Origin of the sequence: Variovorax sp. UMC13, assembly GCF_014170375.1 — a bacterium.
GTDB lineage: Bacteria > Pseudomonadota > Gammaproteobacteria > Burkholderiales > Burkholderiaceae_C > Variovorax.
The window spans coordinates 168,311-223,420 of the sequence record NZ_LZZW01000003.1 but is presented as its reverse complement, the minus strand read 5'-3'; the positions used below and the strand labels follow the sequence as shown (position 1 = coordinate 223,420).

Genomic DNA, 55,110 nt, shown 5'->3' with positions numbered 1-55,110 from the left:
TGAGCAGCTTGAGCCCGCCGGTGGGGCTGAAGGGCGCCGACACCGGCCGCGCCACCGCCTCGTTCTTCGACGGGGCGGCCGCGTGCCAGTGCAGCACGCCTTCGGCCGAGAGCTCGCCCGCCATGCGCGGGATGTTGGCGAATTCGGCGATGCCGCCCGCGCGCACGGTCAGCACGTCGGCATGCATCAGGCCCGCGCCGACGAGCTCGCCGATCACGTAGCCCGGGCCGCCCGCTTCCTGGAAGGCGTTGACGTCGGCGCTGCCGTTGGGATAGACCCGGGTGAGCAGCGGCACCACGTCGGAGAGTTCGGAGAAATCGTTCCAGTCGATCACGATGCCGGCCGCGCGCGCCACCGCCACCCAGTGGATTAGGTGGTTGGTCGAGCCGCCGGTGGCCAGCAGCGCCGCCATCGCGTTGACGATGGCGCGCTCGTCGACCAGCCGGCCGATCGGCGGGCAGGCGAAGGCGTTGGTCGACGCCTTGCCCAGCACCGTGCGCACCGCCTCGCGCGTGAGCGCCTCGCGCATCGCGTCGCCGGGCTGGATGAAGGCCGTGCCGGGCACGTGCAGGCCCATGGCCTCGAGCAGCATCTGGTTGCTGTTGGCGGTGCCGTAGAAGGTGCAGGTGCCGGGCGCGTGGTAGGCCGCCATCTCGGCGTCCATCAGGCCCTGGCGGCCGACCAGGCCCTGGGCCGCCTTCTCGCGCACCTTGGCCTTGTCGTTGTTCGACAGGCCCGAGGGCATCGGGCCGGCCGGCACGAACACCGTGGGCAGGTGGCCGAAGTGCAGCGCGCCGATCAGCAGGCCGGGCACGATCTTGTCGCACACGCCGAGCATCAGCGCGGCGTCGAACATGTCGTGCGTGAGCGCGACCGCGGTGCCCATCGCGATCACGTCGCGGCTGAACAGGCTCAGCTCCATGCCGGGCGTGCCCTGGGTCACGCCGTCGCACATGGCCGGCACGCCGCCCGCGACCTGCGCGGTGGCGCCGAGGCGGCGGGCCTCGTGCTTGATGATGTCGGGGTAGCCCTGGAACGGCGCGTGGGCCGAGAGCATGTCGTTGTAGGCGGTGACGATGCCGATGTTGGGCCGGCGCTCGGCCACGATGCGCAGCTTGTCGTTGGCCGGCATGCCGGCCACCGCATGGGCCACGTTGGCGCAACCCATGCGGTCGGAGCCGCGGTCGCGCTCGCCGTAGGCTTCGATCTGTTCGAGGTAGGCGGCGCGGGTGGGCGCGCTGCGTTCGCGGATGCGTCGGGTGACGGCTTGGACGGTGTCGTGGAGTGGCATGCTGGGGCTGTGGATGCGCCGGCTGGCTGGGGCCTCATGGTAAACCCCGCAGGTGGCGCGATGCAGGCGAAGGGGGTGCGAGACCTCCTTCGCCCAAGGGGATGGCGCTTACTTGCCGCGCACCTGCGCGACGGCCGCGTTGACCGCGTCCCAGGTCTCCTGGCCCACCGACTTGGCGATGCCGCCGTTCACGCTGACGAGCTTCTCGCGCATGCGGTTGGCCTCGGCGGCGGGCAGTTCGTTGACCTGCATGCCCTTGGACTTGAGCTCGGCCAGCGCCTGGGTGGCCTCCTCGCGGGTGTCCTTGCGCTCGAAGTCGCGGCTCTTCAGCGCGGCGTCCTGCAGCACCTTCTTCTCGGCCGGGCTCAGCGTATCCCACCACTTCTTGCTGACCGTGACGATCCAGGGGCTGTAGACGTGGTTGGTGACGGTCAGGTACTTCTGCACTTCGTAGAACTTGCTCGACACCACGGTGTTGAACGGGTTCTCCTGGCCGTCGACCGCGCGCGTCTCGAGGGCCGTGAAGAGCTCCGAGAAGGGCAGCGGCACGGCGTTGGCACCCAGCGCCTTGAAGCTGTCGAGGAACACGTTGTTCTGCATCACGCGCAGCTTGATGTCACCCATGTCTTCCAGCTTCTGGACCGGGCGCTTGCTGTTGGTCAGGTTGCGGAAGCCGTTCTCCCAATAGACCAGGCCGACCATGCCCTTGGGCTCGAGCTTGGCCTTGACCTTCTCGCCCACCGGGCCGTCGAGCACGGCGTCGGCTTCCTTCACGTTGCCGAACAGGAAGGGCGTGTCCCAGACGGCCATCTCGGGCACGATGCCCACGAGCGTGGCGGTCGAGCCGACCATCATCTCCTGCGCGCCACCGATCAGCGCCTGCTGCATCTGGGTGTCGGAGCCCAGCGAGGCGTTGCCGATGCCGCGCACCTTCATCTTGCCGCCGGTGGCCTTCTCGACCTCCTGGGCGAACAGGCGCACCGCGCGGCCCTGGTTGGAGTTGTCCACCAGGCCGTAGCCGAAGCGCACGATGCGCGGCTTGAAGTCCTGGGCCTGGACCGCGCCGGCGGCGGCGAGTGCGGCCACGAGGCCTACGAGAGCGAAACGGATGCGCATTGGGAAGTCTCCTGAGTATCGAAAGGGAAAAGGAAAAGGAATGGCGCGCGGGCCGCCGTCAGTGCATCCAGGCCAGCGGCGCGGTGATGAGCGAGGGGAACAGCACGAAGAGCACGGCCAGCAGCACGTACATCAGCAGGAAGGGCGTGGTGCCCTTGATCACGGTTTCCATGCGCAGCCGGCCGACGCCGGCCACCACGTTCTGCACCGTGCCCACGGGCGGCGTGATCAGGCCGATGCAGCCCACGTAGATGAACATGAAGCCGAAGTACACCGGGTCGATGCCGGCCTTCACGGCCAGCGGCGCGCACACCGGGCCGAAGATCAGGATGGTGGGCGTCAGGTCCATCGCGGTGCCGACCACCAGCAGGAACAGCATCATCAGCGCCATGAACACGACGGGGTTGCCCATCACGCCCGAGAAGCTGTCGGCCAGCATGTTGGGCAGGTCGGCCAGCGTGATCATGTAGGCGGTCACGGTCGCGGCGCCGCACAGGAACATCACCACCGAGGTGGTCTTGCCGGCGTTGAGGAAGACTTGGTAGAGGTCGGCCCAGCTCAGCTCGCGGTAGACGAACATCGAGACGATCAGCGCATAGACCGCCGCCACCACCGCGGCCTCGGTGGGCGTGAAGATGCCGCCCTTGAGGCCGCCCAGGATGATGACCGGCATCATCATGGCCCAGAAGCTGTGCAGCAGCGCCTTCATGCGCGCGCCCCAGGCCACGCGCGTCATCGCCGGCAGCTTGTGCTTGCGCGCGATCCACCACCAGGCGGCGATCAGGAACAGGCCCATCATCAGGCCCGGGAACACGCCGGCCAGGAACAGCTTGCTGATCGAGGTGTTGGTGGTCACGCCGTAGATCACGAAGGGCATCGACGGCGGGATGATCGGCGCGATGATGCCGCCCGAGGCCAGCAGGCCCGCGCTGTAGCTGGCCGGGTACTTCTGCTCGCGCATCATCGGCAGCAGGATGGTCGCGAGCGCGGCAGTGTCGGCGATGGCCGAGCCGCTCATCGAGGCCAGCAGCACCGCGGCGCCGATGGCGACGAAGCCCAGGCCGCCGGGGATGTGGCCGACGAAGGCGCGCGCCAGGTCGATGATGCGGCGCGACAGGCCGCCCGCGTTCATCAGTTCGCCAGCCAGGATGAAGAAGGGCACGGCCAGCAACGGGAAGTTGTCGAAGCCGGCCTGCAGGTTCTGCGCGAGCAGCTGCGCATCGAAGAAGTCCAGGTGCCACATGAGGGCGACACCGGTCAGCACCAGCGAGTGGGCGATCGGCATGCCGATCACCATGCCGCCGATGAGCACGAACAGGAAGATAGCGGTGACGATCATCGGGCCGTCCTCACTCGATCTCGCCCGCGGCGCCCGACGGCGCCGGCGGCTCGCCGCGCACCAGGTCGAACACCAGCGCCACCAGCAGGCCGGCCGCCAGCACCAGCGTGGCCGCGGCACCGAGTGCCAGCGGATAGCCCAGCACGGTGCTGTAGCTCTCCATGCCGGCGATCACCTGCGTCCACGCGCCCTTGAGCAGCAGCACCATGCAGGCGGCCACCAGCAGCTGGCTCAGCCAGAACAGCGCCTTGCGCGAGCCGCCCTTGAGGCGCGAGGTCACCATGTCGAAGCCCAGGTGCTTGCCCTCGAAGGCCGCCACGATGGTGCCGACCGCCACCAGCCAGACGAACAGCAGGCGCGAGATTTCCTCGTACGACACGATGCTGGTGGCGAACACGTAGCGCAGCATGACGTTCACGAAGACCGCGACGACCATGCCGGCCAGCGCCACGACCATGAAGAGTTCGGCCAGGCGCTGGAGCACCGGCTTGGGACGCGCGGGCGGCGCGGAGGGGGAATGGCTCATGCGATGTCTCCGGGCGCGCTGTCGGGCCCTGGGGTTGAAGAAGAAGAAGAAGAAGAAGAAGGGGCGGCCCAGGCCACGACGGCCGCGACCAGTTCGGGCACGGGTCGGGTGGCGTCCAGCACCAGCACCCCGGGCTCGCCTTCGGGCGACTCGAGCGTGGCGAACTGGTTCGAGACCAGCGCCGGCGAGAAGAAATGGCCGGCGCGCGTCTGCACGCGCGCCAGGGCCGCGTCGTAGTCCAGCGCGAGAAACACGAAGCCCAGGCGGGGCGCGGCCTGGCGCAGCCGGTCGCGGTAGCGGCGGCGCAGCGCCGAACAGGTCAGCACCCGGCCCGCGCCCTCGGGCGGCGAGGCCAGCAGCCCGGCCAGGCGCTCGAGCCAGCCCGCGCGGTCGGCGTCGGTCAGCGGCGTGCCGGCGCGCATCTTGGCCACGCTCTCGGGCGCGTGGTACGCGTCGCCCTCGTGCAGCGTCCAGCCCAGCGCCTGCGCGCAGGCCTCGCCGACGCTCGACTTGCCGCAGCCGGACACGCCCATGACCACGATGGCCTGTGGTTGAAATTGTGAGATAGCGCTATCCATGGAAATCAAAAAAAGGCCCGGACAGCGGTCCAGGCCATGGCAATCCTTGCCTTCTTCAAGCTCAGCTTCAGAGGAAAAAAGTCCATGCGCAGCTTTTCGACAGGTGCGACTACTTGTTAACCCTCTGAAGGATAGCGCTATCCTATAGAACAATGGGCGCCACTTTTCTCCGGATTAACCCTTGACCGACGCGACCCGCCGCCCTCGCCGCTCCAGTGGCCGCATCACCCTCGACGATGTGGCACGCGCCGCGGCCGTCAGCCCGATCACCGTCTCGCGCGCGCTGCGCGGCGAGCGCAGCGTCGACCCGGCGCTGGCCCTGCGCGTGCGCGAGGCGGCCGAGCGCCTGGGCTACGTGCCCGACCCCGCCGCCCGCGCGCTGGCCTCGCAGCGCAGCAGCCAGGTGCTGGTGCTGGTACCAATGCTGTCGAACACGCTGTTCGTGGACCTGCTGGAAGCCGTGCACCGCACGCTCTTTCCCGCGGGCTACCAGCCGCTGATCGGCGTCACCCACTACGACAGCGCCGAGGAAGAACTGCTGCTGCGCACCTACCTGCCCCATCGCCCCGCGGGCCTGCTGGTGACCGGCTTCGACCGCAGCGAGACGGCGCGCCAGCTGATCGCCCACAGCGGCGTGCCCTGCGTGCACCTGATGGAAACCAGCAGCGCGCCCGGCGTGGCCTGCGTGGGCTTCTCGCAGGTGGACGCGGGCGCGGCCGTCACGCGCCACCTGCTGGAGCGCGGGCACCGGCGCATCGCCTTCTGCGGCGCCCAGCTCGATCCGCGCGTGATGCAGCGTGCCGAGGGCTACCGCCGCTGCCTGCGCGACGCCGGCCTCTACGACGCGCGGCTCGAGATGCTGAGCCCGGAGCGCTCGTCGATCGCGCTGGGCGCGCGCCTGTTCGAGGAGATGCTGCAGCGCATGCCCGACATCGATGCCATCTTCTTCTGCAACGACGACATCGCGCAGGGCGGGCTGCTGGCCGCCAACCGCCTGCAGGTGCCGGTGCCCGGGCGCATCGCCATCGCCGGCTTCAACGACCTGGCGGGCAGCGACCAGATGGTGCCGCCGCTGACCACCATGCGCACGCCGCGCAGCGAGGTCGGCCGGGCCGGCGCCGAGATGCTGCTGGGCCTGATGCGCGGCACGCTGCCGCAGCCCGGCTGCGTCGAACTGGCTTATGAACTCGTGGTGCGCGGCAGCACCTGAACCTGGGGACGAGCGCCCATGAAAAAAGCCCGGTCGTGCCGGGCTTCTTCAGGGAGGCGGCGGGGGATCAGTCCAGCAGCTTGACCTCGACGCGGCGCGCCTCGGCGTTGTTGCCCGAGCCGGTGCCGACCACGGGTTTCTGCAGGTCGACCTTGTCGGCGGGGACGCCCAGGCCCACCAGCACGTCGCGCACGGTCTGGGCGCGTAGCTTGGCCAGCTCTTCGTTGATCTTCGCGTCGCCGGTGGTGTCGTGGAAGCCCGAGATCACCGCCTTGCGGCCGCCCTCGACGCCCTTGATCACCACGGCCAGCGCTTCGGCCGCGCCCGGGGCCAGGTCGGCGCTGCCGGTGGCGAAGTAGAAGTTCACCACGCCGCCGACCACCTGGATGCTCGCGCCTTCGGGGATGACGACGGTCACGGTCTCGGTGGTCACGGTGCTGCCCGGGGCCGGCACCGGGGCCGGGGCCTCGGCCGGCTCGACCTGGGTCACGGGCAGGCCGCTGTCCTGCGCCGTCGGCGGCGTCGCGCCGCCCATGCCGTAGTTGAAGACCGACACCCCCACGACGGTGAAGACCACCAGCGCAATCAAGGCAAAAAGGAAACCGAGGGCGAAGCGCTGCTGGCTGTCGTCGTCGCTGCTGGATGACATGCGATGTTCTCCGAAGGAAAGAGGCCGGTAAATAATGGGTTCGTGATCCATGACCCTGAAATTGTAGGTGCCCCGCCGCCACCGCCCCCGCCCGCCGGCGACACCGGCCTGCCGGGCCTCGACCCGGCGCTGAAACCGGTGCGCGATCCGCGGCCGATGCTCGAGCGCACCATCGCCGAATGGGGCGGCCAGCAGGACCTCTGGCTGTTCGGCTACGGCTCGCTGATCTGGCGCCCCGACTTCGACTTCAGCGAACGCCGGCCGGCGCGGGTGCACGGCTGGCACCGGACGCTCAAGATGTGGAGCCGGGTCAACCGCGGCTCGCTGCAGAACCCGGGCCTGGTGTTCGGGCTGCTGTCGGGCGGCAGCTGCCGCGGCATGGTGTTCCGGGTGCCGGCCGCGGTCGGGCTCGAGACGCTGGGCCAACTCTGGCTGCGCGAGATGCCCACCGGCGTCTACGACCCGCGCTGGCTCGACTGCATCACGCCCGGCGGACCGGTGCGCGCGCTGGCCTTCACGCTGTCGCGCCGCAGCCCCAACTTCACCGGCGAACTCAGCGAGGAACGCTACCGTCAGATCTTCCGCAGCGCCACGGGGCGCTACGGCACCTCGCTCGACTACGCGCGCCAGACGCTGCAGGAATTGCAACGACACGCCATCCATGACCGGGCGCTGGCCCGCTTGTTGCGACTGGCCGAGGCCGAACTGTCGGCACGGGCCGATGGTCAGGATGGCCCGAGTCCGCTATACACCATGACATCCGCGCCCGATGGCGCCCCAGACACTTCCCAGGAGAAACCATGAGCTTCCGTCTTCCTTCCGCGGCCCTCGCCGCCCTGGCCCTCGCCGCACTGGCCGGCTGCGCCAGCATGGGCAGCCCCGGCGCCGTCGCCGAGCTCGCGCCCACCGCGGCGATTTCGCCCAACCCGACCATCGGCAAGGTGACCTTCACCCCGCTCGACCACGGCGTGCGCGTGGCCGGCGAAGTGCGCGGCCTGGCGCCGAACAGCGAGCATGGCTTCCACATCCATGAAAAGGGCGACTGCGGCGACAACGGCAACGCCTCCGGCGGGCACTTCAACCCGGCCGGCGGCATCCATGGCAAGTTCGCCGCCCCCGGCAGCCATGCGGGCGAGCTGCCCAGCCTGATGGCCGACGCCAGCGGCGTGGCGCGCTTCCGTGTCGACGACCATTCGATCTCGCTGACCGACGGCGCCGCCAACAACGTGCTGGGCCGCGCGCTGGTGGTGCACCGCGACCGCGACGACTACACGACCCAGCCGGCCGGCAACTCCGGCCCGCGCATCGCCTGCGCGGTCATCTCGAAGGGCTGAGCTCCCGCCAGAGCGCCTCGGCCGCCGCCAGGTCGGCCAGGGTGTCGATATCGGTCACGATGCCGATGTCGTCGAGCGCCAGTTCGCGCACCTCGCCGCGCGCACGCAGCGCCTGGAGCACGGGCGCTGCGCCCATTTCGCCCGTGCGTTGCAGCAGCGCCTCGCGCGCGCCGGTGCCGAAGGCCACGGGGTGGCCGCGCCGGCCCGCATGGCTGGGCTGCACCGCCGCCGCGCCCTGCACCAGCGCCTCGGCCACGCGCCGCAGCGTGTCGGGCCGCACCAGCGGCAGGTCGGCCGGCAGGATCAGCCAGCCGCTGGCATCGGCCGTCGCGCGCACCGCCGCGGCGATCGAATCGCCCATGCCCGGATGGCCGGCGTCTTCCAGATGCCAGGGCAGCCCGCTCGCGCGCACCGCGGCCAGGCTGTGCTCCAGCAGCGGCCGTCCGCCGAGCAGCGCCGCCAGCTTGTGCACCGTGCCGCCCGAGGCACGGAAGCGGTCGCCGCGGCCGGAGGCCAGCACGATCACGGTGGGCAAGGCGATGGGGTTCATGCGCGAAGTATCCCGCGCGTCGACAATCGCGTCATGACCTCTCCCAACGATTCCCTCGCCGCGCTGCGCAAGAGCTACGAGCGCGCCGAACTCGACGAAGTCCGCAGCGCGGCCGACCCGCTGCAGCAATTCGAACGCTGGCTCGGCGAAGCCATCGAGGCCCAGGTGCCCGAGCCCAACGCCATGACACTGGCCACGGTCGGCAGCGACCTGCGGCCCTCCACGCGCATCGTGCTGATCAAGGGCTACGACGCGCGCGGCATCGTCTGGTTCACCAACTACCAGAGCCGCAAGGGCCAGGAGCTGGGCGGCAACCCCTATGCCGCGCTGCAGTTCCACTGGGTCGAGCTCGAGCGCGTGGTGCGCATCGAGGGCCGGGTGGAAAAGGTCGACGACGCCGAGAGCGACGCCTATTTCGCCAGCCGCCCGCTCGATTCGCGCCTGGGCGCCTGGGCCAGCCCGCAGAGCGAGGTCATCAGCGGCCGCGACGTGCTGGTGAAGAACGCGGCCCTGGCCGCCGCCCGCCACCTGCTGTCGCCGCCGCGCCCGCCGCACTGGGGCGGCTACCGGCTGGTGCCCGAGCGCTGGGAGTTCTGGCAGGGCCGCAAGAGCCGGCTGCACGACCGGCTGCGCTACCGCGCCGACGAGGCCGGCGGCGGCTGGCTGCGCGAACGGCTCGCGCCCTGAGAACGACCGGTCGCCACACCAGCCCCGGGCAATCGATAGGCGCGCCGGGCCGCAAGCTTCCTAGAATGCCCGGTCCTGCCGCTTCCGCTTCTGCCCACCCCACGTGTCCGATCGCCTCTCCGTCCTCCCCCAATACGTCCTGCCCAAGCAGGCCCTGACTTCCTTCGCCGGCTGGGTCGCCGGCAAGGAGCGCGGCGCCGTCACCACCTGGATCATCCGGCGCTTCGTGGCGAAGTACGACGTGAACATGGCGGAGGCGCTCGACAGCGACATCGCGAGCTACGCGAGCTTCAACGACTTCTTCACGCGCGCGCTCAAGCCGGGCGCGCGGCCGATCGCGCAGGCCGACCTGGTGTCGCCGGTGGACGGCGCGATCAGCCAGTTCGGCCCGGTCGCCGACGGCCAGCTGTTCCAGGCCAAGGGCCACCACTGCACCGCCACCGCACTCGTCGGCGGCGACGCGGCGCTGGCCGCGCAGTTCGCGCACGGCAGCTTCGCCACGCTCTACCTGAGCCCGCGCGACTACCACCGCATCCACATGCCCTGCGACGGCCGGCTGCGCCGCATGATCTACGTGCCGGGCGACCTCTTCTCGGTCAACCCGACCACCGCGCGCGGCGTGCCGGGGCTGTTCGCCCGCAACGAACGCACGGTGTGCGTGTTCGACGGCCCGCACGGCCCCTTCGTGCTGGTGCTGGTGGGCGCGACCATCGTCGGCAGCATGGCGACCGTCTGGCATGGCGTGATCAACCCGCCGCGCGGCGGCGAGGTGCGCGAATGGCGTTACGACGACCAGCCGCAGATCGTGCTGCGCCAGGGCGAGGAAATGGGCCGTTTCCTGCTCGGTTCGACAGTGGTGATGCTGTTCCCCTCGCGCGACCTGGCCTTCAACCCGGCCTGGGCGCCGGGCGGCCCGGTGCGCCTGGGCGAAGTCATGGCGCAGCAGCCCCGGCCATGAGCCGACCCCTTGCGAACCCGCACGGCGCGGTGCGATTCAGCTACGAAAGCAGTAGCAGAACCGCTTCTGCGCTATAGTCGCCGGCCCCTCCGCGCCTTGCCGCCCCTCCCGCCACGACACCGATGAGTTCCAAGGAAAACGCAGCCGTCAACCAGTTGCTCGCGCTGCTGGAAGCCCGCTATGCCTTGCGCGTGCTCTGGGCGCTGCGGGACGGCCACGCGCAGACCTTCAGGCTGCTGCAGGACAGCGTGGGCGGCATCACGCCCAACACGCTCAACACCCGCATCAAGGAACTGCGCGAGGCCGGCCTCGTGATCCACGGCGGCGACGGCTACAGCCTGACGCTCAGCGGCCAGGACCTGCTGCGGCGGCTGTCGGACCTGCAGGCCTTCGCGGGCAAGTGGCAGGCCGGGCAGGCGAAGAAGGCCGCGGCAGTGTCGCCGGCACCGACGCCGCCCGGGCCCCCCTTTCCTTCTGTTTGAGCGTGGTCGCGCCGCGACGGCATCACGTCCTGCGGGCAGGGACACGCCCGGTCGTTAAACTCCCCGCCATTCTTCCAACCCGTTTTCATCCTCGATAAGGAACGCCCATGCCCACCACTCCCTCCGGCCTGCAATACGAAGACACCGTCGTCGGCGACGGCAGCGAAGCCAAGGCCGGCCAGCACGTGCATGTGCACTACACCGGCTGGCTCTACAACGACGGCGTGCAGGGCGCCAAGTTCGACTCCAGCCGCGACCGTGGCGATCCGTTCGCCTTCTCGCTGGGCGCCGGCCAGGTCATCAAGGGCTGGGACGAAGGCGTGGCCGGCATGAAGATCGGCGGCCAGCGCACGCTGATCATTCCCGCAGCCCTGGGCTACGGTGCCCGTGGCGCCGGCGGCGTGATCCCGCCGAACGCGACGCTGAAGTTCGACGTCGAGCTGCTCGACGCGCACTGATGGCTCCCCCCCGAGGGGCTTTGCGCACTTCGTGTCGCTTCGCCCTTCCCCCCTCCGGGGGCACTACCGGCGGCCCGGCGAAGCCGGTTCCGCGGTAGTCCTGGGGTTCTGCGGGCTCGCGCACTGCGTGCGCCTCGCCCGGGCGGAACCGTACGGACTGGGGTGGTCAGGGGAATTCAGTGTTTCCTGCCAGCGGCTTGATGAAGCCGCATTTTTTTGTCTTGAAAAACCCTTCCGGCGGCCCCAATTGGCCCGGAATCGTTTCTTTCACGGCCGTTTCAACGGTTTTTGAGCATGTCGAATCCACAAAACTCCGAAATGAACCCGCAGACGCTGCAAGGCGAACCCAGCCCCGAAGAACTCGAAGCGGCGCAATTCGCCAACGAGGCCGATGCGCAGGACGCGCTGGTCGCGGCCCAGGCCGAGCTGGCGACCTTGCAGGCGAAGAATGCGGAGCTGGCCGACCAGTACCTGCGCGCGCAGGCCGACGTGCAGAACGCACGCCGCCGCGCCGACGAGGAGATCACCAAGGCCCGCAAGTTCGCGGTCGAGGCCTTCGCCGAGAGCCTGCTGCCGGTCACCGACAGCCTCGAGGCCGGCCTGGCGATCCAGGACGTGACGCCCGAGCAGATCCGCGAAGGCGCCGAAGCCACGCTGCGCCAGCTCAAGAGCGCGCTCGAGCGCCACAAGGTGATCGAGATCGCGCCCGCCGCAGGCAGCAAGTTCGATCCGCACCAGCACCAGGCCATCTCGGTCGTGCCGACGCCCGGCCAGGAACCCAACACCATCGTGGGCGTGCTGCAGAAGGGCTACACCATCGCCGAGCGCGTGCTGCGCCCCGCGCTGGTCACGGTCAGCGCCGCGGGCTGACCGCCCCCAGGAAACCCACAGGAAATCCCCGCGTCATCCCTTGAATAGCGCCGGGTTATCCACACGTTCACAACAACTCAATTCCAGCATTCAGGAGCATTCACATCATGGGCAGAATCATCGGTATCGACCTTGGCACCACCAACTCGTGCGTCTCGATCATGGAGGGCAACACGACCCGCGTGATCGAGAACTCGGAAGGTGCACGCACCACGCCATCGATCGTCGCCTACCAGGAAGACGGTGAAGTCCTGGTCGGCGCCGCGGCCAAGCGCCAGGCGGTGACGAACCCGCGCAACACGATCTACGCCGTCAAGCGCCTGATCGGCCGCAAGTTCGAAGAAAAAGAAGTGCAGAAGGACATCGACCTGATGCCCTACACCATCTCCAAGGCCGACAACGGCGACGCCTGGGTCGAGGTGCGCGGCAAGAAGCTCGCGCCCCAGCAGGTCAGCGCCGAGATCCTGCGCAAGATGAAGAAGACCGCCGAGGACTACCTGGGCGAGCCGGTGACCGAGGCCGTGATCACGGTGCCCGCGTACTTCAACGACAGCCAGCGCCAGGCCACCAAGGACGCCGGCCGCATCGCGGGCCTGGACGTCAAGCGCATCATCAACGAACCCACCGCCGCGGCCCTGGCCTTCGGCCTGGACAAGCAGGACAAGGCCGATCGCAAGATCGCCGTGTACGACCTGGGCGGCGGCACCTTCGACGTGTCGATCATCGAGATCGCGGACGTCGACGGCGAGAAGCAGTTCGAAGTGCTGTCGACCAACGGCGACACCTTCCTGGGCGGCGAAGACTTCGACCAGCGCATCATCGACTACATCATTTCCGAGTTCAAGAAGGAACAGGGTGTCGACCTGGGCAAGGACGTGCTGGCCCTGCAGCGCCTCAAGGAAGCCGCCGAGAAGGCCAAGATCGAGCTGTCGAACGGCGCCGCCACCGACATCAACCTGCCCTACGTGACGGCCGACGCCTCGGGCCCGAAGCACCTGAACATCAAGCTCAGCCGCGCCAAGCTGGAAAGCCTGGTCGAAGAGCTGGTCGAGCGCACCATCGCGCCCTGCCGCACCGCCATCAAGGATGCCGGCGTGAGCGTGTCGGACATCAACGACGTGATCCTGGTCGGCGGCATGACCCGCATGCCCAAGGTGCAGGAGAAGGTCAAGGAGTTCTTCGGCAAGGAACCGCGCAAGGACGTGAACCCCGACGAGGCCGTGGCCGTCGGCGCCGCCATCCAGGGCCAGGTGCTCTCGGGCGACCGCAAGGACGTGCTGCTGCTCGACGTGACCCCCCTGTCGCTGGGCATCGAGACCATGGGCGGCGTGATGACCAAGATGATCGTGAAGAACACGACCATCCCGACCAAGTTCGCGCAGACCTTCTCGACCGCCGAGGACAACCAGCCGGCCGTGACCATCAAGGTGTTCCAGGGCGAACGCGAGATCGCCTCGGGCAACAAGGCGCTGGGCGAGTTCAACCTCGAAGGCATCCCGCCGGCCGCGCGCGGCACGCCGCAGATCGAGGTGAGCTTCGACATCGACGCCAACGGCATCCTGCACGTGGGCGCCAAGGACAAGGGCACCGGCAAGGAAAACAAGATCACCATCAAGGCGAACTCGGGCCTGTCGGAAGACGAGATCCAGAAGATGGTCAAGGACGCCGAACTGAACGCGGCCGACGACAAGAAGAAGGTCGAACTGGCGCAGGCCCGCAACCAGGGCGAAGCCATGGTGCACAGCGTGAAGAAGTCGCTGGGCGAGCACGGCGAGACCCTGGACGCCGGCGAGAAGGAAAAGATCGAGGCCGCCATCAAGGACGTCGAGGAAGCCCTGAAGACCGACGACAAGGCGGCCATCGAGGACAAGACCAACACGCTGATGAGCGCCAGCCAGAAGCTGGGCGAGAAGATGTACGCCGACGCGCAGGCCGCCGCCGGTGCGGCTGGTGGCGCGGCCGGCGGCCCTGAAGCGGCAGCCAGCGCCCCGGCGGACGACAACGTGGTCGACGCCGAGGTCAAGGAAGTCAAGAAGGGCTGATCCCGCAGCGCTTCCCGAGGCTGGATCACCCCCCGACGGGTGATCCAGCCTTTTCCGTTTCCAGCTACCGCCCCCGACGACCCGCACGACCCGCACCATGGCCACCAAACGCGACTACTACGAAACCCTCGGCGTTCCCAAGAACGCGAGCGAGGATGAAATCAAGAAGGCTTATCGCAAGCAGGCGATGAAGCACCATCCCGACCGCAACCAGGGCGATGCGTCCAAGGATGCGGAAGCCAAGTTCAAGGACGCCAAGGAAGCGTACGAGATGCTGTCGGACCCGCAGAAGCGGGCCGCCTACGACCAGTACGGCCATGCGGGCGTCGACCCGAACATGCGCGGCGGCCCGGGCGCGGAAGGCTTCGGCGGCTTTGCGGAGGCCTTCGGCGACATCTTCGGCGACGTGTTCGGCGGTGCGCGCGGCGGCCGCCAGGGCAGCGGCCGGCAGGTCTTCCGCGGCGGCGACCTGAGCTACGCGATGGAGATCACGCTGGAAGAAGCGGCCGACGGCAAGGACGCGCAGATCCGCATCCCCAGCTGGGACGATTGCGGCACCTGCAGCGGCACGGGCGCCAAGCCCGGCACCAAGCCCATCACCTGCACCACCTGCCACGGCGCGGGCGCGGTGCAGATGCGTCAAGGCTTCTTCAGCGTACAACAGACCTGCCCGCAGTGCCACGGCACGGGCAAGATCATCCCCGAGCCGTGCGCCACCTGCCACGGCCAGGGCAAGATCAAGAACAACAAGACGCTGGAAGTGAAGATCCCGGCCGGCATCGACGACGGCATGCGCATCCGCAGCACCGGCAACGGCGAACCCGGCACCAACGGCGGCCCGCCGGGCGACCTCTACATCGAGATCCGGCTCAAGAAGCACGACCTGTTCGAGCGCGACGGCGACGACCTGCACTGCGTGGTGCCGGTGGCCATGACGACCGCGGCGCTGGGCGGCGAGATCAACGTGCCGACGCTCAAGGGCGCGGCCGCGATCGACATCCCCGAAGGCACACAGAGCGGCAAGCAGTTCCGGCTGCGCGGCAAGGGCATCAAGGGCGTGCGCGGCAGCTACCCGGGCGACCTGTACTGCCACGTGCGCGTCGAGACGCCGGTCAAGCTCAGCGAGCACCAGCGCAAGCTGGTCAAGGAGCTCGACGAGTCGCTCAAGAAAGGCGGCAACAAGCACAGCCCGACCGACAAGGGCTGGTTCGACAAGGCCAAGGAATTCTTCAGCTGATCGCGATCGGCGGATCGCCTACAAAAGAGCGGCCTGCGGGCCGCTTTTTTTTGCGACGGAATCGACAGATCCAAAACAAAACTGGCCGCGTATGTGCACGCATGAGGCTGTTGAATCGTTCATGCATCACTAGGAACTTTAAACAGACGCTGTTGTTCTGAACGAATAAGCACTCGCAGAAGCGTTCTTTGCTTTATGCTGAATCTACAGTTGGAATAGGGAGTTTTTTGCAGGGCTGCAGCCCGGCGCCAAGCACCTGAAGCGAGTGTTGCGATGCGTGGGCTGCTGCAGGTCCGGGGCTTCGGCCTCATTGACTCGATGGAGGTGTGTCCATGGATGTGATCAGCAACTTTGCCGCCCGCTACGACCGCACGCGAGAAGAGGTCCTCTCGCTGCAGGAGTACCTTGACCTCTGCAAGCGCGAGCCGGTGGCCTATGCCACCGCCGCCGAGCGCATGCTCCAAGCCATCGGCGCGCCCGAGCTTGTCGACACCCGCAACGATCCGCGGCTCTCGCGCATCTTCGCCAACAAGGTGATCAAGCTCTACCCGGCGTTCAAGGAGTTCTACGGCATGGAGGACGCCATCGAGCAGGTGGTGTCCTATTTCCGCCACGCCGCGCAAGGCCTGGAAGAGAAGAAGCAGATCCTCTACCTGCTGGGCCCGGTCGGCGGCGGCAAGAGCTCCATCGCGGAGCGGCTCAAGCAATTGATGGAGCAGGTGCCCTTCTATGCGATCAAGGGATCGCCGGTGAACGAATCACCGCTGGGCCTGTTCGATCCGGCCGAGGACGGAGAAATCCTCGAAAAGGAATTCGGCATTCCGCGCCGCTACCTGCAGCGCATCCTCTCGCCCTGGGCCGTCAAGCGGCTCGAGGAATACGGCGGCGACATCCGCAAGTTCCAGGTGGTCAAGCGCTACCCGTCGGTGCTGCGCCAGATCGCCGTGGCCAAGACCGAGCCCGGCGACGAGAACAACCAGGACATCTCCTCGCTGGTCGGCAAGATCGACATCCGCAAGCTCGAGACCTATGCGCAGGACGACCCCGACGCCTATTCCTACTCGGGCGGCCTGTGCCTCGCGAACCAGGGCCTGCTCGAGTTCGTGGAGATGTTCAAGGCGCCGATCAAGGTGCTGCACCCGCTGCTGACCGCCACCCAGGAAAGCAACTTCAAGGGCACCGAGGGTTTCGGCGCCATCCCCTTCGACGGCATCGTGCTGGCCCACAGCAACGAGAGCGAATGGAAGGCCTTCCGCAACAACAAGAACAACGAAGCCTTCCTCGACCGGATCTACATCGTCAAGGTGCCCTACTGCCTGCGCGTGTCCGAAGAGATCAAGATCTACGAGAAGCTGGTGCGCACCTCCTCGCTGGCCGAAGCACCGTGCGCACCCGGCACCTTGCGCATGATGGCGCAGTTCTCGGTGCTCACGCGGCTCAAGGAGCCGGAGAACTCGAGCATCTTCAGCAAGTCGCTGGTCTACGACGGCGACAGCCTCAAGGACACCGACCCCAAGGCCAAGTCGCTGCAGGAGTACCGCGACTACGCGGGTGTCGACGAGGGCATGAGCGGCGTCTCGACGCGCTTCGCCTTCAAGATCATCTCCAAGGTCTTCAACTTCGACAGCAGCGAGGTGGCTGCCAACCCGGTGCACCTGATGTACGTGCTCGAGCAGCAGATCGAGCGCGAGCAGTTCCCGCCGGAGACCGAGCAGAAGTACCTGGCCTACATCAAGGAGCACCTGGCCGCGCGCTACGCGGAGTTCATCGGCAAGGAGATCCAGACCGCCTACCTCGAGAGCTACAGCGAGTACGGCCAGAACATCTTCGACCGCTACGTGACCTACGCCGACTACTGGATCCAGGACCAGGAGTACCGCGACGTCGACACCGGCGAGGTGTTCGACCGGGTCTCGCTCAACGGCGAGCTGGAGAAGATCGAGAAGCCCGCGGGCATCTCGAACCCCAAGGACTTCCGCAACGAGATCGTCAACTTCGTGCTGCGCGCGCGGGCCGGCAACGCGGGCCGCAATCCGGCCTGGACCAGCTACGAGAAGCTGCGCACGGTGATCGAGAAGAAGATGTTCTCCAACACCGAGGAGCTGCTGCCCGTGATCAGCTTCAACGCCAAGAGCAGCGCCGACGAACAGAAGAAGCACCAGGACTTCGTCGCGCGCATGGTGGAGAAAGGCTACACGTCCAAGCAGGTGCGCCTGCTGTGCGAGTGGTACCTGCGGGTTCGCAAGAGTTCCTGAGTTTCAGAGTTCCATAACGCGCTCCGGCGCGGAGGTTTGACACCTTGGCCATGCTGCAACAGATCATCGATCGACGCTTGTCCGGCAAGAACAAGTCGATCGGCAATCGCGAGCGCTTTCTCCGGCGCTACCGGGGCCAGATCCGCGACGCGGTGCGGCGCGCGATCAGTGGCCGCAACATCCGCGACCTCGAGCGCGGCGAGGACATCACGCTGCCCAAGCGCGACGTGTCCGAGCCGGTGTTCGGGCACGGGGCCGGCGGCAACCGCGAGCACGTGCACCCGGGCAACCAGGAATACCTCAAGGGCGACCGCATCGCGCGGCCGCCGGGCGGGAGCGGCGGGGGCACGGGCCAGGGCGAAGCCGGCGACGGCGGCGAAGGCGAGGACGATTTCGTCTTCAGCCTGACGCGCGAGGAGTTCATGCAGGTCTTCTTCGAGGACCTCGCCCTGCCCCACCTGGTGCGCACACAACTCACCGAGGTGCCCGAGTGGAAGAGCCACCGCGCCGGCTTCAAGAGCGATGGCAACCCGAGCAGCCTGCACGTGGTGCGCTCGATGCGCGGCGCGCTGGCCCGGCGCATCGCGCTGGGCGGCGAGAGCCGCATCGAGCTGCACCGCATGGAGGCCGAGCTGCTGCGGCTCAAGCTCGAGCCGGGCTCGGAGCTGCCCTCGGCGCTCGAACGCATCCGTGCGCTCGAGGAGGCGATCGCCGAGCTGCGCCGCACCGCCAAGCACGTGCCCTACATCGACCCCATCGACCTGCGCTACCGCAACCGGGTGCGCGTGCCGGTGCCCAGCGCCAAGGCCGTGATGTTCTGCCTGATGGACGTCTCGGGCTCGATGGACGAGGCGCGCAAGGACATGTCCAAGCGCTTCTTCATGCTGCTCTACCTGTTCCTCACGCGCCACTACGAGAAGATCGACCTGGTCTTCCTGCGCCACCACACGCAGGCGCAGGAAGTCAGCGAGGAAGAGTTCTTCCACGCCACCGAGACCGGCGGCACCGTGGTGTCGAGCGTGCTGGTGCTGATGGACGAGATCATCAAGTCGCGCTATTCCAGCGCCGAGTGGAACATCTACGGCGCCCAGGCCAGCGACGGCGACAACTGGCACCAGGACAGCGGGCGCTGCCGCCAGCTGCTGGACGAATCGATCCTGCCGATGTCGCGCTACTACGCCTACGTGCAGGTGGCCGATGCCGAGCAGAACCTCTGGCAGGAGTATTCGCAGCTGGTGGGCATCCGCCCCAACTTCGCGATGCGCAAGGTGGCGAGCGCGCAGGACATCTATCCGGTGTTCCGCGACCTGTTCAGGAAGGAAGGAGTGCCCGCATGACCGAGCTGCTGCACCCGGCGGGCGCCAAGGCCGTGCTGCCGAGCCCGTCGGACTGGACCTTCGAGCTGATCGAGACCTACCACCAGGAGATCCGGCGCACCGCCGAGTCCTTCAAGCTCGACACCTACCCGATCCAGCTGGAGATCATCACGGCCGAGCAGATGATGGATGCCTACGCCAGCGTCGGCATGCCGGTGATCTACCGCCACTGGTCCTACGGCAAGCAGTTCATCGCGACCGAGAAGAACTACCGCCGCGGCCACATGGGGCTGGCCTACGAGATCGTGATCAACTCCGACCCCTGCATCGCCTACCTCATGGAAGAGAACACCATGGCGATGCAGGCGCTGGTGATCGCCCATGCGGCCTACGGCCACAACAGCTTCTTCAAGGGCAACTACCTGTTCCGGATGTGGACCGACGCGTCCTCGATCATCGATTACCTGGTCTACGCGCGGAACTACATCAGCGAGTGCGAGGAACGCCACGGCATCGATGCGGTGGAGGAACTGCTCGATTCCTGCCATGCGCTGATGAACTACGGCGTCGACCGCTACCGCCGGCCGCAGAAGCGCTCGCTGGCGCAGGAGATCAGCCAGCGCGCCGAGCGCGAGCACCACCTGCAGCAGCAGGTCAACGACCTCTGGCGCACGCTGCCGCGCCGCATCGAGACCGCGACCGACGTCGACGCCGCGCGCCGCTTCCCGGCCGAGCCGCAGGAAAACCTGCTGTACTTCATCGAGAAGAACGCGGCCCTGCTCGAACCCTGGCAGCGCGAGGTGGTGCGCATCGTGCGCAAGGTCGCGCAGTACTTCTATCCGCAGCGCCAGACGCAGGTGATGAACGAGGGCTGGGCCACCTTCTGGCACTACACGCTGCTCAACACCATGTACGACAAGGGCCAGCTCGCCGACGGCTTCATGATCGAGTGGCTGCGCTCCCACACCAGCGTGGTCTACCAGCCGCCCGTGGGCCACCGCGCCTACAGTGGCATCAACCCCTATGCGCTGGGCTTCGCGATGTTCACCGAGCTGCGCCGCATCTGCGAGAAGCCGACCGAGGAGGACCGGCGCTGGTTCCCCGACTACGCCGGCACCGACTGGGTCACGACGCTCGACCATGCGATGCGCAACTACAAGGACGAGAGCTTCGTCGGCCAGTTCCTGAGCCCCAAGACCATGCGCGACTTCCGGCTGTTCGCGGTGCGCGACCATGCGGCCGAGCCCGAGCTCGAGATCTCGGCGATCCACGACGACAGCGGCTACCAGGCGCTGCGTGAATCGCTCTCGCGCCAGTACGACATCGGCAGCCGCGAACCCGACATCCAGGTCTGGAACGTCGACCTGCGCGGCGACCGCTCGCTCACGCTGCGCCATGTGCAGCGCAACGGCCTGCCGCTGCACGAGGGCACGCCCGAGGTGCTCAAGCACGTGGCGCGGCTCTGGGGCTTCGACGTACGGCTGGAAAGCGTGGACGCGCAGGGGCGCGTCACGCTACGCGAGACGGCGGCGGCGACGCGCAGCCGCTAGGTCGGCCCGACACGGCTTGCCGCGGCATGCGGGCATGCCGCGTGCACCGAATGGTTCCTGTAAAATTCAGCGAACTATTCATGGGCTATTCATCCCGACCATGGCCGCCGGCACCGGTACACCAGACAAGGCGCAGCGCCATCAAGCGCTGGAACGCCTTCTGCGCCACGAAGCCCGCTCCGCCCAGTCGCTCACTGCGGCCCTCGGCATCAGCCAGCCGACGCTGTCTCGAACTATTCAGGCCCATCCGGACACGCTGAGCGCCTTCCGGATCACGGGCGACCGCACACCCCGCTACGCCCTGCTGCGCCAGCTGCCGGGCGGCCTGGGTGCACGGCAGAACATCTACCGGATCTCGGACCAGGGGACGATGGCGCCTTTCGCGACGGTCGAATTCCTCGGCGGCGGCGCCACGCTGGAGCGTCGCCCGACCCGAACCACCTTGTATGGCGGACTTCCGCCGTACATGGCTTTCGCGTCGCCTTCCGGCTTCCTGGGTCGCCAGGTGGCGCGCGCCGCGGCCTCGGACATGCAGTTCCCCGACAACCTGAAGGACTGGAACGACGACCACCGCGTGGCCTACCTCTTCACACGTGGACTGAACCTGCCCGGCAACCTGGTCTACGGCGACGCCGGCCTGCAACGAGAGATGGACTTTCGCCAGTTGGTGCCCACGCGATCGGCGGACAAGCCGGCGCACTTCGTCGCGATGGCGAACCAGCTCAAGGATGCGGCCTACGGATCGAGCGCCGGAGGAGAACAGCCGAAGTTCCTCGGCCTTGTTCAAGACCTGGGCCATGTGATCGTGAAGTTCGCCCGACAGGGCAGTCGGATGGCCGCCCTGCTGCCGCTCGAGGACCTGGCGCTGCGCTCGCTCGCGGCCGTCGGCGTGCCGGCGGCGCGAAGTCGTTTGTCGATGGCAGGCGACTACGTGTTCCTGGAAGTCCAGCGTTTCGACCGCCAGGAGCGCCATGGCCGCATCGGCATGCTGTCGTGCGGCGCGATCGACGACGAGTTCTTCGGCGCGCGCGACACCTGGTCGGAGTTCGCGGCGCGATGCGTGCAGGCCCGCTACCTGCCGGCCAGCGGCGCGCGACACATCGACGTCATGGCGGCATTCAGCGAACTCATCGGCAATGGCGACCGCCATTTCGACAACATCTCCTTCCTGCTGCGCGAGGAAGGCGGCTACGCGGGCGTGGCGCCGGCCTACGACATCCTGCCGATGCGCTATGCGCCCATCGGTGGCGGCGTGGATCCTGACCTGCTTCCGATCACGCCCCGGCTCGGCACCATCGGCGCCAAGCCCGAAGTGTGGTCCTCCGCGCTCGATGCGGCCCGGCGGTTCTGGACGGCGGTGCACCAAGGCCGGGTGGAGGCGCCCGTTTCCAGACCCTTCCGTGCCTTGGCTGCCAGGAACCTCGCCGCGGCCGAGGCCTTCGTCCTGCCCCTGCTGCCGAGCTCGGCGACCCACCGACGCGATTAGGGTCGCTTGAGTTCGCGCCGCGCCTGCAGCGCCTGCTCCCGCGCGCCGCAGCCTTCGATGTGGTCGTTGACCAGGCCCATGGCCTGCATGAAGGCGTAGACGGTGGTGGGGCCGACGAAGCTCCAGCCGCGCTTCTTCAGGTCCTTCGACATCGCGATCGATTCGGCCGAGGTGGTGAAGGTGCGCAATGCCGCCAAGGTCATCTTCTTCGGCCGCGTCGACGGCTCCGGCTCGTAGCCCCAGGCATAGGCGGCCAGCGAACCGAATTCCTCGCGCAGCTCGAGCACGCGGCGCGCATTGTTCAGCGTCGACTCGATCTTGCCGCGGTGCCGCACGATGCCCGCGTCGGCCAGCAGGCGCGCCACGTCGGCCTCGCCGAAGCGCACCAGCGCTTCGGCCTGGAAGTTGGCGAAGGCCTGGCGGAAGTTCTCGCGCTTGTTGAGGATCGTGAGCCAGCTCAGGCCGGCCTGGAAGCCCTCGAGACACAGCTTCTCGAACAGCCGCCGGTCGTCGGTGACCGGGAAGCCCCATTCATGGTCGTGGTAGTGCCGGTAGGCGGGCGTGGCCTCGCACCAGCGGCAGCGCGGCGCGCCCTCGTCGTCGGCGAACAGCCCTTCGGCCAGGCTCATAGCTGGGTCAGGGCCTCGATCGCCAGCGCATAGCCCTTGACGCCCAGCCCGACGATGATGCCGCGCGCCGCCGGCGAGATGAACGAATGGTGGCGGAAGGCCTCGCGCGCATGCACGTTGGAGATGTGCAGCTCGATCACCGGCACGCTGGCGCCCTTGATGGCATCGTGCAGCGCCACCGAGGTGTGGGTGTAGGCACCGGCGTTGAGCACCACGCCGAGCATGCGCCCCGCCGCGACTTCGCGGCCGGCTTCGTGCAGCCAGTCGACCAGCGTGCCCTCGTGGTTGGTCTGGCGACATTCGATGGCCACGCCGAGTTTCGTGCCGGCCTCGGCGCACAGGCGCTCGACGTCGGGCAGGGTGTCGTGGCCATACTGCGCGGGCTCGCGGGTGCCGAGCAGGTTGAGGTTGGGGCCGTTGAGAACGAGGATGGTCTTCATCTGGAAGGTCTGGCTGCTGGGGCCTGGCATCTTAGGCCAGGCGCGATGCGAATCCTCACGAACCATACTCCCGGGGGGTATACACTCGCAGCATGCCCCATTCACCCGACGAGAAGAAAAAGGCCGTGCTGCGCGTGCGTCGCATCCGCGGCCAGGCCGACGCGCTCGAACGGGCGCTGGAAGCCGGCGCCGAATGCGGCAGCGTGCTGCAGCAGCTCGCGGCGATCCGCGGCGCCGTCAACGGGCTGATGTCCGAGGTGCTCGAGTCGCACATCCGCGAGGAGTTCGGCCCGTCGGCAGACGGCGACGCCGACCCGCGCCACGCGCAGCGGGTGCAGGACATGACCACGCTGGTGCGCACCTACCTCCGGTGAATGCCCCCCAACCCACCAACCCTTCTTCAGGAGTCCTTGCCCATGAAATCTCGTGCCGCCGTCGCCTTCGCTGCCGGACAGCCCCTCCAGATCGTCGAGATCGACGTCGCTCCGCCGCAGAAGGGCGAGGTGCTGGTCAAGATCACGCACACCGGCATCTGCCACACCGACGCCTTCACGCTCAGCGGCGACGACCCCGAAGGCCTGTTCCCGGCGGTGCTGGGCCATGAAGGCGCGGGCATCGTGGTGGAGGTCGGCGAAGGCGTGACCAGCGTCAAGCCCGGCGACCACGTGATCCCGCTCTACACCGCCGAATGCGGCGAGTGCCTGTTCTGCAAGAGCGGCAAGACCAACCTCTGCGTGTCGGTGCGCGCCACGCAGGGCAAGGGCGTGATGCCCGACGGCACCACCCGCTTCAGCTACAACGGCCAGCCGATCTACCACTACATGGGCTGCTCCACCTTCAGCGAATACACGGTGGTGGCCGAGGTCTCGCTGGCCAAGATCCATCCCGACGCCAACCCCGAGCAGGTCTGCCTGCTGGGCTGCGGCGTGACCACCGGCCTGGGCGCGGTGAAGAACACTGCCAAGGTGCAGGAAGGCGACTCGGTCGCGGTGTTCGGCCTGGGCGGCATCGGCCTGGCGGTGATCCAGGGCGCCAAGCTGGCCAAGGCCGGGCGCATCATCGCCATCGACACCAACCCCTCGAAGTTCGAGCTGGCGCGCACCTTCGGCGCCACCGACTGCGTGAACCCCAAGGACCACGACAAGCCGATCCAGCAGGTGATCGTCGACATGACGACCTGGGGCGTCGACCATTCCTTCGAGTGCATCGGCAACGTGAACGTGATGCGCGCCGCGCTCGAGTGCGCGCACCGCGGCTGGGGCCAGTCGGTGGTCATCGGCGTGGCCGGCGCGGGCCAGGAGATCTCCACCCGCCCGTTCCAGCTGGTGACCGGCCGGCGCTGGCTGGGCACGGCCTTCGGCGGCGTCAAGGGCCGCTCGCAGCTGCCGGGCATGGTCGAGGACGCGATGAAGGGCGACATCCAGCTCGCGCCCTTCGTCACCCACACCATGCCGCTGTCGGGCATCAACGAGGCCTTCGACCTGATGCACGAAGGCAAGTCGATCCGCTCGGTGGTCCACTACTGATCGGCGCGCGATGAGCGACACCTTGAAGACCCTGTCCGAGCACGCCTGCTTCGGCGGCACGCAGCGCTTCCACGAACATGCCTCGCGCGAGATCGGCCTGCCGATGCGCTTCTCGGTCTTCCTGCCGCCGCAGGCCGCCGACGGCCCGGTGCCGGCGCTGGTCTACCTCGCGGGCCTGACCTGCAACGAGGAGACCTTCATGGTCAAGGCCGGCGCGCAGCGGCTCGCGGCCGAACTGGGCCTGGCCCTGGTCGCGCCCGACACCAGCCCGCGCGGCGCCAACGCGCCCGGCGAGGCCGAGGCCTGGGACTTCGGTGTCGGCGCCGGCTTCTACCTCGACGCCACGCAGGCCCCCTGGGCCACGCATTGGCGCATGGAGAGCTACCTGATCGGCGAACTGCTGCCCCTGCTGGGCGCGCAGTGCGGCATCGACCTGCAGCGCGTCGGCCTGTCCGGCCACTCGATGGGCGGCCATGGCGCGCTCACGCTGGCGCTGCGCCACCCGGGGCTGTTCAAGTCGCTCTCGGCCTTTGCGCCGATCTGCGCGCCCACGCGCTGCCCCTGGGGCGAGAAGGCCTTCACCGGCTACCTCGGCGCCGACCGTTCGGCCTGGCTCGAACACGATGCCACGGTGCTGATGGACAACCAGCCGGTCGCGCCCTATCCCGCGGGCATCCTGATCGACCAGGGCCTGGCCGACAAATTCCTGGCCGAGCAGCTGCACCCGCAGCTGTTCGAGGCCGCCTGCGAACACATCGGCCAGCCGCTCACGCTGCGCCGCCACGCGGGCTACGACCACGGCTACTACTTCATCCAGAGCTTCATGGCCGACCACCTGCGGCACCACGCCGCGCAGCTCGCGCGCTGAGCGGCGATGGCCTCCGCCGCCTTCGTCGACAGCCTGCACGAGGTGTTCCAGGGCCTGGGGCGCATCCAGGCGCGCCGCATGTTCGGCGGCCACGGCGTGTTCCACGACGGGCGGATGATCGCGCTGGTGCTGGGCGACGTGCTCTACCTCAAGGCCGACGACCAGAGCGCCCCGCATTTCGATGCGCTGCAGCTGCCACACTTCAGCTACATGCGGCAGGGCAAGCCGGCCCGGCTGTCGTACCGCGAGGCCCCGGCCGACCTGTTCGACGACGCCGAACTCGCCACCCTGTGGGGCCGTCGGGCCTGGGAGGCGGCGCTGCGCGCCGGCGCGCCCAAACCCGCCAAACCCCGCAAGGCCCCTGCGAAGAAGACAAAGAAAGCACCATGAACAACGCCCCGCCGCCCCTGCCCACACGCGACGAGATCGCCTTGCTCGAACCCTTCGCCGGCCTCGAGATGCGCGACATCGACGTGGTCGCGACCGCGCTGCAGGCCGAGCAGGCGCTGGCCGCGCTGGGCGCGCTGCGGGTGGTGGGATTCGATACCGAATCCAAGCCGACCTTTCTCAAGAACGAGGTCTCGACCGGCCCGCACACGGTGCAGTTCGCCTCGCTCGACCGGGCCTGGGTGTTCCAGCTGCACGACCCGGTCTGCCGCGCCGCCGCGGCCAGCCTGCTGGCCTCGAGCGCGCTGACCAAGGTCGGCTTCGGCCTGGCCGGCGACCGCACCCAGATCCGCCACACGCTGGGCATCGACCCGCAGGCCGTGGTCGACCTCGACACGGTGTTCAAGCGCCGCGGCTACCGCAACTCGGTGGGCGTGAAGACCGCGGTGGCGCTGGTGTTCGGCCAGCGCTTCCTCAAGTCGCGCAAGCAGACCACATCCAACTGGGCGGCCCGCCAGCTGAGCGAAGGCCAGGTTTGCTACGCCGCCAACGACGCCTATGCCGCGATGCGGGTGATGGACGCGCTGGGCCTCGAAGCCAGCCGGCTCACGCCGATGCCGCTGTCGAGCTGAAGACCCGGCACGGGCGATGGGCGCGGCGGCCCTCTCTACAATGCCGGCCCTTCTGCTCATTTCCCGGATCCCGTGCCCATGGACATCGTCGTCAACGAAGAACTCAAAGCCTACATCGACCCGCTGACGCCGGAGGAATACGAAGCGCTCGAACGCAGCATGCTGGCCGAGGGCTGCCGCGACGCGCTGGTGCTGTGGGGCAACGTGCTGGTCGACGGCCACAACCGCTACGGCATCTGCCAGAAGCACGACCTGCCCTTCCAGACGGTGCAGAACCCGCGCTTCCGCACCATCGAGGACGTGCACCTCTGGATGATCGACCAGCACCTGGGCCGCCGCAGCGTCTCGGACTTCCAGCGCGGCGTGCTGGCGCTGCGCAAGCGCGAAATCGTGGCCGAGCGCCGCGCCCGCGCGGCCGCCCCGTCCCCGCCGGCCGGGAACGAGGCCGACGAAGGCCCGCCCTTCGACGTCGACGACGCGCCGCCGCCCGCGCCGCTGGACAGCCGCGAGGCCATCGCCAAGGCCGCGCGCCTGAGCAGCAGCCAGGTGGTGATGATCGAGAAGATCCAGAAGCAGGCCACGCCCGAGGTGGTGGCCGCGCTCAAGTCCGGCACCATCACGCTCAATGCCGCGGCCGCCGTGTCCAGCCTGCCGGCCGAGGAGCAGACCGCCGCCGCCATCGGCGGCAAGGACGAGCTCAAGCAGGCCGCCAAGCGCGTGCGCGAAGCCAACAAGCGCAAGCCGCGCGAGGACGCGGCCGCGGCGGACGCCGGTGAAGCGTCGGCCGAGAGCCACGCCGATGCCGGCGACGAGCTGACGACGCTGCGCGCGCGCGTGGCCGAGCTCACGCGCGAGAACGAGGCCCTGCGCCGCGAGATCGCGCTGCTGCAGTCGAACTGAGCTTGGTCTAACGCGGGCCGAGCACGGCCATCACGATCTGCGAGGTGCAGACGAGCTCGCCCTCGTCGTCCTTGATCTCGATGGTCCAGGCCTGGGCGCCGTCCTCGTTCTGCAGCGGGCGGGTCACGCCGGTAATCCAGCCTGTCGACGGGCGCTTGAAGTGGTGGGCGCTGATGCTCAGGCCCACGGCGCGCCGGTCGTCCGGTGTCGCGTAGTGCGCACCGCAGGAACCCAGCGTCTCGGCCAGCACCACGGCCACGCCGGAATCCAGCGTGCCCGCCTGGGACATCGTGCGCGCGTCCACGGGCGCACGCGCGCGGATGAAATCGTCGCCCACTTCCAAGAACTCGATGCCCAGCCGCTCGACCGCGGTGTGGTCATGGCTGCCGTTGAGCAGCGCCAGCGTCACGTCCTTCTGCCAAATTCGCATGGCCTGTCTCCGTTATGGGTGTATCGCCATCTTTCAGGTCGTGGCCGAAGGACCATAGCACGCACCGGCGCTCAGCGTGCCTCGCGCAGCTGGAACAGGCTGGTCGCCTGCAGGTCGAGCACGCAGAGTTGGCGCTGGTTGAACAGCTGCCACTGCCAGTCGAGGATGCCCAGCGTCGGGCGCCGTTCCGACACGCGCACGCTGATCACTTCGGCCCGCAGGCGCAGCACGTCGCCGGCGCGCACCGGCTGCGGCCACTTCACGTACTGCAGGCCGGGCGAGGCGAAGGATTCGGAACCGGCCAGCGCGGCCTCGACGACCAGCCGCATGGCGATGGCACAGGTGTGCCAGCCGCTGGCGATCAGCCCGCCGAAGGGCCCGTCGCCTGCGGCCGTTGCATCGGTGTGGAACCACTGCGGGTCGTAGGCGCGCGCGAACTGCAGCAGTTCGGCTTCGCTCAATACACAGGGGCCGGCCTCGATGACCTGCCCCACATGGAACTCGGCGAACTTCACGGCGCGCTGCCGAAGCGCGGCGCGCGCCGCTCGTTCAGTGCAGCCAGGCCCTCGCGCGCATCGCTGCCGGCGAAGCCGATCATCTCCAGCGCCAGCGAATGCTCGAAGGCCGGCCAGGCCGCGCGCAGCCAGTGGTTGAGCGAGCGCTTGGTGAAGGCCAGCGCCGAAGGGCTGCCGGCCGCCAGCTCCAGCGCGATCTGGCGCGCCCGCGCCTGCAGTTCGTCGTCGGGCACCGAGAGGCTGACCAGCCCGATGCGCTCGGCCTCCTCGCCGCTCAGGGGCGCGCAGGTCAGCAGGTGGTACTTGGCCTTGGCCATGCCGCACAGCAGCGGCCAGACGATGGCCGCGTGGTCGCCGGCCGCGACGCCGATCTTGGTGTGGCCGTCGATGATCTTGGCGCTGCGCGCCGCCACCGAGACATCGGCCAGCAGCGCCAGCGCGGCGCCCGCGCCCACGGCCGCGCCGTGGATGGCCGAGACGATGGGCAGGTCGCAGTCGACCATGCCCTGCACGAGCTGCCGCGCCTCGCGCATCACGCGCATGCGTTCGGCCTCGCTGCCCAGCATCTGCGCCACCAGCTCGACATGGCCGCCCGCGCAGAAGCCCTTGCCCTCGCTGCGCACCAGCACGCTGCGCACGCCGGGCTCGACCGCCAGGCGCGGCCAGAGCGTGCCCAGCGCCGCGTGGCCGCGCACCCCGGTGGTTGGCATCGTGCCCGGCGTGCCGAGCACGATCTCGGCCACGCCGTCGTCGCCCAGCGCGACGCGGAAGTCCTCGGTGTCCACCTGCATCGTTCGAATGTTCGTCACGGGGCCATCCTTTCTTTGTTCTTCATCGCGCTCAGTAGGTCTCGAGGTGCAGCCGCCCCTCTTTCTTGAGCGTCGCGGCCAGCGGCTCCCAGGGCAGGCCGGCCTCCTCGGCCACGTCGCGCAGCGCCAGCACCACGCCCTCCTCCATGCTCTTGAGGCCGCAGACGTAGATGTGGGTGAGCCCGTCGCGCAGCAGCGGCACCAGGTCGGCGGCGCGCTGGCGCAGCAGGTCCTGCACATAGCAGCGCGGCTGGTCGGGCAGGCGCGAGAAGGCCAGGTTGATGTCGATGAAGTCCTTGGGCAGGCTCTGCAGCGGCCCGAAGTAAGGCAGTTCCTGCTGGGTGCGCGCGCCGAAGAACAGCATCAGCCTGCCGCCCTCGAACTTGCCGCTCTTGCGCAGCCGGCGGCGCCACTCGGTCATGGCGCGCATGGGCGCGCTGCCGGTGCCGGTGCAGATCATCACGATGTGCGACTTCGGATGGTTGGGCATCAGGAAGGTGGAACCGAAAGGCCCGACCACCGTCACCGTGTCGCCCACCTGCAGGTCGCACATGTAGTTGGAGGCGATGCCGCGCACCGCGTTGCCCTGGTGGTCCTCGACCACGCGCTTGACCGTCAGCGAGAGGTTGTTGTAGCCGGGCCGCTCGCCGTTGCGCGCGCTGGCGACCGAGTACTGGCGCGGATGATGCGCCTTGCCCAGCGCGTCGGTGCCCGGCGGCACGATGCCGATTGACTGGCCTTCGAGCACCGGGAAGGGCAGCGCGCCGAAGTCGAGCACGATGTGGTGCGTTTCGCTCTCGAAGCCGGCCTCGGTGCAGTTGAAGTTGCCGGTCACCGTCGCCGTCACCGGCTTCTTGGGCGCATAGAGGTTGGTGTAGGCATGCGCGGCCGACCAGGGCGGCGTGGTGGCGCCGTAGCTCGCGGAGTTGAACACCGCCTCGCCGACCGATGCGGCAGGCGCCTCGGCCGCTGCCGGCTCGGCCACCGCATCGCCCGCCTCCACACCCGCGGCCGCGAGTTCGTCGGCGCTCAGTTCGGGCGGCAGTTCCTCCCAGCCGAACTGCTCCTCGATCGAATAGGCGCGCACCACCGGCATGGTGCGCCAGTTGTCGATCGAGCCCGTGGGGCACGGCGAGATGCAGGCCATGCAGCCATTGCAGACATCGGCGCGCACGACGTAGTTGTTGTCGTCGTGCGTGATCGCGTTCACCGGGCAGGTGGCTTCGCAGGTATTGCAGCGGATGCAGATCTCGGGGTCGATCAGGTGCTGCCTGATGACGCCCGCTTCAACGGCCATGTCCATGTTGTTTCTCCTAGAGCCCTCCCCTTCGGGGGGAGGGTCGGGTGGGGACCGCGGCGCTTGTCGTGGTCGCGCCGTCGGGCCCCCATCCCAACCTTCCCCCAGCGGGGGAAGGAGCAATGCCGATCAACCGAAACGCACGTACTCGAAATCCACCGGCTGGCGGTTGATGCCCATCACCGGCGGCGCGATCCAGCCGGCGAACTTGCCGGGTTCGGTCACGCGGCCCATGAGCGAGGCGACGAAGGCGAAGTCCTCGGGCGTGGGCAGCCATTCGCTCTTGCGCGCGGCCCATTCCACCTCGCCCACCACCCGGCCGTCGGGCGACATCTTGATGCCGGCCAATGCGCCGATCTGGCGATTGAAGGCCTTGTGCGGCACGGTCAGGCGGGTCGGGATGCCGGCCTTCTCGAGCACCTTGTTCCAGCGGCTCACGCCGGCCACCGAGTCCTTGATGAAGTCGTCGCGCAGCACCTCGTTGAGCGCGTTGAGCATCGGCACGTCCTTCTCGACCAGCTGGCCGTCCTTGACCTCCAGCACCTTGTAGGTCTGGCCCTTGAGCACATGGTCGTCGGTCCGCTTGCCTTCCTCGTAGCGGCCCTTGAGGCCCGAGCTGTAGAAGATCGCGGCGTTGCTCGACTGGTCGGCGCCGAACAGGTCGATGGTCACGCTGTAGTGGAAGTTCAGGTAGCGCTGGATCGTGCCCAGGTCGATGCAGCCCGCGGCGCGCACCTTCTGCGGATCGTCGGTCTTGAGCTCGTTCATCACGGCCGCGGTGCGCGACAGCACGCGCGACACGCCGCTCTCGCCCACGAACATGTGGTGCGCTTCCTCGGTCAGCATGAACTTGGTGGTGCGGGCCAGCGGGTCGAAGGCGCTCTCGGCCAGCGCCGACAGCTGGAACTTGCCGTCGCGGTCGGTGAAGTAGGTGAACATGAAGAAGGCCAGCCAGTCCGGCGTCTTCTCGTTGAAGGCACCCAGGATGCGCGGGTTGTCCACGTCGCCCGAGGTGCGCTGCAGCAGCGCCTCGGCTTCCTCGCGGCCGTCGCGGCCGAAGTGCTTGTGCAGCAGGTAGACCATGGCCCAGAGGTGGCGGCCCTCTTCCACGTTGATCTGGTAGAGGTTGCGCAGGTCGTACATGCTGGGCGCGGTCAGGCCCAGGTGGCGCTGCTGCTCCACCGAGGCGGGCTCGGTGTCGCCCTGCGTCACGATGATGCGGCGCAGGTTGGCGCGGTGCTCGCCGGGCACGTCCTGCCAGGCCTTCTCGCCCTTGTGGTCGCCGAAGTGGATCTCGCGGTTGGCATCGCCCGGGTTCAGGAAGATGCCCCAGCGGTAGTCGCGCATCTTCACGTGGCCGAACTGGGCCCAGCCTTGCGGATCGACGCTGACGGCGGTGCGCAGGTAGACGTCGTAGCCGGTCGAGCCGTCGGGGCCGACGTCGTCCCACCAGTTGACGAAGTTGGGCTGCCAGCCTTCGAGCGCGCGCTGCAGCGTGCGGTCTTCGCTGAGGTTGACGTTGTTCGGGATCTTGTCGCTGTAGTTGACGGTGCTCATGAGGATTTCCTGGTGAGTTCTGGACGAAGGGTCAGACGCGGGTCAAGTCGAAGCCGGCTTTTTCTCCGGTGCCGTAGACCTTCAGCGCCCCCTTGGCGCCGACCGCGTTGGGCCGGTTGAAGATCCAGTTCTGCCAGGCGGTGAGCCGGCCGAAGATGCGGGTGTTCATGTTTTCCTTGCTGGCGAAGCGCAGGTTGGCTTCCAGGCCGGTCAGCGCATCGGGCGACATCGCGGCGCGTTCCTCGATCGCCATGCGCAGCTCGTCTTCCCAGTCGATGTCGTCGGGCGCGGCCGTGACCAGGCCCAGCTTCAGCGCCTCGTCGGCGTCGAGCGCACGGCCCACCGCGCCACGCGCGGCCTCGAGCGGCGCGCTCTCTTCATAAAAGCGGCGCTGCAGCCGGCTCTGGTCGTTGACCATCGGGAAGAAGCCGAAGTTGAACTCACCGAGCGTGAGCCGGGGCGCGCGCTCGGCATCGTCGGGCAGCGCCAGCATGTAGGTGCGGTCGGCGGCGAAGGCGATCTCGGCCAGCGTGCCGGCGAAGCAGGAGCCGGGCTCGACCAGCGCGAACAGCGTGCGCGAGGACACGTCCAGCCGCGCCAGCGTGCGGCGCAGCGCGCCGAGGGTCTCGCGCACCAGCCAGTGGTCCTGGTGGGCCAGCAGGGTCGCATCGCTGGCCAGCACGGCCTGCGCGTCGCCTTCGGTCTTGAGCAGCCAGGTGCCGATGTCGAGCTCGTTGGTGCGCAGGTGCAGGATCGCGTCGTCGAGCTGGCGGCCCATGGCCAGCGGCCACCAGCCGGCGCCCGCGGCCTCGATGGCGGCGACGTCGCCGGGCTGCGGACCCACAGGCGCCTTGACCGTCAACGTGGCGGTGCGGCGGGCACGGTCGATGTCGACGCTCACGTGCGCATAGCGCAGGCTGTCGGGCGTCTCTTCGCGCTCGATGCGCGTCAGCTTCACGCCCTGCGCGCCCTTGTCCGCGCGGCGACCACCCTCGCCCAGCTTGGCGGCGCGCTCCTGCACCATGGCGCCGAACTGCGCGGGCTTGGCGATCGCGTCGACCAGGCGCCAGTCCACCGCGCGCTGGCCGCGCACGCCTTCGACGCTGGTGCAGAAGATGTCGGCCAGGTCGTGGCGCACATGGCGCTTGTCGGTCACGCGGGTCAGGCCGCCGGTGCCGGGCAGCACGCCCAGCAGCGGCACTTCGGGCAGCGAAACGGCCGAGGAGCGGTCGTCGACCAGCACGATCTCGTCGCAGGCCAGGGCCAGCTCGTAGCCGCCGCCCGCGCAGGCGCCGTTGACGGCGGCCAGGAACTTCAGGCCCGAGTGCTTCGACGAGTCCTCGATGCCGTTGCGGGTCTCGTTGGTGAACTTGCAGAAGTTCACCTTCCAGGCGTGGCTCGAGACGCCCAGCATGAAGATGTTGGCGCCCGAACAGAAGATCCGGTCCTTGCCGCTGGTCACGATCACCGAGCGCACCTGCGGGTGCTCGAAGCGCACGCGGTTGAGCGCGTCGTTGAGCTCGATGTCCACCCCCAGGTCGTAGCTGTTGAGCTTGAGCTTGTAGCCCGGGCGGATGCCGCCGTCCTCGGCGATGTCCAGCGTGAGTTGCGCGACCTCGTCCTGCACCGAGAGCTTCCAGTGCCGGTACTGGGCGGGTTCGGTGCGGTAGTCGACGCGGGGGGCTGTGTCAGGGGTGGGGGTCATGCGGGTCTCCGTGAAAGGAAAGAACAAGAAACATAGTGCATTTCTCGATCGCCTGACATGCATCATCGTGCATGCAAACATGCAAGTCAATGCCTGTTGCGTTTTTCTTCAATTTCACGGGGGCGCCGCCGGCGCCGGGTTCAGGAGGCGGCGGCGATGGCGGCGCGCACGCTGCCGCGCAGGGCCTTGAAGCTCTGCTCCAGCGTCTGGCCGCTGGTGTCGATCTGCAGGTCGGCCTTCGAATAGAAGGCGGCGCGGCCGTCGAGGATGCGGTGCAGGTCGTCCATCGCCTCCTTGCTGGCGGCGATCGGGCGGGTGTCGCCCTGCGCCACCACGCGGCCCATGTGCTCCTCGGGCGCGGCGCGCAGCCACACCGTGGTGCAGTGCGACAGCAGCTCGTTGAAGGTGGCCGGGTCCGACACGATGCCGCCCGGCGTGGCGATCACCACCTCGCTGTGGATCTGCACCACTTCCTCGAGCGCGCGCCGCTCGTAGCGCCGGTAGGCGCTGGTGCCGTAGAGGTCGTGGATCTCGCGCACACTGCAGCCGGCCAGCGTCTCGATCTCGCGGCTCAGCTCGATGAAGGGCACGTCGAGGTCCTGCGCCAGCAGCGGCCCGAGCGTGGACTTGCCCGCGCCGCGCAGCCCGATCAGCGCGATGCGCCGGTGCCGCGCCGCATCGCCGCGGCCGCTGCCCAGCAGCTCGCCCAGCGCCAAGCGAGCGCGCCGCAGGTCGGCCTCGCTGCGGTGCTCGAGCAGCTCACGGATCAAGAGCCACTCGGGCGAGCTGGTGGTGACGTCGCCGACCAGCTCGGCCAGCGAGCAGTGCAGCGCCGTCGCCACCTGCTGCAGCACCAGGATCGATGCGTTGCCGGTGCCGTATTCCAGGTTGGCCAGGTGCCGCTCCGACACCTCGGCCGACAGCGCCACCGCCTTGCGCGTGAGCCCGCGCTGCGCGCGCAGGTTGCGCACCCGGTCGCCCAGCGCGGCCAGCAAGGGATTGCGCGCCGCCTCCGCACCCGTCGGCTCGGCGGACTCCCCCGCCATTCCCCCCGCCTGCACTTCCTCAGTCATGGAACTCCTCAATTCAGTCACGTGATTTTGCGCGCTCAGGGTAAACGCCATACATGCACTATGTTGCTTGACAACATGCATCATGGTGCCTATCGTTCAATGACACGCAAGATACTGCACGCAGCCCAAAGCCGCAACCGCACTTCACCTGCAAGAACGTTCGCCCCACGACGAAGACCATGTCCAAAGAAAACTTCCACCAGCTGGTGGCCGACCTGACGGCGCAGATCGCGGGCCGCCCGCTCGACAACGCGCTCGACCAGTGGCTCAACGCCACGCACGGCGCCGGCAGCCCCACTTTCGCGGCGCTGCAAAACGCGTGCCTCGAAGGCGTGGCCGAGGGCTGGCTGTGCGAGCGCGAGGGCGGCGGCATCCGCTACGGCCGGCCCTTCAAGCCCGAGGACGCGCTGCATCGCTTCTCGGTCGACGTGGTCGACATGCGCGACCTCGCGGGCCCACACCACACCCATCCCAACGGCGAGATCGACCTGATCATGCCGCTGGAAGGCGACGCTACCTTCGACGGCCGCCCGGCCGGCTGGTGCGTATACCCGCCGGGCAGCGCCCACCACCCAACCGTCGCCCAGGGCCGCGCCATGGTGCTCTACCTCCTGCCCGAAGGCCAGATCCAATTCACGCGCCACTGAGGCCACGCTCCCATGACCGAACTTCTCGCCAACCACGTCGCCGGCCGCTGGCAACACGGCAGCGGCAGCGGCACGCCGCTCTTCGACCCGGTGCTGGGCACCGAACTGGCCCGCGTCGACGCGACCGGGCTGGACCTGCCCGAGGCCTTCCGCTTCGCCCGCGACACCGGCGGTTCCGGCCTGCGTGCACTGACTTACCGGCAGCGCGCGGCCTTGCTCGGCGCGGTGGTCAAGGTACTGCAGACGCACCGCGACGCTTACTACGAGATCGCCACCGCCAACTCGGGCACGGTGAAGAGCGACTCCGCGGTCGACATCGACGGCGCGATCTTCACGCTCGGCCAGTACGCCAAGTGGGGCGACGCGCTGGGCGACGTGCAGGTGCTGCGCGACGGCGACGCGCTCAAGCTCGGCAAGGAGCCGGTCTTCCTGTCGCAGCACCTGCAGGTGCCGACGCAGGGCGTGGCGCTGTTCATCAACGCCTTCAATTTCCCGGCCTGGGGCCTGTGGGAGAAGGCCGCGCCCGCGCTTCTCTCGGGCGTGCCGGTGATCGTCAAGCCCGGCACCGCCACCGCCTGGCTCACGCAGCGCATGGTGCGCGATGTGGTCGATGCGGGCGTGCTGCCGGCCGGCGCGCTGTCGGTGATCTGTGGCAGCTCGAAGGGGCTGATGGACGCGCTGGAACCCTTCGACGTGGTCTCCTTCACCGGCTCGGCCGAGACCGGCGCGCTGATCCGCTCGCACGCGGCCGTGGCCCACCGCTCGGTGCGCGCCAACATCGAGGCCGACAGCCTGAACTCCGCCCTGCTGATGCCCGACGCCACGCCCGGCAGCGAGGCCTTCAACCTGCTGGTGCGCGAAGTGGTGCGCGAGATGACGGTCAAGAGCGGCCAGAAGTGCACCGCCATCCGCCGCATCCTGGTGCCGACGGCGGTGTACGACGCCGCGGCCGAAGCCATCGGCGCCAAGCTGCGCGCCGTCACCGTGGGCAACCCGCGCAACGAGAGCGTGCGCATGGGCTCGCTGGTGAGCCGCGCGCAGCTGCAGTCGGTGCGCGAAGGCCTGGCCACGCTGCGGCAGCAGGCCGAGCTGCTGCACGACGGCAGCCAGCAGCCGCTGGTCGATGCCGATCCCGCCATCGCCGCCTGCATCGGCCCGGTGCTGCTGGGCGCGAAGGATGCCGACGCCGCGCCGCTGGTGCACGACCTCGAGGTGTTCGGCCCGGTCGCCACGCTGCTGCCCTACCGCGACGCCGAGCATGCGATCGCGCTGGCCCACCGCGGCCAGGGCTCGCTCGTGACCTCGCTGTACGGCAGCGACGACGCCGCGCTGGCCCGCATGGCCGTGCGCGTGGCGCCCAGCCATGGTCGGGTGCACGTGGTCACGCCCGAGGTGGCGCAGGCCCACACCGGCCACGGCAACGTGATGCCCATGTCGCTGCACGGCGGTCCGGGCCGCGCGGGCGGCGGCGCCGAACTCGGCGGGCTGCGCGCGCTGGACTTCTACCACCGCCGCAGCGCGGTGCAGGCCAGCCCCGCGGTGCTGGCCGCGCTCGGCCTGTAGCCGGCGCACGGGCCCGAACAGAACGCGCCGGCACCCACGGCCTTCAGGAGACACACGATGAACCCGCCCACCGACCTCAACTTCGCCGAGCACCTGTTCGCCCTCAACCGCGGCCGCGCGCAGAAGCTGGCCTACATCGACGACCGCGGCACGCTGAACTACGGCCAGCTCGAGGACCGGGCCCGCCGGCTGGCCAGCGCGCTGCGTGCCGCCGGCCTGCAGCGCGAGGACCGCGTGCTGCTGCTGCAGCTCGACAGCAGCGACTGGCCGGTGAGCTTCCTCGGCGCGCTCTACGCGGGGCTGGTGCCGGTGGCGGTCAACACGCTGCTGACGGCCGACGACTACGCCTACATGCTCGAGCACAGCGGCGCCAAGGCCGCACTGGTCTCGGGCACGCTGCTGCCGGTGCTGCAGGACGCGATGGGCCGCGCGCCGCATGCGCTGGCACGGCTGTTCGTCACGCAGCCGACCGCCGCGCTGCCGCCGGACGGCCTCGACTTCGAGGCGCAGATCGCGGCCCATGCACCGATGGCCGCGCCCGCATCCACGCGGGCCCAGGACCACGCCTTCTGGCTCTACTCCTCGGGCTCGACCGGCCGGCCCAAGGGCACGGTCCACACCCACGGCAACCCCTGGTGGACGGCCGAGCTCTACGGCAAGCCGGTGCTGGGCCTGACCGAGGACGACGTCTGTTTCTCGGCCGCCAAGCTCTACTTCGCCTACGGCCTGGGCAACGGCCTGACCTTCCCGCTGTCGGTCGGCGCCACGGTGGTGCTGATGGCCGAACGGCCCACGCCCGACGCCACCTTCCGGCGCTGGACCGGCGAAGCGCAGGCCGCGCACGGCACGCCCGTCAAGCCCACGGTCTTCTTCGGCGCGCCGACCGGCTTCGCGGGCATGCTCGCCTCGCCCGCGAAGCCCGCGCGCGAAGCGGTCGCGCTGCGCATGTGCTCGTCGGCGGGCGAAGCGCTGCCGGGCGAGATCGCCGAGCGCTTCAAGGCGCACTACGGCTGCGAGATCATCGACGGCATCGGCTCGACCGAGATGCTGCACATCTTCATCTCCAACCGGCCGGGCGACATCCGCTACGGCACCACCGGCCGCCCGGTCGAGGGCTACCGGATCGAGCTGCGCGGCGAGGACGGCCGGCCCGTGGCCGACGGCGAGGTCGGCGACCTCTACATCCAGGGCCCGAGCAGCGCGCTGATGTACTGGGGCAATCCCGAAAAAAGCGCCGCCACCTTCCGCGACGGCTGGACCCAGAGCGGCGACAAGTACTCGCGCGACGCGGACGGCTACTACACCTATGCCGGGCGCAGCGACGACATGCTCAAGGTCAGCGGCATCTACGTTTCGCCCTTCGAGGTCGAAGCCACGCTGATGCGGCACCCGGCCGTGCTCGAGGCCGCGGTGATCGGCAAGCAGGACAGCGACGGCCTGACCAAGACCAAGGCCTTCGTGGTGCTGAAGAGCGGCAGCGCGGCCTCGGAGGAAGAACTCAAGGCCTTCGTGAAGCAGCACCTGGCGGCCTACAAGTACCCGCGCTTCATCGAGTTCGTCGAGGAGCTGCCGAAGACGGCGACGGGGAAGATCCAGCGCTTCAGGTTGCGCGAGCAGGAGCAGCAGGCATGAGGCGGCCGATGTCTTCCTCTTCCTCCCTCCCCCGCTGGGGGAGGGCAGGGGTGGGGGCTCGGGCCCTCATGCAAGCACAGCCTTTGCCGGCGCTGCGTGCCGCCATCCCCGCCTTCCCCCAAAGGGGGAAGGAGCCACAGCCATGCACGAGGCGGCCGATGTCTTTCTCTTCCTCCCTCCCCCGCCGGGGGAGGGTTGGGGTGGCGGCCCGGGCCTTCGCACACGCCGGGACTTTGCCGGCGCTGCATGCCCCCATCCCCGCCTTCCCCCGGAGGGGGAAGGAGCAAGACGCATGAGCACGACCTTCGCCACCATCGACTGGCGCGGCCGCGCCGTGCGCATCGAGTGCGAGTGGATCGCGCCCGAGCGCGGCGACGCCCCGCTGGTCGTCTTCCTGCACGAGGGCCTGGGCTCGGTCGCGATGTGGAAGGACTTCCCGGCGCAGCTGTGCGCGGCCGGCGGTTTTCGCGGCCTGGTGTTCTCGCGCCCAGGCTACGGCCGCTCGACCCCGCGCGACGCCGACGAGACCTGGGATGTCGATTTCATGCACCGCCAGGCGCACGAGGTGCTGCCGCCGCTGTTCGATGCGCTGGGCATCGCCGAGGCGCCCTGGCTCTTCGGCCACAGCGACGGCGGCTCGATCGCGCTGCTGCATGCCGCGCGCTTTGCCGACAAGATCGCGGGCCTGGTGGTGCTCGCGCCGCACATCTTCGTGGAAGACAAGACCGTCGCGAACATCGAGCTCGCGCGCAGCGCCTACCTGGACACCGACCTGCCGCAGAAGCTCGGCCGCTACCACGACGACCCGGACTCGGCCTTCTGGGGCTGGAACCGGATCTGGCTGCACCCGCCCTTCCGCCACTGGAACATCGAAGCCGAACTCGAGGGCATCCGCTGCCCGGTCCTCGCCATCCAGGGCGAGGACGACGCGTACGGCACCCTGCAACAGATCCGCGGCATCGCATCGCGGGTCCCCCCCACGCAACTGCTCGAGCTGCCGGACTGCGGGCATTCCCCGCACCGGGACCAGCCGCAGGCCGTGATCGACGCCACCGTTTCGTTCATCCACAACAGGAGACATCCATGAGCCACACCCCCACGCGCCGCACCGCGGCCGCCCTCGCGGCCTTCGCGCTGGCCTGCATCGCCACCGCCGGCCATGCCCAGCCGGCCAAACTCAAGGTCGGCCTGATGCTGCCCTACAGCGGCACCTACACCGCGCTGGGCGTGGCGATCGAGAACGGCTTCAAGCTGCGCGTCGAGGAACAGGGCGGCAAGCTCGGCGGCCGCGAGATCGAGTACGTGAAGGTCGACGACGAATCCGATCCGGCCAAGGCCACCGACAACGTGAACAAGCTGATCAAGCGCGACAACGTCGACGTGATCGTGGGCACCGTGCACTCCGGCGTCGCGATGGCCATGGCCAAGGCCGCCAAGGAAAGCGGCACCGTGCTGCTGGTGCCCAACGCCGGCGCCGACGCCGTGACCGGCCCGATGTGCGCGCCCAACATCTTCCGCAGTTCCTTCTCCAACTGGCAGCCCGCCTACGCCATGGGCGAGGTCGCGGCCAAGCAGGAGAAAAAGAAGAAGGCCATCACCATCACCTGGAAGTACGCGGCCGGCGACGAGTCGGTCAACGGCTTCAAGGAAGGCTTCGAGAAATCCGGCGGCCAGGTGGTGAAGCAGCTCACCGTGCCCTTCCCCAACGTGGAGTTCCAGGCGCTGCTGACCGAGATCGCGGCGGCCAAGCCCGATGCGGTGTACGCCTTCTTCGCGGGTGGCGGCGCGGTCAAGTTCGTCAAGGACTACGCGGCCGCGGGCCTGAACAAGACCATCCCGCTCTACGGCCCTGGCTTCCTGACCGACGGCACGCTCGACGCGCAAGGCGACACCGCGCAAGGCATGCTGACCACGCTGCACTACGCCGACGGCCTGAACACGCCGCGCGACAACAGCTTCCGCACCGCCTACGCCAAGGCCTTCAAGCTGCAGCCCGACGTGTACGCGGTGCAGGGCTACGACGCCGCGCAGATGCTGGCGATCGGCCTCGACGCCGTGAAGGGCGACATCTCGAAGAAGGCCGAGTTCTCGGCCGCCATCGAGCGCGCCAGGATCGACAGCCCGCGCGGCAGCTTCTCGGTGAGCAAGTCGCACAACCCGGTGCAGGACATCTACCTGCGCAAGGTCGACGGCAAGGAGAACAAGATGGTGAGCATCGCCGTGAAGGGCCTGGCCGACCCGGCGCGCGGCTGCAGGATGTAGCCCACCCCCGTCCCTCGCTCACCTCGTGTAGCTCGACTCCCCCCTCGAGGGGGCGACACCTGCGGACCGGCCAAGCCGGATCCGCGGTGTCTCCCGCATCGCATCTCCTTCTCAACGAACGCGTCCAGAGAGAACCTCCAACGTGGACATCGGCACCTTCCTCGTCCAATGCCTGAACTCGGTTCAGTACGGACTGCTGCTCTTTCTCGTGGCCTCGGGGCTGACGCTGATCTTCGGGATCATGGGCGTCATCAACCTGGCGCACGGCAGCTTCTACATGCTGGGCGCCTACATGGCCTTCGCGCTGTCGCCGCTGTTCGGCGATCAGTTCATCGTGATGCTGCTGGCGGGCGTGGTGCTCGCGGCCGTCTTCGGCTACCTGCTCGAATGGGCCTTCTTCAGTTACCTCTACCAGCGCGACCACCTGCAGCAGGTGCTGATGACCTACGGGCTGATCCTGGTGTTCGAGGAGCTGCGTTCGATCCTGGTGGGCAACGACGTGCACGGCGTCAAGGCCCCGCCCTGGCTCGAAGGCAGCTTCGCGCTGGGTGAGCTGATGAGCTACCCCTGGTACCGGCTGTTCGCCTCCGCGGCCTGCATCGTGCTCGCGCTCGGCCTGTACCTGGTGGTCCACCGCACGCGGCTGGGCATGATGATCCGCGCCGGCGCCAGCAACCGCGACATGGTGCGCGGCCTGGGCATCGACATCCGCCGGCTCTACCGCATCGTGTTCGCGGCCGGCGTGGCGCTGGCCGCGCTGGCCGGCATGATCGCCGCGCCGATGTCCTCGGTCTACCCGAACATGGGCGCCAGCGTGCTGATCGTCTGCTTCGTGGTGGTGGTGATCGGCGGCATCGGCTCGATCACCGGCGCGCTGGTGGCCTCGCTGCTGGTGGGCTTCGTCGACACCTTCGGCAAGGTCTTCTTCGCCGAACTCAGCGGCATGGGCATCTACGTGCTGATGGCGATCATCCTCATCTGGCGCCCCGAAGGTCTCATGGGAAAAAGGCACTGACATGAAGAAGCTTTCCCACTGGATTCCCCTGCTCTGCGCGCTGGCCCTGGCCGCGCTCGGCCCCACGCTGAGTCCCTACATCTCGGACCTGATCGTCAAGGTCATGATCCTGTCGATCTTCGCGCTGAGCCTCGAGCTGCTGGTCGGCATGACCGGGCTGGTGAGCCTGGGCCACGCGGCCTTCTACGGCATCGGCGCCTATGCGACGGTGCTGGGCTCGGGGGCCGAGGGCGGCTCGATCGCCTGGCTGCTGCCGCTCGCGATGGGCAGCGCCGCGCTGTACGCGCTGGCGGTGGGCGCGCTGAGCCTGCGCACCCGTGGCGTCTACTTCATCATGGTCACGCTGGCCTTCGCGCAGATGGCCTACTTCGTGTTCCACGACACCAAGGTCGGCGGCGGCAGCGATGGCATCTACCTGTACGTGCGGCCCGCGCTGGGCGCGATCGACATGGAGAACCGCCGGGTGCAGTTCTACCTGGTGCTGGCGGCGCTGGTCGGCACCTACGGCCTGCTGGCGCTGATCCGCCGCTCGCGCTTCGGCGCCGCCCTGGCCGGCATCCGCGTCAACGAGCAGCGCATGCGCGCGGCCGGCTTCGCGGTCTACGGCTACAAGCTCGCGGCCTTCGTGATCGCGGGCGCGCTGGCCGGCCTGGCCGGCTTCCTGGTCGCCGCGCGCGACGGCGTGGTCAACCCCGAACTCATGGCCTGGCACAACTCGGGCGAGGTGCTGCTGATGATCATCCTGGGCGGCCTCGGCCACTTGCGCGGCGCGGTGATCGGCGCCGTCGCCTTCACGCTGCTCAAGGAGGTGCTGGGCACGCATGCGCTGGTCGGCCCGCTGGCCGACCACTGGCAGCTCACGCTGGGCATCGCGATCATCGTGTTCGTGGCGCTGCTGCCCAAGGGCCTGATCGGGCTCGCGGCGCGGATCTCGCCCACGCCCGCGGCCAAGGCGGTGACGCCATGAGCACGCCCCTGCTGTCCGTCCAGAGCCTGACCCGCCGCTTCGGCGGCCTGGTGGCGGTGAACGCGGTCACGCTCGATTTGCGCCGCGGCGAGGTCCATGCGGTGATCGGCACCAACGGCGCCGGCAAGTCGACGCTGATCAACATGCTCTCGGGCGAAATCGAGGCCTCCGACGGCCGCATCGCGCTCGAAGGCGTCGACATCACGGCGCGCGCCCAGTCGCGGCGCGCACGCGACGGCGTGGGCCGAAGCTACCAGCGCACCACGATCTTTCCCGAGTTCACGGTGCACGAGAACTGCCGCCTGGCCGCGCAGGCCGCCACGCCGCGGCCCTGGGCGATCTGGCAGTCGGCGCGCGCCTGCGCCGCCAGCAACGCCGCGGCCGTCGAGGCGCTGCGCGCCGCCGGCCTCGAGGCCGAGGCGCACCGCATCGCCGGCACCCTGAGCCACGGCGCCAAGCGCCAGCTCGAGGTCGCGATGTGCCTCGCGACCCGCCCGCGCGTGCTGCTGCTCGACGAGCCGCTGGCGGGCATGGGCGCGGAGGAATCCGAACGCATGCTGGCCCTGCTCACGCGGCTCAAGGCCGCGCACGCGATCCTGCTGGTGGAACACGACATGGACGCGGTCTTCCGCATCGCCGACCGCATCACCGTGATGGTCAACGGCAGCGTGATCGCGACCGGCGAACCGGCCGCCATCCGCAACGACCCGGGCGTGCGCGAGGCCTACCTGGGCGACGAACACGGCGAGGGCCACTGAGATGCTGCAGATCGAAGCCATCCACACCTACTACGGCGACAGCCACATCCTGCGCGGCGTCGACGCGACCCAGGCCGCGGCCACCTCGCTCGGCCTTCTGGGGCGCAACGGCATGGGCAAGACCACGCTGATCCGCACGTTGATGGGCTATGTGCGCCCGGCCTCCGGCCGCGTGCTGCTCGACGGCCGCGACGTGAGCGGCTGGGCGCCCGAGAAGATCGCGCGCCTGGGCATCGGCTACGTGCCCGAGGGCCGCGGCATCTTCCCCAACCTGTCGGTGCGCGAGAACCTGCTGATGAGCGCGCGCGCCGGCATCGACGGCCGGCGCGAATGGACTTTCGAACGCGTGATGGCGACCTTCCCGCGCCTGACCGAGCGGCTCTCGCACGGCGGCCAGCAGCTGTCGGGCGGCGAGCAGCAGATGCTCTCGATCGGCCGCGCGCTCATGACCAACCCGCGGCTGCTGATCCTCGACGAGGCGACCGAGGGACTGGCGCCGCTGATCGTGGCCGAGATCTGGCGCGTGATCGCCGACATCCGCGGCACCGGCATCGCCACGCTGATCGTCGACCGCGACTGGCGCAAGGTATTGGCCCACACCGAGCGAGCGATCGTGATGGAGAAGGGCCGCATCGTGCTCGCGGCGGAATCGGCGGCGGTGGCGGCCGAGCCCGCGGCGCTGGCGACCTGGCTGGGCGTCTGAAGCGTCGGCTCGCGCCGGTGGCGCTACTCGACGGCGCTCAGCGTGGTGAGCCGGTCGATGTCGAGGATGGTGATGCCGCCGTACTCGGTGCGCACCACCCCCATCGCCTTGAACTGGCTCAGCGCCTGGTTGCAGCGCTGGCGCGACAGGCCCACGAGGTTGGCCAGTTCCTCCTGCGAGATCTGCAGGTGCAGGTCGCCGCCGGGGTTCAGCCAGGGGTGCACCAGCCCGGTCAGCGCGCGCGCCACCTGGGCCTCGACGCCCAGCACCCGGTGCGCCGCGAAATCGCCCATGAACCAGTGCAGGCGCTCGTTGATCTGGTTGGTGAGGAAGCGGCCGAAGGCCGGCTGCGTCTCGTACAACCACTCGAAGGTGTTCTTGGGCAGCAGGGCCACGCGGCTGTGGCGCAGCGCGATGATGTCGGCCTGCACCGGCTTGCCGCGCAGCAGGCTGCCCTCGCCGAACCAGCTGCCGACCGTGAGCCCGCCCAGCGTGACCGAGCGGCCCGCGCGCGTGCCGGTGGACCACTTCATCACCCCCTCCATCACGCCGTTCCACCAGAGCGCGGTCTCGCCATGGCGGATCAGCGCATCGCCAGCCACCACCGTGCGCTCGACCATGTCGGCCAGCACCTGCTCCCGCGCGGCCGGCGTCAACAGCGCGAACCACGCCGATTCGGCCAGCAACTGCTGCAGGGTGATGCCGGCCGCGCGCGGCGCTGTCTTGAAGCTCATGGGATGGGTGGATGCATGCGTTGGCGCCGGGGCCGGGCCTGAGGTTTTCCCAGGTGCGGATTGTCGTTCAGACGACTGTGACTTCACCCGGCCCATCGAACAATTCGATGCGGAAAGACCCCCGTGCGAGCACCGCCTGCGCGCTCGCCTTTGCCCTTCATCGACCGCCCCTTTCACACCATGACCTCTCCCTCCATCCAGCGCGTCGCCATCGTTGCCACCGGCGTCATCGGCGCCAGCTGGGCCGCCCACTTCCTGGCCCACGGGCTGGACGTGGTGGCCACCGATCCCGCGCCCGATGCCGAGGCGCGGCTGCGCGCGAGCGTGGCGCGGCACTGGCCCACGCTCGAACGGCTGGGCCTCGCGCCGGGCGCGTCGATGGACCGGCTGCGATTCCACGCCGAACTCGACACCGCCTTGCAAGGCGTCGACTTCGTGCAGGAGAACGGGCCCGAGCGGCGCGATTTCAAGGCCGATCTGTTCCAGCGCATGGACGCGCTGCTGCCGCCCGAGGTGATCCTGGCCTCGAGCTCCTCGGGCCTCTCGACCACCGACATCCAGTCCGCCTGCCGGCACCCCGGGCGCGTGGTGCTGGGCCACCCCTTCAACCCGCCGCACCTGATCCCGCTGGTCGAGGTGATCGGCGGCGAGCGCACCTCAGCGCGCACCATCGAGCGCGCGATGCAGTTCTACGCATCGGTCGGCAAACGGCCCATCCACGGCCGCAAGGAGATCCAGGGCCACATCGCCAACCGGCTGCAGGCCGCGCTCTGGCGCGAGGCCTTCCACCTGGTCGAACAGGGCGTGGCCACGGTCGAGGACATCGACACCGCCATCGCCTTCGGCCCCGGCCTGCGCTGGGGCGTGTTCGGCCCCTTCATGAACCTGCACTTCTCCGGCGGCGCGGGCGGCATCGCGCATGTGCTGGACCACCTGGGCGGCCCGATCGAGGCCTGGTGGCAGGACCTGGGCACGCCCGCGATAACGGCCGAGCTCAAGGCGCGGGTCGTGCAGGGCGTGGCCGACGCGCTCGAGGGACAGAGCCTCGCCACGCTCGAGGCCCGGCGCGACGAGCTGCTGATCGGGCTGATCCAGGCCAGGGCCGCGGCCGACCCACGCCCCTGACTGCTGCCGCCCGCACACGCCCCACAAGAAAGGACCCGACATGGCCGCCCTCTACGACAACCCCGCCCTCGTGGCACCGGCGCGCACGCTGTGCCGCGAAGAAGCCGACGGCAGCCTGGTGCTGAGTTCCCCCGAAGCGCTGGGCGCCTACGACCGCTGCATCGGCGACTGGCTCGAGCGCTGGTCCGCCGAGACGCCCGACACGCTGGCCTTCGCCGAACGCGATGCCGGCGGCGCATGGCGCCGCGTGCGCTGGGGCGAACTGCGGCGCCACGTCGGCGCGATCGCGCAGCGCCTGCTCGACTTGCAACTGCAGCGCGACCGGCCGGTGCTGGTGCTCTCCGACAACTCGATCGACCACGCCATGCTGATGCTGGCCGCGCTGCATGTCGGCCTGCCCTTCTGCCCGGTCTCCAGCGCCTACTGCCGGCTGACCAAGGACCCCACGAAGATCCGCGGCATCGTCCAGACGCTGCAGCCCTCGCTGGTCTATGCCGCGAATGCCCAAACCTATGGTGCGGCCATCGCCGCCTGCGCCGGCGATGCGGTGAAGGTGCTGAGCGAAGGCGCCGAGGACGTGCCCGGCGCACTGCATTTCGGCAGCTTCCTCGACACCGCCGAGACGCCGGCCGTCGGGGCCGCCTTCAAGGCCCTGCGCGGCGAGGACGTGGCCAAGCTGCTGCTGACCTCCGGCTCGACCGGCCAGCCCAAGGTGGTGGTCAACACGCACCGCATGCTGTGCGCCAACCAGCAGGCCTTGGCGCAGACCTGGCGCTTCCTCGCGACGCACAAGCCCGTGCTGCTCGACTGGCTGCCCTGGAGCCACACCTTCGGCGGCAACCACAACCTCAACCTGGTGCTGCGGCACGGCGGCACGCTCCACATCGACGAGGGGCGCCCCGCCCCCGGGCTGATCGAGAAGACCATGCGCAACCTGCGCGAGGTGCGGCCCAACCTGCATTTCAACGTGCCGCGCGGACTGGACATGCTGCTGCCCTTCCTCGAGGCCGACCTCGATCTCGCACGCGAGGTGCTGTCGCCGCTGCAGCTGGTCTTCTACGCCGCGGCCGCCCTGCCCCCGAGCACCTGGCAGCGGCTCGAGGCACTGGCCGCCCGCGTGCGCGACGAGCCGCTGTGGCTCACCACCTCCTGGGGCTCGACCGAGACCTCGCCGCTGGTCACCAGCGCGCACTTCCGGCTCGACGGCGCGGGCTGCATCGGCATCCCCCTGCCCGGCCTGGAGCTCAAGCTGGTGCGCAACGGCGAGAAGCAGGAGATGCGCGTGCGCGGCGTCTCGGTGTTTGCCGGCTATCGCAACGCGCCCGAGCTCACGGCCGCCGCCTTCGACGACGAAGGCTTCTACCGGATCGGCGATGCGGGCTACCTGGTCGACCCCGCCGACCCGGCACGCGGCGTGATCTTCGACGGCCGCGTGGCCGAGGACTTCAAGCTCTCGAGCGGCACCTGGGTCTCGGTCGGACCGCTGCGCCTGCAGCTGGTCACGGCCCTGTCGCCCTACGCGGCCGATGCAGTGATCGCGGGCCACGACCGCGACGAGATCGGCGCGCTGGTCTTCCCCACGGCGGCCGCGCTGGCGGCCGGCCCGGCCGTGGTCGCGCAGAAGGTGCGCGAGGCGCTGGCCGCTTTCCAGCGCAGTGGCGCGGGTTCGTCGCAGATGCCGCGCCGCATCCTGTGGATGACCGAGCCGCTCGATGCCGACGCCGGCGAGATCACCGACAAGGGCTACGTGAACCAGCGCGCGGTGCTGGCACGGCGCGCCGACGAAGTGGCCCGGCTCTATGCGGGCGATGCCGACGTCATCCGGATCTGAGAACACACATCCCACAAAGCACCTCCTTCATGCACGACGATTTCTCCCCCCTGCCCGGCCCCTGCAGCCAGCTGCGCTTCCTCCAGGTCACGCGCTCGGAGGCACTGGTGCACCTGCGCCTGCACCGGCCCGACAAGCGCAACGCGATCAGCGACGCCTTCCTGGCCGAACTCCAGATCGCGTTCTCGGCCCTGCCCCCGGACTGCCGCGCCGTGGTGCTGAGCGGCGCCGGCGAGCATTTCTGCGCCGGCCTGGACCTGTCGGAGGTGATGGAGCGCAGCGTCGCCGACGGCGTGCTGCATTCGCGCGCCTGGCACCAGGCCTTCGAGCAGATCCAGTACGGCCGCGTGCCGGTGGTCGCGGCCCTGCATGGCGCGGTGATCGGCGGCGGGCTCGAGCTCGCGGCCACGGCGCACCTGCGCGTGGCCGATCGCAGCACCTTCTACGGCCTGCCCGAAGGCCAGCGCGGCATCTTCGTGGGCGGCGGCGGCTCGGTGCGCCTGCCGCGGCTCGCGGGCTTCAGCCTCATGACCGACATGATGCTCACCGGCCGCGTGCTCGACGCGGCCGAGGGCCAGGCCGCGGGCCTCAGCAACTACCTGGTCGAACCCGGCAAGGCGGTCGACCGGGCGATCGAACTGGCGCGCAAGGTCGCCAGCAATGCGCCGCTGTCCAACTTCGCGATCCTGCAGGCGCTGCCGCGCATCGCCGACATGAGCCGCTCCGACGGCCTGTTCGTCGAGGCCCTGATGTCGGCCGTGGCGCAGGGCGACGACGAGGCCAAGGCGCGCGTGCGGGCCTTCCTCGAGAAGCGCGCGGGCAAGGTCGGCCGCGAAGCCTGAGCGTGGCCTCGGCCGCGTAAACCCTGAGGTGAATTGTCGTTGCGACGACTGACCTGCGGGACCCGGGATCGAACAATCGACGCACGCCACGCGGAACACCTCTTCATCGTTTCTCCCCACGCCAGAGCCCATCCCATGTCCAAACGCAAAGTCATCCTGACCATCGCCCCGACCGGCGGCATGGCCCACAAGTCGCAGAACCCGCACCTGCCGACGCAGCCGCGGGAGATTGCCGACGACACGGTCCGCTGCTGGAACGCGGGCGCCAGCGTGGTCGCGATCCATGCGCGCCGGCCCGACGACGGCGCCACCTGCAACCCCGACATCTACCGCGACATCAACACCCGCATCCGTGCGCGCAGCGACATCGTGATCAACAACTCCACCGGCGGCGGCGTGCACGGCGACATGGTGCATCCGCTGGCGGGCGACCGCTGGGAGATCCTCTGGGAAGAACGCCTCAAGGGAATGGAGGCCGGCGCCGAGATGTGTACCCTCGACGCCACCACGCTCAACCTGAGCTTCGAGGGCAAGGAGATCCTGATGGACACCTCGCTCGCGCGCGGCCGCGCCCTCGCCGCGGGCATGAAGGCGCGCGGCATCAAGCCCGAGTGGGAGGTCTTCAGTCCCACCCACATCCTGCAGGACACCACCACGCTGATCCACGAAGGGCTGGACGACGCGCCGCACTTCGTGAACCTGGTGATGAACGTGCACCGCAACTTCCAGAACGCGATGCCCTACTCGCCGCGCTTCCTCCAGATGATGGTCGACACGCTGCCCAGGAACAGCATCTTCTGCGTGAGCGGCATCGGTCCCTCGCAGCTCGAGGCCAACGTGGCTTCGTTGCTGCTCGGCGGCCATGCGCGCGTGGGGCTGGAAGACAACCTCTACTTCCGCCAGGGCGAGCTCGCGACCAACGTGCAGCTCACCGAACGCATCGTGCGGATCATCCGCGAGATGGACATGGAGCCCGCCACGCCCGCCGAGGCGCGCGAAATGATGGGCCTGCCGCGCGCGGGTGCCGTGCGTCCCGCCTTCGCCCTCTGAGCCCCCGATTCCCACCCAGAAGACAAGAGAGACACCCATGAAGAAAACCCGCATCGCCTGCGCGCTCGCCTGGATGATGGCCTCGGCCGCCGGGGCCCATGCCCAGGTCTCCGACGACGTGATCCGCATCGGCTTCATCAGCGACATGTCCGGCATCTACCGCGACTACGACGGCCCCGCGGGCGCGGACGCGATCCGCATGGCGATCGCCGACATGGGCGGTGCGATCGACGGCAAGAAGATCGAGCTGCTGACGATGGACCACCAAAACAAGCCCGACATCGCCGCGGCCAAGGCGCGCGAGTGGTTCGACGTGAACAGGCTCGACATGCTGATCGGCGGCGTGAACTCCGGCGCGGCGATCGCGATGGCCGGCGTGGCGGCGGACAAGAAGAAGCCCTACTTCGTCGTCGGCTCGGGTGCCTCCAGCCTGACCAACGAGTTCTGCTCGCCCTACACCATCCAGTACGCCTACGACACCGTGGCCATGGCGCGCGGCACGGCCAATGCCGTGGTCAAGGGCGGCGGCCAGTCCTGGTTCTTCGTCGCCGCCGACTATGCCTTCGGCGCCTCGCTGCAGAACGACGCCACCAAGGTGATCCTGGCCAACGGCGGCACGGTCGCGGGCTCGGTCAAGCACCCGCTGGGCGCGAGCGACTTCTCTTCCTTCATGCTGCAGGCGCAGAGCTCCAAGGCCCAGGTGCTGGCCTTGGCCAACGCGGGCGGCGACACGGTCAACGCGCTCAAGTCGGCGGCCGAGTTCGGCATCGGCAGGAACATGAAGCTCGCCGGCATGATCATCACGATCAACGACGTGCATGCGCTGGGCCTGAAGACCGCGCAGAACATGTTCCTCACCGACAGCTGGTACTGGAACCAGAGCACCGAATCGCGGCAGTGGGCACGGCGCTTCTTCGACAAGCAGAAGCGCATGCCCTCCTCCTTCCAGGCCGGCAACTACTCGGCCACGCTGCAGTACCTGAAGACGGTCAAGGCCGCGGGCACCGACGACGGCGACAAGGTCATGGCCCAGCTGCGCAAGGCGAAGTTCGACGACATGTTCGTCAAGGGCGGCTGGCTGCGCGGCGACGGCCTGATGGTGCACGACATGCACCTGCTGCAAGTGAAGACGCCCGCCGAATCGAAGGAGCCCTGGGACTACTACAAGGTCGTCGAATCGATCAAGGGCGAAGTGCCCTGGACCACCAAGGCCGAATCGCGCTGCGCACGCTGGAAGGCCGGCTGAGGCGCCGCGCCGTCTCGTTTAAGCTCGAAGGCACCGCTTTCCGAGGTCTTCTTTCCATGCTCCAAATGCGCCCAGGTTGCGAATGCTGCGACCGCGACCTGCCCGCCGAATCGGCGGACGCCCGGATCTGCTCCTTCGAGTGCACCTTCTGCAGCGACTGCGCGGAACGCCGCCTCGCCGGCGCCTGCCCCAACTGCGGCGGCGAACTGATCCGCCGCCCGCGCCGGCCGGCGGCCAAGCTGGCGAAGTCGCCGGCCTCGACCGAGCGGGTGTTCAAGCCCGCGAGCTGCGCGCCCGCGGTGATCAGGCCGTCGGCGTGAAGGTGGCGCGCATCAGCGCGATGTAGTCGTCCTCCGAGGTCTCGCGCCGCGCGCGCACCAGCGGCGCGATGTCTTCGGTCGCCACGTAGCGCAGCCGGTCCGTGCCGTCACTGGCGGCTTCGTAGATCACGCCGGCCACGTCTTCCGAGGTGGCCAGCCGGGCCGAGCGCAGGTTCGCGAACACCTTCTGCGCGCCCGCAACGAAACCGTCGTAGTCGGCCGGTGCAGCCAGCGCCTGCGAGGCCTCGGCCGCAGCGCGGGCGCCGAAGCCGGTGCTGACCACGCCGCCCGGCTCGACAAGCTTCACCACGATGTACTGCGACTGGAGTTCGTAGGCCAGCGATTCCGAGAAGCCTTCGAGCGCGAACTTGCTGGCCGTGTAGAGCGAGATCATCGGCAGCCCGAACACGCCTGCCCCCGAGCTCACGTTGACGATCACGCCCGAACGCCGGGCGCGGAAGTGCGGCAGCAGCGCGCGGGTCACGTCCATCACGCCGAACACGTTCACGTCGAACTGCGCCTGGATGCTTTCCCTGGAGGCCGACTCGAACAGGCCGAACAGCCCGAAGCCCGCGTTGTTGACCAGCGCATCGATGCGGCCGAAGCGCGCGATGCCGCCCGCGATGGCCTCGTCGATGCTGGCGCGGTCCTGCACGTCGAGCCGCGTGACCCACACGTTGTCGAGGGCCGCGAGTTCGGCGCCGGCGGCGGGCGTGCGCATGGTGGCGACGACGTTCCAGCCGTGCAGCGCGAAGAGCCGGGTGGCCGACTCGCCGAAGCCGGTCGAGGCACCGGTGATGAGGACGGTCTTGCGGCCGTTGGCGGAAGCGGATGTCATGTGATTTCCTTTCGAAGAGCAGCGAAGATAGGCCGCACCGATCGATGAAACAATCGGCCCAATGACGCATGACGTCATGCAGGAAATCGCACAATGCAAAAGACCGGATTGGCCGAACTCAACGCCGTGGTCGCGGTATCGACGCACCGCAGCTTCCGCCGGGCCGCGGCCGAACTCGGCCTGTCGCCCTCGGCGCTGAGCCACGCGATCGCGGCGCTGGAGCAGCGCATGGGCGTACGGCTGTTCAACCGCACCACGCGCAGCGTGGCCCTCTCCGCCGCGGGCGAGCAGTTCCTGGCGCGCGTGCAGCCGGCGCTGCGCGAGATCTCGGCCGCCATGGCCGCGGCCAACGAACTGCGTGACACACCCGCGGGCACGCTGCGCCTCAATGCCTCGGAAGCCGCGGCCTCGATGATCCTCGCGCCCGTGGTGCTGGAGTTCCTGCGCCGCCATCCGGCCATGGAAGTGGACATCGTGACCGAGGGCCGGTTGGTCGACATCGTGGGCCAGGGCTTCGACGCCGGCATCCGCATCGCCGAGAGCGTGCCCGAGGACATGATCGCCGTGCCCTGCACGCCGCCCGTGCGCTTCGCCGTGGTCGGCTCACCCGCCTATTTCGCGACGCGCAGCAAGCCGCGCACGCCCCAGGACCTGGCCGGGCACGTGTGCGTGCGCACGCGTTTTCCCAGCGGCCCGCTCTACAAGTGGGACTTCGAGAAGCGCGGCCAGCGCGTGTCGGTCGACGTGGCCGGGCCCTTGACGCTCGACGACCATCACCTGATGGTCGAGGCCGCGCTGGGCGGCGCGGGCCTGGTCTGGACCAGCGAGTACGCGGTGGCGCCGCATGTCGCGGCCGGCCGACTGGTACGCGTGCTGGACGACTGGTCGCCACCGATCCCCGGCCTGTGCGTCTACTACCCCGGCCACCGCCACGTGCCGGCGGGCCTGCGCGCCTTCCTCGAGGTGGTGCGCGAGGTCGCACCCACGCTGTTCGACCGCGACGGCATGCGGCGCTGAAGGGGTCGCGCGGAAAAACCTGGAACTCGAGGCCGACGGCCGCATGAAGCCCTCGCCCTGCCACGACCGCGTGGTCGACGTGATGGAGGAGCTGCTCAAGTTCACGCGGCTCACGCGCGACTGCGCGGACGACCTGGTCGACCGCTACAGCGAACGGCGCGAGGGCGCGGCGGCGCTGTCGCAGCGCGTGAACCTGCGCAGCATCTGATCCTTTTTTCAGAACAGGCTGCCCTGCCCCGCCGCGCCCGGCGGCCGGAAGGCGCCCAGGTCCAGCGGGATGCGCTGGCGGTTGAAGCCGATGCGATTCGTCGCTTTCTCGAAGCGCTGGCGGATCAGGTCGGCCCACAGGCCGCTGCCCTTCATGCGGGTGGCGAAGTCGGCGTCGTAGTCCTTGCCGCCGCGCATCTCGCGGATGCGCGCCATCACGCGCGCCGCGCGGTCGGGGTAGTGCAGCTCCAGCCACTGCTTGAACAGCGGCGCCACCTCCCAGGGCAGCCGCACCACCGTGTAGAAGGCGCAACGCGCGCCCGCCTCCCAGGCGGCCTCGAGCACCTTCTCCATGTCGTCGGTGATGAAGGGGATCTGCGGCGCCACGCTCACACCCACGGGCACGCCGGCCTCGGCCAGGGTGCGGATGGTGCGCAGCCGCCGCTGCGGCGAGGCGGCGCGCGGCTCCAGCTTGCGGGCCAGCGCGCCGTCGAGCGTGGTGACGGTCACGTAGACCGCGGCCAGGTGCTGGGCCGCCATCGGCGCGATCAGGTCCAGGTCGTGCTCGACCGCGCTGGACTTGGTGACCAGGCCGAAGGGGTGGCGGGTTTCCTGCAGCACCTCGATCACCGCGCGGGTCAGGCGCAGCTCGCGCTCGATCGGCTGGTAGCAGTCGGTCGCGGTGCCGATCGCGATCTGACTGGGCCGGTAGCCTTTGCGGCCCAGTTCGGCGCGCAGCACCTCGGCCACGTTGCGCTTGGCGATCAGCTTGGTCTCGAAGTCCAGGCCGGGCGAGAGGTTGAGGTAGCTGTGGGTGGGCCGCGCGAAGCAGTAGATGCAGCCGTGCTCGCAGCCGCGGTAGGGGTTGAGCGAGCGGTCGAAGGGGATGTCGGGCGAATCGTTCTCGCTGAGCACCGACTTCACGTCCTCGAAGCGCACCTCGGTCTGCAGCGGCAGCAGTGCATCGGCCGCGGTCTCGTCGAGCGTGCCCCAACCGTCGTCGTAGGCGTCGCGCACGTCGCGCTCGAAGCGGTGGGCCAGGCGGCTTGCCGCGCCGCGGCCCTTGAGGGCATGCAGGGGGATGAAGGCGTCGGACATGATGAATACTGTATTTTCATACAGTATCGTCATTCGACGGCCCCAGGTAAAGCCCGCGTCACCTCGCTTTACATCTGCGGTCCTGTCCTGCAAGGCGGGGCCCACTGATGCATTAAGTTACCAAGCCTTCTCCCTACCTCTTTGGACATACAACAATGCACAGCAAGACAAAGACCCGCACGCACAGCCAGAAGCTCTGGATCGCCGCCGCCACCACCTGTGCGGTGCTCGCGCTGAGCGCCTGCGGCAAGGCCGGCGATGCCGCGTCGAGCGTGAGCGCGGCGGCTTCGGCGGTCGGGGACAAGGTCAAGTCGGCGGCCACCAACGTGGACACCGGCCAGGCGACCAGCGCCAAGCTCAACGGCTACACGCAGGGCTACAACAAGCTGATCGGCACCTTCGGCCTGCCCGAGACCCACGAGCGCTACCTCAAGCTCAACATCCCCAAGCGCAAGGCCACCGAGAACCTCTCGATCAGCGCCGGCTGGGTCGACATCTCGCTCGAGCAACTGAAAAAGGCCCGCGCACTCCCCGCCTCCGAGCTCGGCGCGCT

The 55,110-nt window shown here is 68.9% G+C and carries 56 protein-coding genes and 1 pseudogene (2 of these 57 only partly in view); 38 read left to right on the top strand and 19 right to left on the bottom strand.

The annotated features are described in order from the left end of the window. The 5 genes from edd to A9977_RS01820 all read right to left on the bottom strand — a co-directional run. Positions 1 to 1,291, bottom strand: the 5' portion of a protein-coding gene (edd, locus tag A9977_RS01840) for a phosphogluconate dehydratase (RefSeq protein ID WP_183023155.1). It extends 548 nt beyond the left edge of the window; the window shows 1,291 of its 1,839 coding nt (coding positions 1-1,291); the start codon lies at positions 1,289 to 1,291; its stop codon lies beyond the left edge, outside the window. Positions 1,292 to 1,399: 108 nt separating this feature from the next. Beyond that, positions 1,400 to 2,407 (bottom strand): TRAP transporter substrate-binding protein, encoded by a 1,008-nt coding sequence (locus A9977_RS01835; RefSeq protein WP_183023154.1) that lies wholly within the window; start codon positions 2,405 to 2,407, stop codon positions 1,400 to 1,402. A gap of 58 nt (positions 2,408 to 2,465) precedes the next feature. After that, positions 2,466 to 3,746, bottom strand: coding sequence for a TRAP transporter large permease (locus A9977_RS01830; protein ID WP_183023153.1), 1,281 nt, complete (start codon positions 3,744 to 3,746; stop codon positions 2,466 to 2,468). A 10-nt stretch (positions 3,747 to 3,756) separates the two neighbouring features. Further along, positions 3,757 to 4,272, bottom strand: a complete 516-nt coding sequence (locus A9977_RS01825) for a TRAP transporter small permease (protein ID WP_183023152.1) — start codon at positions 4,270 to 4,272, stop codon at positions 3,757 to 3,759. Further along, positions 4,269 to 4,850: a gluconokinase gene (locus tag A9977_RS01820; protein WP_259651758.1), complete on the bottom strand. Its 582-nt coding sequence runs from the start codon at positions 4,848 to 4,850 to the stop codon at positions 4,269 to 4,271. Before A9977_RS01820 ends, A9977_RS01825 begins: the two co-directional genes overlap by 4 nt. A 181-nt stretch (positions 4,851 to 5,031) precedes the next feature. On the opposite strand from A9977_RS01820, the gene A9977_RS01815 reads away from it, so the two are divergent. Further along, positions 5,032 to 6,060 (top strand): LacI family DNA-binding transcriptional regulator, encoded by a 1,029-nt coding sequence (locus A9977_RS01815; RefSeq protein WP_183023151.1) that lies wholly within the window; start codon positions 5,032 to 5,034, stop codon positions 6,058 to 6,060. A gap of 67 nt (positions 6,061 to 6,127) precedes the next feature. Here the strand turns inward: A9977_RS01815 and A9977_RS01810 are convergent, their stop codons facing one another. Then, on the bottom strand, positions 6,128 to 6,709 hold the full coding sequence (locus A9977_RS01810; protein ID WP_183023150.1) for an OmpA family protein: 582 nt from the start codon (positions 6,707 to 6,709) through the stop codon (positions 6,128 to 6,130). Between the two features lie 156 nt (positions 6,710 to 6,865). Here A9977_RS01810 and A9977_RS01805 point away from each other — a divergent pair, with 156 nt between their 5' ends. Beyond that, positions 6,866 to 7,513 (top strand): gamma-glutamylcyclotransferase, encoded by a 648-nt coding sequence (locus A9977_RS01805; protein WP_259651777.1) that lies wholly within the window; start codon positions 6,866 to 6,868, stop codon positions 7,511 to 7,513. Further along, the gene (locus A9977_RS01800) at positions 7,510 to 8,043 is read left to right on the top strand and encodes a superoxide dismutase family protein (RefSeq protein WP_183023148.1); all 534 of its coding nucleotides are present in this window, start codon (positions 7,510 to 7,512) and stop codon (positions 8,041 to 8,043) included. Before A9977_RS01805 ends, A9977_RS01800 begins: the two co-directional genes overlap by 4 nt. Here the strand turns inward: A9977_RS01800 and A9977_RS01795 are convergent. Beyond that, entirely contained in the window at positions 8,027 to 8,593 is a 567-nt protein-coding gene (locus tag A9977_RS01795; protein WP_183023147.1) for an NTP transferase domain-containing protein, read from the bottom strand. The genes A9977_RS01800 and A9977_RS01795 overlap by 17 nt on opposite strands. Before the next feature lie 33 nt (positions 8,594 to 8,626). Between A9977_RS01795 and pdxH the strand changes: the two genes are divergently transcribed. The 11 genes from pdxH (at position 8,627) to A9977_RS01740 (ending at position 21,934) form a co-directional block, all read left to right on the top strand. Beyond that, positions 8,627 to 9,280, top strand: coding sequence for a pyridoxamine 5'-phosphate oxidase (gene pdxH, locus A9977_RS01790; RefSeq protein WP_183023146.1), 654 nt, complete (start codon positions 8,627 to 8,629; stop codon positions 9,278 to 9,280). Positions 9,281 to 9,383: 103 nt separating this feature from the next. Further along, positions 9,384 to 10,238 (top strand): archaetidylserine decarboxylase, encoded by an 855-nt coding sequence (gene asd / locus A9977_RS01785; protein ID WP_183023145.1) that lies wholly within the window; start codon positions 9,384 to 9,386, stop codon positions 10,236 to 10,238. Positions 10,239 to 10,360: 122 nt separating this feature from the next. Further along, complete coding sequence (locus A9977_RS01780; protein ID WP_183023144.1) at positions 10,361 to 10,720, top strand: helix-turn-helix domain-containing protein; 360 nt, start codon at positions 10,361 to 10,363, stop codon at positions 10,718 to 10,720. Between the two features lie 107 nt (positions 10,721 to 10,827). Continuing rightward, a complete protein-coding gene (locus A9977_RS01775) occupies positions 10,828 to 11,178 on the top strand; it encodes an FKBP-type peptidyl-prolyl cis-trans isomerase (RefSeq protein ID WP_183023143.1) in 351 nt (116 codons plus the stop codon). Between the two features lie 294 nt (positions 11,179 to 11,472). Continuing rightward, the gene (gene grpE / locus A9977_RS01770; RefSeq protein WP_183023142.1) at positions 11,473 to 12,048 is read left to right on the top strand and encodes a nucleotide exchange factor GrpE; all 576 of its coding nucleotides are present in this window, start codon (positions 11,473 to 11,475) and stop codon (positions 12,046 to 12,048) included. A 107-nt stretch (positions 12,049 to 12,155) separates the two neighbouring features. Then, complete coding sequence (gene dnaK / locus A9977_RS01765; RefSeq protein ID WP_183023141.1) at positions 12,156 to 14,090, top strand: molecular chaperone DnaK; 1,935 nt, start codon at positions 12,156 to 12,158, stop codon at positions 14,088 to 14,090. A 97-nt stretch (positions 14,091 to 14,187) separates the two neighbouring features. Further along, a complete protein-coding gene (dnaJ, locus tag A9977_RS01760; protein ID WP_183023140.1) occupies positions 14,188 to 15,327 on the top strand; it encodes a molecular chaperone DnaJ in 1,140 nt (379 codons plus the stop codon). Between the two features lie 332 nt (positions 15,328 to 15,659). After that, positions 15,660 to 17,582: a PrkA family serine protein kinase gene (locus tag A9977_RS01755; RefSeq protein WP_183023139.1), complete on the top strand. Its 1,923-nt coding sequence runs from the start codon at positions 15,660 to 15,662 to the stop codon at positions 17,580 to 17,582. Positions 17,583 to 17,626: 44 nt separating this feature from the next. Further along, on the top strand, positions 17,627 to 18,919 hold the full coding sequence (locus tag A9977_RS01750; RefSeq protein ID WP_259651757.1) for a YeaH/YhbH family protein: 1,293 nt from the start codon (positions 17,627 to 17,629) through the stop codon (positions 18,917 to 18,919). Then, complete coding sequence (locus A9977_RS01745; RefSeq protein ID WP_183023138.1) at positions 18,916 to 20,448, top strand: SpoVR family protein; 1,533 nt, start codon at positions 18,916 to 18,918, stop codon at positions 20,446 to 20,448. The genes A9977_RS01750 and A9977_RS01745 overlap by 4 nt, the downstream gene beginning before the upstream one ends. A gap of 100 nt (positions 20,449 to 20,548) precedes the next feature. Further along, complete coding sequence (locus A9977_RS01740; protein ID WP_220811429.1) at positions 20,549 to 21,934, top strand: HipA domain-containing protein; 1,386 nt, start codon at positions 20,549 to 20,551, stop codon at positions 21,932 to 21,934. Here A9977_RS01740 and A9977_RS01735 read toward each other — a convergent pair. Further along, on the bottom strand, positions 21,931 to 22,563 hold the full coding sequence (locus tag A9977_RS01735) for a DNA-3-methyladenine glycosylase I (RefSeq protein WP_183023136.1): 633 nt from the start codon (positions 22,561 to 22,563) through the stop codon (positions 21,931 to 21,933). The genes A9977_RS01740 and A9977_RS01735 overlap by 4 nt on opposite strands. After that, positions 22,560 to 23,003 (bottom strand): type II 3-dehydroquinate dehydratase, encoded by a 444-nt coding sequence (gene aroQ, locus A9977_RS01730; protein ID WP_183023135.1) that lies wholly within the window; start codon positions 23,001 to 23,003, stop codon positions 22,560 to 22,562. The genes A9977_RS01735 and aroQ overlap by 4 nt, the downstream gene beginning before the upstream one ends. Positions 23,004 to 23,095: 92 nt before the next feature. Here aroQ and A9977_RS01725 point away from each other — a divergent pair, with 92 nt between their 5' ends. From A9977_RS01725 to A9977_RS01700, 6 genes are all read left to right on the top strand, one after another. After that, positions 23,096 to 23,377 (top strand): metal-sensing transcriptional repressor, encoded by a 282-nt coding sequence (locus A9977_RS01725; RefSeq protein WP_183023134.1) that lies wholly within the window; start codon positions 23,096 to 23,098, stop codon positions 23,375 to 23,377. A gap of 42 nt (positions 23,378 to 23,419) precedes the next feature. Further along, the gene (locus A9977_RS01720) at positions 23,420 to 24,529 is read left to right on the top strand and encodes an S-(hydroxymethyl)glutathione dehydrogenase/class III alcohol dehydrogenase (RefSeq protein ID WP_183023133.1); all 1,110 of its coding nucleotides are present in this window, start codon (positions 23,420 to 23,422) and stop codon (positions 24,527 to 24,529) included. Between the two features lie 10 nt (positions 24,530 to 24,539). Then, positions 24,540 to 25,397 (top strand): S-formylglutathione hydrolase, encoded by an 858-nt coding sequence (fghA, locus tag A9977_RS01715; RefSeq protein ID WP_183023132.1) that lies wholly within the window; start codon positions 24,540 to 24,542, stop codon positions 25,395 to 25,397. Positions 25,398 to 25,403: 6 nt separating this feature from the next. Next, positions 25,404 to 25,787 carry a TfoX/Sxy family protein gene (locus tag A9977_RS01710; RefSeq protein WP_183023131.1) on the top strand — a complete coding sequence of 128 codons (384 nt, stop codon included), beginning with the start codon at positions 25,404 to 25,406 and terminating at the stop codon, positions 25,785 to 25,787. Beyond that, positions 25,784 to 26,416, top strand: a complete 633-nt coding sequence (locus A9977_RS01705) for a 3'-5' exonuclease (protein ID WP_183023130.1) — start codon at positions 25,784 to 25,786, stop codon at positions 26,414 to 26,416. Before A9977_RS01710 ends, A9977_RS01705 begins: the two co-directional genes overlap by 4 nt. 78 nt (positions 26,417 to 26,494) lie before the next feature. Then, the gene (locus A9977_RS01700) at positions 26,495 to 27,316 is read left to right on the top strand and encodes a plasmid replication/partition related protein (protein ID WP_183023129.1); all 822 of its coding nucleotides are present in this window, start codon (positions 26,495 to 26,497) and stop codon (positions 27,314 to 27,316) included. Between the two features lie 7 nt (positions 27,317 to 27,323). Here the strand turns inward: A9977_RS01700 and A9977_RS01695 are convergent, their stop codons facing one another. The 7 genes from A9977_RS01695 to A9977_RS01665 all read right to left on the bottom strand — a co-directional run bounded on the left by A9977_RS01695 (position 27,324) and on the right by A9977_RS01665 (position 34,702). Continuing rightward, positions 27,324 to 27,746, bottom strand: a complete 423-nt coding sequence (locus A9977_RS01695; RefSeq protein ID WP_183023128.1) for a hotdog fold thioesterase — start codon at positions 27,744 to 27,746, stop codon at positions 27,324 to 27,326. Between the two features lie 71 nt (positions 27,747 to 27,817). Continuing rightward, positions 27,818 to 28,261, bottom strand: coding sequence for a MaoC family dehydratase (locus A9977_RS01690; RefSeq protein ID WP_183023127.1), 444 nt, complete (start codon positions 28,259 to 28,261; stop codon positions 27,818 to 27,820). Next, entirely contained in the window at positions 28,258 to 29,052 is a 795-nt protein-coding gene (locus A9977_RS01685; RefSeq protein ID WP_183023352.1) for an enoyl-CoA hydratase/isomerase family protein, read from the bottom strand. Before A9977_RS01685 ends, A9977_RS01690 begins: the two co-directional genes overlap by 4 nt. A gap of 49 nt (positions 29,053 to 29,101) precedes the next feature. Beyond that, a complete protein-coding gene (gene boxA, locus A9977_RS01680) occupies positions 29,102 to 30,373 on the bottom strand; it encodes a benzoyl-CoA 2,3-epoxidase subunit BoxA (RefSeq protein WP_183023126.1) in 1,272 nt (423 codons plus the stop codon). A 123-nt stretch (positions 30,374 to 30,496) separates the two neighbouring features. After that, on the bottom strand, positions 30,497 to 31,924 hold the full coding sequence (gene boxB, locus A9977_RS01675) for a benzoyl-CoA 2,3-epoxidase subunit BoxB (RefSeq protein WP_183023125.1): 1,428 nt from the start codon (positions 31,922 to 31,924) through the stop codon (positions 30,497 to 30,499). Positions 31,925 to 31,955: 31 nt separating this feature from the next. After that, entirely contained in the window at positions 31,956 to 33,629 is a 1,674-nt protein-coding gene (boxC, locus tag A9977_RS01670; protein ID WP_183023124.1) for a 2,3-epoxybenzoyl-CoA dihydrolase, read from the bottom strand. Between the two features lie 140 nt (positions 33,630 to 33,769). Then, positions 33,770 to 34,702 (bottom strand): helix-turn-helix transcriptional regulator, encoded by a 933-nt coding sequence (locus A9977_RS01665; RefSeq protein ID WP_183023123.1) that lies wholly within the window; start codon positions 34,700 to 34,702, stop codon positions 33,770 to 33,772. 179 nt (positions 34,703 to 34,881) lie between these two features. Between A9977_RS01665 and A9977_RS01660 the strand changes: the two genes are divergently transcribed. From A9977_RS01660 to A9977_RS01620, 9 genes are all read left to right on the top strand, one after another. Then, a complete protein-coding gene (locus tag A9977_RS01660) occupies positions 34,882 to 35,349 on the top strand; it encodes a DUF4863 family protein (protein ID WP_183023122.1) in 468 nt (155 codons plus the stop codon). A 12-nt stretch (positions 35,350 to 35,361) separates the two neighbouring features. Further along, positions 35,362 to 36,912 carry a 3,4-dehydroadipyl-CoA semialdehyde dehydrogenase gene (locus A9977_RS01655; RefSeq protein ID WP_183023121.1) on the top strand — a complete coding sequence of 517 codons (1,551 nt, stop codon included), beginning with the start codon at positions 35,362 to 35,364 and terminating at the stop codon, positions 36,910 to 36,912. A 57-nt stretch (positions 36,913 to 36,969) separates the two neighbouring features. Then, on the top strand, positions 36,970 to 38,544 hold the full coding sequence (locus A9977_RS01650) for a benzoate-CoA ligase family protein (protein WP_183023120.1): 1,575 nt from the start codon (positions 36,970 to 36,972) through the stop codon (positions 38,542 to 38,544). A gap of 292 nt (positions 38,545 to 38,836) precedes the next feature. Then, positions 38,837 to 39,631: an alpha/beta fold hydrolase gene (locus A9977_RS01645; protein WP_183023119.1), complete on the top strand. Its 795-nt coding sequence runs from the start codon at positions 38,837 to 38,839 to the stop codon at positions 39,629 to 39,631. After that, positions 39,628 to 40,806, top strand: coding sequence for an ABC transporter substrate-binding protein (locus A9977_RS01640; protein WP_183023118.1), 1,179 nt, complete (start codon positions 39,628 to 39,630; stop codon positions 40,804 to 40,806). The genes A9977_RS01645 and A9977_RS01640 overlap by 4 nt, the downstream gene beginning before the upstream one ends. Positions 40,807 to 40,948: 142 nt before the next feature. Further along, entirely contained in the window at positions 40,949 to 41,821 is an 873-nt protein-coding gene (locus A9977_RS01635) for a branched-chain amino acid ABC transporter permease (protein ID WP_183023117.1), read from the top strand. Position 41,822: 1 nt separating this feature from the next. After that, entirely contained in the window at positions 41,823 to 42,788 is a 966-nt protein-coding gene (locus tag A9977_RS01630; RefSeq protein ID WP_183023116.1) for a branched-chain amino acid ABC transporter permease, read from the top strand. Continuing rightward, positions 42,785 to 43,546, top strand: a complete 762-nt coding sequence (locus A9977_RS01625) for an ABC transporter ATP-binding protein (protein WP_183023115.1) — start codon at positions 42,785 to 42,787, stop codon at positions 43,544 to 43,546. The genes A9977_RS01630 and A9977_RS01625 overlap by 4 nt, the downstream gene beginning before the upstream one ends. A 1-nt stretch (position 43,547) precedes the next feature. Continuing rightward, complete coding sequence (locus A9977_RS01620; RefSeq protein ID WP_183023114.1) at positions 43,548 to 44,249, top strand: ABC transporter ATP-binding protein; 702 nt, start codon at positions 43,548 to 43,550, stop codon at positions 44,247 to 44,249. 23 nt (positions 44,250 to 44,272) lie between these two features. Here the strand turns inward: A9977_RS01620 and A9977_RS01615 are convergent, their stop codons facing one another. Then, a complete protein-coding gene (locus A9977_RS01615; RefSeq protein ID WP_183023113.1) occupies positions 44,273 to 44,983 on the bottom strand; it encodes a Crp/Fnr family transcriptional regulator in 711 nt (236 codons plus the stop codon). A gap of 180 nt (positions 44,984 to 45,163) precedes the next feature. Between A9977_RS01615 and A9977_RS01610 the strand changes: the two genes are divergently transcribed. The 6 genes from A9977_RS01610 (at position 45,164) to A9977_RS01585 (ending at position 51,397) form a co-directional block, all read left to right on the top strand. Then, the gene (locus A9977_RS01610) at positions 45,164 to 46,108 is read left to right on the top strand and encodes a 3-hydroxyacyl-CoA dehydrogenase NAD-binding domain-containing protein (RefSeq protein WP_183023112.1); all 945 of its coding nucleotides are present in this window, start codon (positions 45,164 to 45,166) and stop codon (positions 46,106 to 46,108) included. A gap of 40 nt (positions 46,109 to 46,148) precedes the next feature. Then, entirely contained in the window at positions 46,149 to 47,939 is a 1,791-nt protein-coding gene (locus tag A9977_RS01605; protein ID WP_183023111.1) for a feruloyl-CoA synthase, read from the top strand. A 29-nt stretch (positions 47,940 to 47,968) separates the two neighbouring features. Then, positions 47,969 to 48,781 carry a crotonase/enoyl-CoA hydratase family protein gene (locus A9977_RS01600; RefSeq protein ID WP_183023110.1) on the top strand — a complete coding sequence of 271 codons (813 nt, stop codon included), beginning with the start codon at positions 47,969 to 47,971 and terminating at the stop codon, positions 48,779 to 48,781. Between the two features lie 135 nt (positions 48,782 to 48,916). Next, positions 48,917 to 49,831 carry a 3-keto-5-aminohexanoate cleavage protein gene (locus tag A9977_RS01595; protein WP_183023109.1) on the top strand — a complete coding sequence of 305 codons (915 nt, stop codon included), beginning with the start codon at positions 48,917 to 48,919 and terminating at the stop codon, positions 49,829 to 49,831. Positions 49,832 to 49,868: 37 nt separating this feature from the next. Beyond that, complete coding sequence (locus tag A9977_RS01590; RefSeq protein ID WP_183023108.1) at positions 49,869 to 51,077, top strand: ABC transporter substrate-binding protein; 1,209 nt, start codon at positions 49,869 to 49,871, stop codon at positions 51,075 to 51,077. Positions 51,078 to 51,133: 56 nt separating this feature from the next. Further along, the gene (locus tag A9977_RS01585; protein WP_183023107.1) at positions 51,134 to 51,397 is read left to right on the top strand and encodes a DUF1272 domain-containing protein; all 264 of its coding nucleotides are present in this window, start codon (positions 51,134 to 51,136) and stop codon (positions 51,395 to 51,397) included. On the opposite strand, the gene A9977_RS01580 is transcribed toward A9977_RS01585, so the two are convergent. After that, positions 51,381 to 52,235, bottom strand: coding sequence for an SDR family oxidoreductase (locus A9977_RS01580; RefSeq protein ID WP_183023106.1), 855 nt, complete (start codon positions 52,233 to 52,235; stop codon positions 51,381 to 51,383). The two genes, A9977_RS01585 and A9977_RS01580, sit on opposite strands and share 17 nt — an antisense overlap. Before the next feature lie 93 nt (positions 52,236 to 52,328). On the opposite strand from A9977_RS01580, the gene A9977_RS01575 reads away from it, so the two are divergent. Further along, positions 52,329 to 53,252 (top strand): LysR family transcriptional regulator, encoded by a 924-nt coding sequence (locus tag A9977_RS01575; RefSeq protein ID WP_183023105.1) that lies wholly within the window; start codon positions 52,329 to 52,331, stop codon positions 53,250 to 53,252. 31 nt (positions 53,253 to 53,283) lie between these two features. Further along, positions 53,284 to 53,460 (top strand): annotated as a pseudogene (locus A9977_RS01570) (arsenical resistance protein ArsH); the annotation flags it as partial. 8 nt (positions 53,461 to 53,468) lie between these two features. Here A9977_RS01570 and A9977_RS01565 read toward each other — a convergent pair. Further along, a complete protein-coding gene (locus A9977_RS01565; protein ID WP_183023104.1) occupies positions 53,469 to 54,557 on the bottom strand; it encodes a PA0069 family radical SAM protein in 1,089 nt (362 codons plus the stop codon). A 155-nt stretch (positions 54,558 to 54,712) separates the two neighbouring features. On the opposite strand from A9977_RS01565, the gene A9977_RS01560 reads away from it, so the two are divergent. Next, positions 54,713 to 55,110 carry the beginning of a DUF3829 domain-containing protein gene (locus A9977_RS01560; RefSeq protein ID WP_183023103.1) on the top strand. 589 nt of this gene lie beyond the right edge of the window, so the window shows 398 of its 987 coding nt (coding positions 1-398); it begins with the start codon at positions 54,713 to 54,715; the stop codon falls past the right edge of the window.

Coding starts and splice junctions, on each gene's coding strand:
- A9977_RS01705 (WP_183023130.1), top strand. CDS start 25,784: ATGAACAACGCCCCGCCGCCCCTGCCCACACGCGACGAGATCGCCTTG.
- A9977_RS01710 (WP_183023131.1), top strand. CDS start 25,404: ATGGCCTCCGCCGCCTTCGTCGACAGCCTGCACGAGGTGTTCCAGGGC.
- A9977_RS01600 (WP_183023110.1), top strand. CDS start 47,969: ATGCACGACGATTTCTCCCCCCTGCCCGGCCCCTGCAGCCAGCTGCGC.
- A9977_RS01835 (WP_183023154.1), bottom strand. CDS start 2,407: ATGCGCATCCGTTTCGCTCTCGTAGGCCTCGTGGCCGCACTCGCCGCC.
- boxA (WP_183023126.1), bottom strand. CDS start 30,373: ATGGACATGGCCGTTGAAGCGGGCGTCATCAGGCAGCACCTGATCGAC.
- A9977_RS01630 (WP_183023116.1), top strand. CDS start 41,823: ATGAAGAAGCTTTCCCACTGGATTCCCCTGCTCTGCGCGCTGGCCCTG.
- A9977_RS01740 (WP_220811429.1), top strand. CDS start 20,549: ATGGCCGCCGGCACCGGTACACCAGACAAGGCGCAGCGCCATCAAGCG.
- A9977_RS01820 (WP_259651758.1), bottom strand. CDS start 4,850: ATGGATAGCGCTATCTCACAATTTCAACCACAGGCCATCGTGGTCATG.
- boxB (WP_183023125.1), bottom strand. CDS start 31,924: ATGAGCACCGTCAACTACAGCGACAAGATCCCGAACAACGTCAACCTC.
- A9977_RS01585 (WP_183023107.1), top strand. CDS start 51,134: ATGCTCCAAATGCGCCCAGGTTGCGAATGCTGCGACCGCGACCTGCCC.
- A9977_RS01725 (WP_183023134.1), top strand. CDS start 23,096: ATGCCCCATTCACCCGACGAGAAGAAAAAGGCCGTGCTGCGCGTGCGT.
- boxC (WP_183023124.1), bottom strand. CDS start 33,629: ATGACCCCCACCCCTGACACAGCCCCCCGCGTCGACTACCGCACCGAA.
- A9977_RS01575 (WP_183023105.1), top strand. CDS start 52,329: ATGCAAAAGACCGGATTGGCCGAACTCAACGCCGTGGTCGCGGTATCG.
- A9977_RS01830 (WP_183023153.1), bottom strand. CDS start 3,746: ATGATCGTCACCGCTATCTTCCTGTTCGTGCTCATCGGCGGCATGGTG.
- A9977_RS01825 (WP_183023152.1), bottom strand. CDS start 4,272: ATGAGCCATTCCCCCTCCGCGCCGCCCGCGCGTCCCAAGCCGGTGCTC.
- A9977_RS01620 (WP_183023114.1), top strand. CDS start 43,548: ATGCTGCAGATCGAAGCCATCCACACCTACTACGGCGACAGCCACATC.
- A9977_RS01640 (WP_183023118.1), top strand. CDS start 39,628: ATGAGCCACACCCCCACGCGCCGCACCGCGGCCGCCCTCGCGGCCTTC.
- A9977_RS01700 (WP_183023129.1), top strand. CDS start 26,495: ATGGACATCGTCGTCAACGAAGAACTCAAAGCCTACATCGACCCGCTG.
- A9977_RS01810 (WP_183023150.1), bottom strand. CDS start 6,709: ATGTCATCCAGCAGCGACGACGACAGCCAGCAGCGCTTCGCCCTCGGT.
- A9977_RS01590 (WP_183023108.1), top strand. CDS start 49,869: ATGAAGAAAACCCGCATCGCCTGCGCGCTCGCCTGGATGATGGCCTCG.
- A9977_RS01695 (WP_183023128.1), bottom strand. CDS start 27,746: ATGCGAATTTGGCAGAAGGACGTGACGCTGGCGCTGCTCAACGGCAGC.
- pdxH (WP_183023146.1), top strand. CDS start 8,627: ATGACCTCTCCCAACGATTCCCTCGCCGCGCTGCGCAAGAGCTACGAG.
- fghA (WP_183023132.1), top strand. CDS start 24,540: ATGAGCGACACCTTGAAGACCCTGTCCGAGCACGCCTGCTTCGGCGGC.
- A9977_RS01780 (WP_183023144.1), top strand. CDS start 10,361: ATGAGTTCCAAGGAAAACGCAGCCGTCAACCAGTTGCTCGCGCTGCTG.
- A9977_RS01795 (WP_183023147.1), bottom strand. CDS start 8,593: ATGAACCCCATCGCCTTGCCCACCGTGATCGTGCTGGCCTCCGGCCGC.
- A9977_RS01775 (WP_183023143.1), top strand. CDS start 10,828: ATGCCCACCACTCCCTCCGGCCTGCAATACGAAGACACCGTCGTCGGC.
- aroQ (WP_183023135.1), bottom strand. CDS start 23,003: ATGAAGACCATCCTCGTTCTCAACGGCCCCAACCTCAACCTGCTCGGC.
- A9977_RS01610 (WP_183023112.1), top strand. CDS start 45,164: ATGACCTCTCCCTCCATCCAGCGCGTCGCCATCGTTGCCACCGGCGTC.
- A9977_RS01605 (WP_183023111.1), top strand. CDS start 46,149: ATGGCCGCCCTCTACGACAACCCCGCCCTCGTGGCACCGGCGCGCACG.
- A9977_RS01625 (WP_183023115.1), top strand. CDS start 42,785: ATGAGCACGCCCCTGCTGTCCGTCCAGAGCCTGACCCGCCGCTTCGGC.
- A9977_RS01805 (WP_259651777.1), top strand. CDS start 6,866: ATGCTCGAGCGCACCATCGCCGAATGGGGCGGCCAGCAGGACCTCTGG.
- A9977_RS01565 (WP_183023104.1), bottom strand. CDS start 54,557: ATGTCCGACGCCTTCATCCCCCTGCATGCCCTCAAGGGCCGCGGCGCG.
- A9977_RS01735 (WP_183023136.1), bottom strand. CDS start 22,563: ATGAGCCTGGCCGAAGGGCTGTTCGCCGACGACGAGGGCGCGCCGCGC.
- A9977_RS01615 (WP_183023113.1), bottom strand. CDS start 44,983: ATGAGCTTCAAGACAGCGCCGCGCGCGGCCGGCATCACCCTGCAGCAG.
- A9977_RS01800 (WP_183023148.1), top strand. CDS start 7,510: ATGAGCTTCCGTCTTCCTTCCGCGGCCCTCGCCGCCCTGGCCCTCGCC.
- A9977_RS01685 (WP_183023352.1), bottom strand. CDS start 29,052: ATGCAGGTGGACACCGAGGACTTCCGCGTCGCGCTGGGCGACGACGGC.
- A9977_RS01650 (WP_183023120.1), top strand. CDS start 36,970: ATGAACCCGCCCACCGACCTCAACTTCGCCGAGCACCTGTTCGCCCTC.
- A9977_RS01660 (WP_183023122.1), top strand. CDS start 34,882: ATGTCCAAAGAAAACTTCCACCAGCTGGTGGCCGACCTGACGGCGCAG.
- grpE (WP_183023142.1), top strand. CDS start 11,473: ATGTCGAATCCACAAAACTCCGAAATGAACCCGCAGACGCTGCAAGGC.
- A9977_RS01655 (WP_183023121.1), top strand. CDS start 35,362: ATGACCGAACTTCTCGCCAACCACGTCGCCGGCCGCTGGCAACACGGC.
- A9977_RS01645 (WP_183023119.1), top strand. CDS start 38,837: ATGAGCACGACCTTCGCCACCATCGACTGGCGCGGCCGCGCCGTGCGC.
- A9977_RS01665 (WP_183023123.1), bottom strand. CDS start 34,702: ATGACTGAGGAAGTGCAGGCGGGGGGAATGGCGGGGGAGTCCGCCGAG.
- A9977_RS01755 (WP_183023139.1), top strand. CDS start 15,660: ATGGATGTGATCAGCAACTTTGCCGCCCGCTACGACCGCACGCGAGAA.
- dnaJ (WP_183023140.1), top strand. CDS start 14,188: ATGGCCACCAAACGCGACTACTACGAAACCCTCGGCGTTCCCAAGAAC.
- A9977_RS01720 (WP_183023133.1), top strand. CDS start 23,420: ATGAAATCTCGTGCCGCCGTCGCCTTCGCTGCCGGACAGCCCCTCCAG.
- A9977_RS01745 (WP_183023138.1), top strand. CDS start 18,916: ATGACCGAGCTGCTGCACCCGGCGGGCGCCAAGGCCGTGCTGCCGAGC.
- dnaK (WP_183023141.1), top strand. CDS start 12,156: ATGGGCAGAATCATCGGTATCGACCTTGGCACCACCAACTCGTGCGTC.
- A9977_RS01580 (WP_183023106.1), bottom strand. CDS start 52,235: ATGACATCCGCTTCCGCCAACGGCCGCAAGACCGTCCTCATCACCGGT.
- A9977_RS01595 (WP_183023109.1), top strand. CDS start 48,917: ATGTCCAAACGCAAAGTCATCCTGACCATCGCCCCGACCGGCGGCATG.